At 66.3% G+C, this 56,392-nt stretch carries 55 protein-coding genes (2 of these 55 only partly in view); 30 read left to right on the forward strand and 25 right to left on the reverse strand.

Annotated elements, in window-relative coordinates; all coding sequences use genetic code 11:
- The 3 genes in view from nuoL to nuoN are tightly spaced (at most 44 nt apart) and all read left to right on the forward strand, a layout consistent with a single transcriptional unit that may run on beyond the window.
- A protein-coding gene (gene nuoL, locus ACJEIK_RS19515; protein WP_135357282.1) for an NADH-quinone oxidoreductase subunit L crosses the window boundary here: on the forward strand, window positions 1-486 show its end. 1,398 nt of this gene lie to the left of the window's left edge; the window shows 486 of its 1,884 coding nt (coding positions 1,399-1,884); its start codon lies beyond the left edge, outside the window; the stop codon is at window positions 484-486.
- On the forward strand, window positions 483-2,015 hold the full coding sequence (locus tag ACJEIK_RS19520; protein ID WP_409431728.1) for an NADH-quinone oxidoreductase subunit M: 1,533 nt from the start codon (window positions 483-485) through the stop codon (window positions 2,013-2,015). The genes nuoL and ACJEIK_RS19520 overlap by 4 nt, the downstream gene beginning before the upstream one ends.
- A gap of 44 nt (window positions 2,016-2,059) precedes the next feature.
- Window positions 2,060-3,553: an NADH-quinone oxidoreductase subunit NuoN gene (nuoN, locus tag ACJEIK_RS19525; RefSeq protein WP_061002996.1), complete on the forward strand. Its 1,494-nt coding sequence runs from the start codon at window positions 2,060-2,062 to the stop codon at window positions 3,551-3,553.
- Window positions 3,554-3,647: 94 nt separating this feature from the next.
- Here the strand turns inward: nuoN and ACJEIK_RS19530 are convergent, their stop codons facing one another.
- On the reverse strand, window positions 3,648-4,886 hold the full coding sequence (locus ACJEIK_RS19530; RefSeq protein ID WP_409430146.1) for a DUF222 domain-containing protein: 1,239 nt from the start codon (window positions 4,884-4,886) through the stop codon (window positions 3,648-3,650).
- A 415-nt stretch (window positions 4,887-5,301) separates the two neighbouring features.
- Here ACJEIK_RS19530 and ACJEIK_RS19535 point away from each other — a divergent pair, with 415 nt between their 5' ends.
- The 4 genes from ACJEIK_RS19535 to ACJEIK_RS19550 all read left to right on the forward strand — a co-directional run bounded on the left by ACJEIK_RS19535 (window position 5,302) and on the right by ACJEIK_RS19550 (window position 8,664).
- Window positions 5,302-5,784, forward strand: a complete 483-nt coding sequence (locus tag ACJEIK_RS19535) for a hypothetical protein (RefSeq protein ID WP_133428285.1) — start codon at window positions 5,302-5,304, stop codon at window positions 5,782-5,784.
- Window positions 5,781-6,275, forward strand: a complete 495-nt coding sequence (locus tag ACJEIK_RS19540; RefSeq protein ID WP_061004763.1) for a hypothetical protein — start codon at window positions 5,781-5,783, stop codon at window positions 6,273-6,275. Before ACJEIK_RS19535 ends, ACJEIK_RS19540 begins: the two co-directional genes overlap by 4 nt.
- 118 nt (window positions 6,276-6,393) lie before the next feature.
- Entirely contained in the window at window positions 6,394-8,040 is a 1,647-nt protein-coding gene (locus ACJEIK_RS19545) for a cytochrome b (protein ID WP_409431729.1), read from the forward strand.
- A 219-nt stretch (window positions 8,041-8,259) separates the two neighbouring features.
- Complete coding sequence (locus tag ACJEIK_RS19550) at window positions 8,260-8,664, forward strand: nitroreductase (RefSeq protein ID WP_244602343.1); 405 nt, start codon at window positions 8,260-8,262, stop codon at window positions 8,662-8,664.
- Window positions 8,665-8,766: 102 nt separating this feature from the next.
- Here ACJEIK_RS19550 and ACJEIK_RS19555 read toward each other — a convergent pair whose 3' ends face one another.
- On the reverse strand, window positions 8,767-9,336 hold the full coding sequence (locus ACJEIK_RS19555) for a carboxymuconolactone decarboxylase family protein (protein WP_135357279.1): 570 nt from the start codon (window positions 9,334-9,336) through the stop codon (window positions 8,767-8,769).
- A 177-nt stretch (window positions 9,337-9,513) separates the two neighbouring features.
- On the opposite strand from ACJEIK_RS19555, the gene ACJEIK_RS19560 reads away from it, so the two are divergent.
- Both ACJEIK_RS19560 and ACJEIK_RS19565 read left to right on the forward strand, forming a co-directional pair.
- Window positions 9,514-10,827, forward strand: a complete 1,314-nt coding sequence (locus ACJEIK_RS19560) for a PLP-dependent aminotransferase family protein (RefSeq protein ID WP_234785502.1) — start codon at window positions 9,514-9,516, stop codon at window positions 10,825-10,827.
- Window positions 10,828-10,893: 66 nt separating this feature from the next.
- Window positions 10,894-11,331 (forward strand): hypothetical protein, encoded by a 438-nt coding sequence (locus ACJEIK_RS19565; protein ID WP_409430147.1) that lies wholly within the window; start codon window positions 10,894-10,896, stop codon window positions 11,329-11,331.
- On the opposite strand, the gene ACJEIK_RS19570 is transcribed toward ACJEIK_RS19565, so the two are convergent.
- From ACJEIK_RS19570 to ACJEIK_RS19590, 5 genes are all read right to left on the reverse strand, one after another.
- Window positions 11,312-11,800, reverse strand: coding sequence for a hypothetical protein (locus ACJEIK_RS19570; protein WP_061006356.1), 489 nt, complete (start codon window positions 11,798-11,800; stop codon window positions 11,312-11,314). The genes ACJEIK_RS19565 and ACJEIK_RS19570 overlap by 20 nt on opposite strands.
- A gap of 95 nt (window positions 11,801-11,895) precedes the next feature.
- Window positions 11,896-12,420, reverse strand: coding sequence for a hypothetical protein (locus ACJEIK_RS19575; RefSeq protein ID WP_061006355.1), 525 nt, complete (start codon window positions 12,418-12,420; stop codon window positions 11,896-11,898).
- A 307-nt stretch (window positions 12,421-12,727) separates the two neighbouring features.
- On the reverse strand, window positions 12,728-13,243 hold the full coding sequence (locus ACJEIK_RS19580) for a hypothetical protein (protein WP_133428280.1): 516 nt from the start codon (window positions 13,241-13,243) through the stop codon (window positions 12,728-12,730).
- Window positions 13,236-13,814, reverse strand: coding sequence for a hypothetical protein (locus ACJEIK_RS19585; protein WP_133428279.1), 579 nt, complete (start codon window positions 13,812-13,814; stop codon window positions 13,236-13,238). The genes ACJEIK_RS19580 and ACJEIK_RS19585 overlap by 8 nt, the downstream gene beginning before the upstream one ends.
- Window positions 13,815-13,987: 173 nt before the next feature.
- On the reverse strand, window positions 13,988-14,386 hold the full coding sequence (locus ACJEIK_RS19590; protein ID WP_133428278.1) for a hypothetical protein: 399 nt from the start codon (window positions 14,384-14,386) through the stop codon (window positions 13,988-13,990).
- Window positions 14,387-14,922: 536 nt separating this feature from the next.
- On the opposite strand from ACJEIK_RS19590, the gene ACJEIK_RS19595 reads away from it, so the two are divergent.
- A complete protein-coding gene (locus ACJEIK_RS19595) occupies window positions 14,923-15,459 on the forward strand; it encodes a helix-turn-helix transcriptional regulator (RefSeq protein ID WP_174814097.1) in 537 nt (178 codons plus the stop codon).
- 112 nt (window positions 15,460-15,571) lie between these two features.
- On the opposite strand, the gene ACJEIK_RS19600 is transcribed toward ACJEIK_RS19595, so the two are convergent.
- Window positions 15,572-16,183, reverse strand: a complete 612-nt coding sequence (locus tag ACJEIK_RS19600; protein ID WP_110767723.1) for a TetR/AcrR family transcriptional regulator — start codon at window positions 16,181-16,183, stop codon at window positions 15,572-15,574.
- Window positions 16,184-16,269: 86 nt separating this feature from the next.
- Here ACJEIK_RS19600 and ACJEIK_RS19605 point away from each other — a divergent pair, with 86 nt between their 5' ends.
- On the forward strand, window positions 16,270-17,376 hold the full coding sequence (locus tag ACJEIK_RS19605; protein WP_138249950.1) for a P1 family peptidase: 1,107 nt from the start codon (window positions 16,270-16,272) through the stop codon (window positions 17,374-17,376).
- Window positions 17,373-18,794 carry an APC family permease gene (locus ACJEIK_RS19610; RefSeq protein WP_138249951.1) on the forward strand — a complete coding sequence of 474 codons (1,422 nt, stop codon included), beginning with the start codon at window positions 17,373-17,375 and terminating at the stop codon, window positions 18,792-18,794. The genes ACJEIK_RS19605 and ACJEIK_RS19610 overlap by 4 nt, the downstream gene beginning before the upstream one ends.
- A 68-nt stretch (window positions 18,795-18,862) precedes the next feature.
- Here ACJEIK_RS19610 and ACJEIK_RS19615 read toward each other — a convergent pair whose 3' ends face one another.
- A complete protein-coding gene (locus ACJEIK_RS19615) occupies window positions 18,863-19,534 on the reverse strand; it encodes a Crp/Fnr family transcriptional regulator (protein WP_163693259.1) in 672 nt (223 codons plus the stop codon).
- A gap of 236 nt (window positions 19,535-19,770) precedes the next feature.
- Here ACJEIK_RS19615 and ACJEIK_RS19620 point away from each other — a divergent pair, with 236 nt between their 5' ends.
- Entirely contained in the window at window positions 19,771-19,923 is a 153-nt protein-coding gene (locus tag ACJEIK_RS19620) for a hypothetical protein (RefSeq protein ID WP_165605595.1), read from the forward strand.
- 120 nt (window positions 19,924-20,043) lie between these two features.
- On the opposite strand, the gene ACJEIK_RS19625 is transcribed toward ACJEIK_RS19620, so the two are convergent.
- Complete coding sequence (locus tag ACJEIK_RS19625) at window positions 20,044-20,919, reverse strand: family 16 glycosylhydrolase (protein ID WP_409431730.1); 876 nt, start codon at window positions 20,917-20,919, stop codon at window positions 20,044-20,046.
- Between the two features lie 246 nt (window positions 20,920-21,165).
- On the reverse strand, window positions 21,166-21,768 hold the full coding sequence (locus ACJEIK_RS19630; RefSeq protein WP_064860784.1) for a TetR/AcrR family transcriptional regulator: 603 nt from the start codon (window positions 21,766-21,768) through the stop codon (window positions 21,166-21,168).
- Between the two features lie 44 nt (window positions 21,769-21,812).
- Between ACJEIK_RS19630 and ACJEIK_RS19635 the strand changes: the two genes are divergently transcribed.
- Together ACJEIK_RS19635 and ACJEIK_RS19640 are read left to right on the forward strand one after the other, a co-directional pair.
- Window positions 21,813-22,970, forward strand: a complete 1,158-nt coding sequence (locus tag ACJEIK_RS19635; protein WP_409430148.1) for a phosphotransferase family protein — start codon at window positions 21,813-21,815, stop codon at window positions 22,968-22,970.
- A complete protein-coding gene (locus tag ACJEIK_RS19640) occupies window positions 22,970-24,085 on the forward strand; it encodes a hypothetical protein (protein ID WP_061006343.1) in 1,116 nt (371 codons plus the stop codon). Before ACJEIK_RS19635 ends, ACJEIK_RS19640 begins: the two co-directional genes overlap by 1 nt.
- Window positions 24,086-24,161: 76 nt before the next feature.
- Here the strand turns inward: ACJEIK_RS19640 and ACJEIK_RS19645 are convergent, their stop codons facing one another.
- From ACJEIK_RS19645 to ACJEIK_RS19655, 3 genes are all read right to left on the reverse strand, one after another.
- A complete protein-coding gene (locus ACJEIK_RS19645; protein ID WP_082762067.1) occupies window positions 24,162-24,530 on the reverse strand; it encodes a DUF4345 domain-containing protein in 369 nt (122 codons plus the stop codon).
- Window positions 24,531-24,606: 76 nt separating this feature from the next.
- Window positions 24,607-24,789, reverse strand: coding sequence for a hypothetical protein (locus ACJEIK_RS19650; protein WP_061006342.1), 183 nt, complete (start codon window positions 24,787-24,789; stop codon window positions 24,607-24,609).
- A gap of 139 nt (window positions 24,790-24,928) precedes the next feature.
- Window positions 24,929-26,401 (reverse strand): acetyl-CoA acetyltransferase, encoded by a 1,473-nt coding sequence (locus ACJEIK_RS19655; protein WP_133428378.1) that lies wholly within the window; start codon window positions 26,399-26,401, stop codon window positions 24,929-24,931.
- 222 nt (window positions 26,402-26,623) lie between these two features.
- On the opposite strand from ACJEIK_RS19655, the gene ACJEIK_RS19660 reads away from it, so the two are divergent.
- The 5 genes from ACJEIK_RS19660 (at window position 26,624) to ACJEIK_RS19680 (ending at window position 32,665) form a co-directional block, all read left to right on the forward strand.
- Window positions 26,624-27,727, forward strand: coding sequence for an acyl-CoA dehydrogenase family protein (locus ACJEIK_RS19660; RefSeq protein ID WP_135357267.1), 1,104 nt, complete (start codon window positions 26,624-26,626; stop codon window positions 27,725-27,727).
- Window position 27,728: 1 nt separating this feature from the next.
- Entirely contained in the window at window positions 27,729-28,922 is a 1,194-nt protein-coding gene (locus ACJEIK_RS19665) for an acyl-CoA dehydrogenase family protein (protein ID WP_135357266.1), read from the forward strand.
- Window positions 28,923-28,927: 5 nt separating this feature from the next.
- The gene (locus tag ACJEIK_RS19670; protein ID WP_409430149.1) at window positions 28,928-31,312 is read left to right on the forward strand and encodes a CoA transferase; all 2,385 of its coding nucleotides are present in this window, start codon (window positions 28,928-28,930) and stop codon (window positions 31,310-31,312) included.
- A 12-nt stretch (window positions 31,313-31,324) separates the two neighbouring features.
- Window positions 31,325-32,236 carry a LysR family transcriptional regulator gene (locus ACJEIK_RS19675; protein WP_409430150.1) on the forward strand — a complete coding sequence of 304 codons (912 nt, stop codon included), beginning with the start codon at window positions 31,325-31,327 and terminating at the stop codon, window positions 32,234-32,236.
- A gap of 90 nt (window positions 32,237-32,326) precedes the next feature.
- On the forward strand, window positions 32,327-32,665 hold the full coding sequence (locus ACJEIK_RS19680; protein WP_409430151.1) for an MmcQ/YjbR family DNA-binding protein: 339 nt from the start codon (window positions 32,327-32,329) through the stop codon (window positions 32,663-32,665).
- Window positions 32,666-32,961: 296 nt separating this feature from the next.
- Here ACJEIK_RS19680 and ACJEIK_RS19685 read toward each other — a convergent pair whose 3' ends face one another.
- From ACJEIK_RS19685 to ACJEIK_RS19695, 3 genes are read right to left on the reverse strand one after another with little or no spacing between them, the layout of a single operon-like run.
- Entirely contained in the window at window positions 32,962-34,431 is a 1,470-nt protein-coding gene (locus ACJEIK_RS19685; RefSeq protein WP_409430152.1) for a flavin-containing monooxygenase, read from the reverse strand.
- Between the two features lie 55 nt (window positions 34,432-34,486).
- A complete protein-coding gene (locus ACJEIK_RS19690) occupies window positions 34,487-35,443 on the reverse strand; it encodes an alpha/beta fold hydrolase (protein ID WP_166428204.1) in 957 nt (318 codons plus the stop codon).
- 59 nt (window positions 35,444-35,502) lie between these two features.
- A complete protein-coding gene (locus tag ACJEIK_RS19695) occupies window positions 35,503-36,594 on the reverse strand; it encodes an NAD(P)-dependent alcohol dehydrogenase (RefSeq protein ID WP_409430153.1) in 1,092 nt (363 codons plus the stop codon).
- A gap of 69 nt (window positions 36,595-36,663) precedes the next feature.
- On the opposite strand from ACJEIK_RS19695, the gene ACJEIK_RS19700 reads away from it, so the two are divergent.
- Entirely contained in the window at window positions 36,664-37,518 is an 855-nt protein-coding gene (locus ACJEIK_RS19700; protein WP_409430154.1) for an EamA family transporter, read from the forward strand.
- A gap of 56 nt (window positions 37,519-37,574) precedes the next feature.
- Window positions 37,575-38,546, forward strand: a complete 972-nt coding sequence (locus ACJEIK_RS19705; protein WP_409430155.1) for an NADPH:quinone oxidoreductase family protein — start codon at window positions 37,575-37,577, stop codon at window positions 38,544-38,546.
- On the opposite strand, the gene ACJEIK_RS19710 is transcribed toward ACJEIK_RS19705, so the two are convergent.
- The 3 genes from ACJEIK_RS19710 to ACJEIK_RS19720 all read right to left on the reverse strand — a co-directional run bounded on the left by ACJEIK_RS19710 (window position 38,533) and on the right by ACJEIK_RS19720 (window position 43,778).
- The gene (locus tag ACJEIK_RS19710; protein ID WP_409430156.1) at window positions 38,533-40,146 is read right to left on the reverse strand and encodes a CocE/NonD family hydrolase; all 1,614 of its coding nucleotides are present in this window, start codon (window positions 40,144-40,146) and stop codon (window positions 38,533-38,535) included. The two genes, ACJEIK_RS19705 and ACJEIK_RS19710, sit on opposite strands and share 14 nt — an antisense overlap.
- A 165-nt stretch (window positions 40,147-40,311) precedes the next feature.
- Window positions 40,312-42,141 (reverse strand): acyl-CoA dehydrogenase, encoded by a 1,830-nt coding sequence (locus tag ACJEIK_RS19715; protein WP_409430157.1) that lies wholly within the window; start codon window positions 42,139-42,141, stop codon window positions 40,312-40,314.
- Between the two features lie 182 nt (window positions 42,142-42,323).
- Complete coding sequence (locus ACJEIK_RS19720; RefSeq protein WP_135357273.1) at window positions 42,324-43,778, reverse strand: aldehyde dehydrogenase family protein; 1,455 nt, start codon at window positions 43,776-43,778, stop codon at window positions 42,324-42,326.
- 136 nt (window positions 43,779-43,914) lie between these two features.
- On the opposite strand from ACJEIK_RS19720, the gene ACJEIK_RS19725 reads away from it, so the two are divergent.
- Window positions 43,915-44,574: a cysteine hydrolase family protein gene (locus tag ACJEIK_RS19725; RefSeq protein ID WP_244602341.1), complete on the forward strand. Its 660-nt coding sequence runs from the start codon at window positions 43,915-43,917 to the stop codon at window positions 44,572-44,574.
- 62 nt (window positions 44,575-44,636) lie between these two features.
- Complete coding sequence (locus ACJEIK_RS19730; RefSeq protein WP_082934811.1) at window positions 44,637-45,371, forward strand: sulfite exporter TauE/SafE family protein; 735 nt, start codon at window positions 44,637-44,639, stop codon at window positions 45,369-45,371.
- 3 nt (window positions 45,372-45,374) lie between these two features.
- Here ACJEIK_RS19730 and ACJEIK_RS19735 read toward each other — a convergent pair whose 3' ends face one another.
- A complete protein-coding gene (locus tag ACJEIK_RS19735; protein WP_133428391.1) occupies window positions 45,375-45,725 on the reverse strand; it encodes a DoxX family protein in 351 nt (116 codons plus the stop codon).
- 5 nt (window positions 45,726-45,730) lie between these two features.
- Entirely contained in the window at window positions 45,731-46,348 is a 618-nt protein-coding gene (locus tag ACJEIK_RS19740; RefSeq protein WP_064858922.1) for a TetR/AcrR family transcriptional regulator, read from the reverse strand.
- Window positions 46,349-46,528: 180 nt separating this feature from the next.
- On the opposite strand from ACJEIK_RS19740, the gene ACJEIK_RS19745 reads away from it, so the two are divergent.
- Together ACJEIK_RS19745 and ACJEIK_RS19750 are read left to right on the forward strand one after the other, a co-directional pair.
- A complete protein-coding gene (locus tag ACJEIK_RS19745) occupies window positions 46,529-47,932 on the forward strand; it encodes a DUF222 domain-containing protein (protein ID WP_409430158.1) in 1,404 nt (467 codons plus the stop codon).
- Between the two features lie 287 nt (window positions 47,933-48,219).
- Window positions 48,220-49,032, forward strand: coding sequence for a cutinase family protein (locus tag ACJEIK_RS19750; protein ID WP_409430159.1), 813 nt, complete (start codon window positions 48,220-48,222; stop codon window positions 49,030-49,032).
- Window positions 49,033-49,035: 3 nt separating this feature from the next.
- Here the strand turns inward: ACJEIK_RS19750 and ACJEIK_RS19755 are convergent, their stop codons facing one another.
- Complete coding sequence (locus tag ACJEIK_RS19755; RefSeq protein ID WP_409430160.1) at window positions 49,036-49,785, reverse strand: hypothetical protein; 750 nt, start codon at window positions 49,783-49,785, stop codon at window positions 49,036-49,038.
- Between the two features lie 116 nt (window positions 49,786-49,901).
- Here ACJEIK_RS19755 and ACJEIK_RS19760 point away from each other — a divergent pair, with 116 nt between their 5' ends.
- The 3 genes from ACJEIK_RS19760 (at window position 49,902) to ACJEIK_RS19770 (ending at window position 54,032) form a co-directional block, all read left to right on the forward strand.
- Window positions 49,902-51,134, forward strand: coding sequence for a PucR family transcriptional regulator (locus ACJEIK_RS19760; RefSeq protein WP_409430161.1), 1,233 nt, complete (start codon window positions 49,902-49,904; stop codon window positions 51,132-51,134).
- Window positions 51,135-51,327: 193 nt separating this feature from the next.
- On the forward strand, window positions 51,328-53,154 hold the full coding sequence (locus tag ACJEIK_RS19765; protein ID WP_409430162.1) for an amino acid permease: 1,827 nt from the start codon (window positions 51,328-51,330) through the stop codon (window positions 53,152-53,154).
- Window positions 53,151-54,032, forward strand: coding sequence for a universal stress protein (locus tag ACJEIK_RS19770; RefSeq protein ID WP_064859728.1), 882 nt, complete (start codon window positions 53,151-53,153; stop codon window positions 54,030-54,032). Before ACJEIK_RS19765 ends, ACJEIK_RS19770 begins: the two co-directional genes overlap by 4 nt.
- Window positions 54,033-54,109: 77 nt before the next feature.
- Here ACJEIK_RS19770 and ACJEIK_RS19775 read toward each other — a convergent pair whose 3' ends face one another.
- Window positions 54,110-54,340 (reverse strand): hypothetical protein, encoded by a 231-nt coding sequence (locus tag ACJEIK_RS19775; RefSeq protein ID WP_131808796.1) that lies wholly within the window; start codon window positions 54,338-54,340, stop codon window positions 54,110-54,112.
- Window positions 54,341-54,680: 340 nt separating this feature from the next.
- On the opposite strand from ACJEIK_RS19775, the gene ACJEIK_RS19780 reads away from it, so the two are divergent.
- The gene (locus ACJEIK_RS19780; protein ID WP_409430163.1) at window positions 54,681-55,706 is read left to right on the forward strand and encodes a DNA topoisomerase IB; all 1,026 of its coding nucleotides are present in this window, start codon (window positions 54,681-54,683) and stop codon (window positions 55,704-55,706) included.
- On the opposite strand, the gene ACJEIK_RS19785 is transcribed toward ACJEIK_RS19780, so the two are convergent.
- On the reverse strand, window positions 55,695-56,392 hold the 3' portion of the coding sequence (locus tag ACJEIK_RS19785) for an ROK family protein (RefSeq protein ID WP_409430164.1). Its footprint extends 502 nt past the window's final position; 698 of the gene's 1,200 nt are visible here — the last part of the coding sequence; its start codon lies beyond the right edge, outside the window; its stop codon occupies window positions 55,695-55,697. The two genes, ACJEIK_RS19780 and ACJEIK_RS19785, sit on opposite strands and share 12 nt — an antisense overlap.

Below are 56,392 nucleotides of genomic sequence, written 5' to 3' on the forward strand. Positions count from 1 at the left end.
GCCGCGGGCTCGATCGGTGCCGGCGCGCTGCTGGCCGTCGGCGGCACGTTGGAGCATTGGCTCGAGCCGATCGTCGGCCACCACGAGCCCGAGCATGCCCTTCCGGCTTGGTTGCTCACGGTCGTCACGCTCGCTGTGGTCGGCGTCGGCGTCGCGATCGCGTACCGGATGTATGCGCTGCAACCCATTCCGGTCACCGCACCGGTCAAGGTCTCGGGGCTGACGGTCGCCGCGCGCAACGATCTGTACGGCGACGCGTTCAACGAGCGGGCACTGATGGTGCCGGGCCGGCGGGTCACCAAAGACCTGGTCGACTTCGATGACGTCGCCGTCGACGGTGTCACTCGCGAGCTCGCCGCGCTGGTCCGCAGCGGGTCGCAAGATCTTCGACGCTGGCAGAACGGGTTCGCCCGGTCATATGCACTGTCCATGTTGGCCGGAGCGGCATTGATTGCGGCCGCCATTCTCACGGTGAGGGTGTGGTGACCGGAATGTGGTGGCTGACGGCGTTGTGGGCCGTCCCGATGGCCGGCGGTGCGGCAGTGATCATGTTGCCCGCCACCGCAAGGGCTTTCGCCCGCTCGGCCGCCCTTGCGGTGTCGTTGGTGGTGCTCGTCATCGCGCTGGTACTGGCGCTGCGGTTCGACCCGTCCGGGGCGCGCTACCAGTTCGTCGAGAACCACCCCTGGATCCCCTCGTTCGGCACCGGATACATCCTCGGGGTGGACGGTGTGGCTCTCGTGCTGGTCGCGCTGACGGCGGTCCTGGTACCGCTGCTGATCATCGCGGGCTGGAATGACGCAGGAGCGCAAGCCAAATCGACGCACGCCTACTTCGCGTTGATTCTCGCCGTCGAGTCGATGGTGCTGATCTCCCTGGTGTCACTCGACATCCTGCTGTTCTACGTGTTCTTCGAAGCGATGCTGATCCCGATGTACTTCCTCATCGGCGGCTTCGGTGCCGAACGGCCGGCCGCGTCCAAGGCAGCGGTGAAATTCCTGCTGTACAACCTGTTCGGCGGCCTGATCATGTTGGCCGCGGTCATCGGGCTCTACGTGGCGACCGCCAACAGTTCCGCATTCACCCACGGCTCCTTCGATTTCCGTGCCGTCGCGGACGCCGTGCGCTATGGCAACCTCGACATCAGCCCCGGGATAGCCAACGCCCTGTTCGGCGGTTTCATGTTCGCGTTCGCGGTCAAGGCGCCCCTGTGGCCGCTGCACCGTTGGCTACCCGACGCGGCCGTGCACGCCACGCCGGCCACCGCCGTCCTGATGATGGCTGTCGTCGACAAGGTGGGCACGTTCGGCATGCTCCGATACTGCCTGGAGCTCTTCCCATCATCCGCAGCGACGTTCCGGCCGTTGATCATTGCGCTGGCCGTCATCGGCATCGTCTACGGGGCCATCGTGGCCATCGGCCAGACGGACGTCATGCGCCTGATCTCGTACACCTCGATCTCACACTTCGGCTTCATCATTCTGGGCATCTTCGCGATGACCGAGCAGGCGCAGTCCGGCGCCGCGCTGTACATGGTCAACCACGGCATCTCGACCGCCGCGCTGTTCCTGATCGCCGGGTTCCTGGTGTCCCGCCGGGGATCACGGGCCATCGCCGACTACGGCGGTGTGCAGGGCGTCGCACCGGTCCTCGCCGGCACATTCCTGGTCGCCGGACTGGCGACGCTGTCGCTGCCCGGCCTGGCACCGTTCATCAGTGAATTCCTGGTCCTGGTCGGCACATTCATCCACTACCCGGCCGTCACCGCCGTAGCGGCGACCGCCCTCGTGCTCTCCGCGCTCTACATCCTGTGGATGTACCAACGGATGATGACGGGCCCCATCACCGAGGGCAACGACAAGCTGCGCGACCTGGTGCCGCGCGAACTGGCCGTGGTGGTGCCGCTCGTCGCCCTGCTGCTCGTGCTCGGCGTCTACCCCAAGCCCGCGCTGGACATCATCAATCCGGCTGTCGGGCACACCTCGTCGAGCACGGCGCAGGCGGTGACCCGGTGACGCCCATCCCCGCGCCGTCCGTCGAGTACGGTCTGCTGTCGCCGATGCTGATCGTGTTCGGCATCGCGCTGGCAGGTGTGCTCGTGGAGGCCTTCGCACCGCGCTCGGCGCGGTACCGCGCACAGGTCGCGTTGAGTATCGGCGGCCAGGCGGTGGCGCTGGTGGCCGTGGTTTCCCAAGCGCTGCACCTGGGTTCGGCGATCGGCCGACCCGCTGTCCTCGGGGCCATCGCCATCGACCGTCCGGCGCTGTTCCTGCAGGGCACTCTGCTCGGAGTCAGCATGTTGGCCACCATGCTGATGGCACAACGCGTTTCGGACGGCAGTGGGCTGGCCGCGTTCACCCCACAGGCCGCGACGGTGCCCGACAGCGCCGCCGAGCAGATCGCCCTCAAAACCGGTGTCGCCCAGACCGAGGTGTTCCCGCTGGCGATGTTCGCGCTCGGCGGCATGATGCTGTTCGGTGCGTCCGACGATCTGCTGACGATGTTCGTGGCGCTCGAGGTGCTGTCCCTGCCGCTGTACCTCATGTGCGGCCTGGCCCGGCGGAATCGGCTGCTGTCGCAGGAAGCGTCGCTGAAGTACTTTCTGCTGGGGGCGTTCTCGTCGGCGTTCTTCCTCTTCGGTGTCGCGATGCTGTACGGCTACTCGGGCAGCCTGAGCCTGTCGGGTGTCGCTGCCGGTCGCGGGCCGGCGTCCCTGGGACTCATCGGCATCGCCCTGCTGTGCGTGGGGCTGCTGTTCAAAGTCGGTGCGGTGCCGTTCCATTCGTGGGTACCCGACGTCTATCAAGGTGCGCCCACGCCGGTGACGGCCTTCATGGCGTCGGCCACCAAGATCGCCGCCTTCGGCGCGTTGCTGCGCGTCTGCTACGTGGCGCTGCCGGCGTTGGCCAATGACTGGCGGCCGGTGCTGTCGGTCATCGCGGTGCTGTCCATGGCGGTCGGTACGGTGATCGCCATCGCTCAGGACGACGTCAAGCGCATGCTGGCGTACTCGTCGGTGGCGCACACCGGTTTCATCCTCACCGGCGTGATCGCGCTCAACGACAACGGGCTGTCGGCGTCGTTGTTCTACCTGTTCGCCTACGGGTTCAGCACGCTCGGTGCATTCGCGGTCGTCAGCGTGGTGCGCCGCGCCGACGGTGACGAGGAAGGTGACCTACGCCGGTGGGCCGGACTCGGACGCCGGCATCCGTTCTTCGGTGTGGTGTTCGCGCTGTTCCTGCTGGCTTTCGCCGGCATTCCGCTCACGAGTGGATTCGTCAGCAAGTTCGCCGTCTTCAAGGCCGCGGCCGAAGGTGGCGCCGCTTCTCTGGTCGTCATCGGCGTGATCGTCAGTGCCGTCGCCGCGTACTTCTACGTCCGGGTGATCGTCCTGATGTTCTTCACCGATCCGGTCGAGGACGGCCCAGAAGTGCAGTCGGGCGCCCTGAGTACCGCGATGATCGGGCTGACCGCCTTCGTGACCCTCGCGCTGGGTGCCGTCCCGCAACCGGTGCTGGACCTGGCCAACCACGCCGGTCAGTTCCTGCGGTGAGCAGCTGGCCACCGCCGGTCTACTCGACCGGGCTTCGGGCCGACACCCAGCCCGGTACACTGTTCAGTTATCCAGGTGCGCAACACTTTTAGTGTTATGCGGCGTGGTCGAGTCGCATGGTGCGGCGGTTGTAGGCGGGGATGGGTTTTCGCTGCGGGTCGACGGTGGCGGGTGGGATGAGCCAGGGATGCTTGTCCAGGCCCATGACGACGTCCCAGCCGTCGTGGTGGACGTTGGCGTGGCAGGCCGGGCAGAGCAGGCACCCGTTGCTCAGGCTGGTTTCGCCGTGGTGGGTCCAGTGCACGATGTGGTGGGCGTGGGTGCGCCCGGGGGGTGCGCCGCATTTGATGCAGCACTGGTCGCGGTGATAGAGCGCTTTGCGTAGATGGGGCGGGAACAGGCGTTTCTCCCGCCCCATGTCCAGGGGTACATGTTCGCCGTCGACGATGATCGTGGTGACGGTGGTGTCGCAGGTGAGCCGGTCCAGGGTCATGGTGCTGATCGATCCGATGAATTCCAGCGTGGCCAGGTCGGGGGTGTCGGCGGGCACCGACAGCAGCAGCTGGGTGCGCGGCGCGCTGGCGGTGTCGCCGCCGCGGGCGGCGATGTCCAGCACCGCCTCCAACGCATCAGCCCGGCGCCGCCCCGCCGACCGCACATCGGGGCTGCCGTCGGGTTCGGGCCGCGGCGGAGACAGTTCCTCCATCGCGGCGATGTATTTGGCGCCGACTTCGGCATCCAGGTCCGCGCGGACCTGGACCCGCCCGTCGGAGGTGACCCGGTGGTCGACGGTGTTGATCGACCGGTCTTCGGCCGCGGGCAGCCCACCTTCAGCCGCGGCGTGCCGGTTGCCGAGCCGCCGCGCCCGATTACCGATCTCAGCCGGCGTCGCCCCCGAGAAGAACTGCCCCAGCAGGTCGGCCAACTGGACGAAGCGAGCCTCCTCGTCGACCGGTCCGGGTGCGCGGGCGTGAATGTGGTTGATGCCCTTGACGATCGCGTCGACATGCTCACCGGAGATCGCGCCGTCGCCGGCATGCGCCGCTAGGGTTGGCAGCGACGGTAGCGCGGCACCGACCCGGATCAGCCGTTCGGCCACCGAGGGTGCACACCCCAGCGACATCAGGAGTTCGCGCGGCGACCGGCCCTGCGATGCCGCCACGCCCAACCGGTCCAGCACCCCGGTCATTGTCGCGGCGAGATGGTCGACCACGCCCCGGATCAGCAGCAGTAGCCGCGTGACGTTGACGGCGTCCTCGCCCGACATGTTCTCGGGGATGGCCACGCCGCGCAGGTGGTCGAGGAGTGGGTTGAGATCCGGTGCGATTCCCATAACACATCGTATCGAACAAATGTTCGAATAGCAAGGGGTGGATGCACGGATTTTCGGGTGCATTCGAGGCTTTCACGGCGGTGCCGAGACATGACAGGCGTATTGAAAATGTCACTGCAGTCCCAGACCGGGACTAGCGCCGTCGCCGACTCCCCCACAAGGCGCCGGACGCGAAGGCGGTAGACGTGAGACGGCGCGGGACGCGAAGTCGCGGCACACGCGACATGGCGCCGGACGCGACGTGAGAGCAGGCGCGAAGTGGCACCCAGCACGACGGACGCACCGGATGCGGGGTCGTGGCGGAGCGCTCCACCGGCACCCCAGCACAGCCGCGACCGCATCCACCGAGTGGTACCCGGTTTCGCCACGAAACTGGCCCCTGACAAGCGGCCAATCAGTACCTAGCCTCGTAGACATGGCGACGGAGTTGGCAGTTGGGCATGCCCGCCAGGTGAGCCTGGCGGGCGTCGCACTGCCTCCGCGCCTCCAGCAGGCCGACTACCTCGACGTCTTCGAAGTCACCGTCGCCGAATCCGACACTCGCACACCTGAGATGCTGGCGCGGGAAGCGCTCGAGCAGTCGGCACCACCCATCCGCGAGGGAATCCGATTCGCACACAAGGCATTCCTGCTGTTCCAGCTCGCGCAGGCGAACTCACCGCAGCATGTCCTCGGGTGGCGCATCGCGGAATCGACATCCGATGCCGTTCGCCTGGAGGCTGATTCGCCGCTGATGGAAGGAACCTTGATCCTCCGGCGAGCGAATGCCTCGACAGGCCAACTCATCACCGCGCTGCACTACAAACACCGGCGGGCTGCGGCGGCGATCTGGCGGGCCATCGGCCCCATCCATCGCACGGCCGCCCCGTACCTGATGAACAAGGCGGTCATCCGGTGATCGGTGACCGTTGGGGCGTCACCGACGCCGAGACTCAGGCGCACTATGGCTGTGACAACTACGTCGCCAACCCATCACTAGAGGCGTGGCGCGGAGTGACCGTGAACACCACACCAGAACGGTTGTGGCCGTGGGTTGTTCAGGTACGCCTGGCGCCGTACTCGTATGACTGGATCGACAACCTGGGCCGGGAATCACCGCACGAGCTGCACAACCTGAACGATCCACGGCCGGGTGGTCCGTTCACCGCCAGCGCCGGCCGGCCACTGGGCAAGGTGCTTTCGGTGGAGCATCAGGTGGAGTTGACGGCGCAGATCATGAGCGCTCACATGTCCTATCGGCTCACCCCGGTCGACGAACACAGAACCCGGCTGGTGCTGAAAGTTACTGCGCCGCAATCCTGGCGACTCGCCGCTCCCCTACTCAGCGTGGGCGATCTCGTGATGGCACGGCGGCAGCTGCTCAACTTCAAGCAGCTCGCCGAAAAATAGCGCCTCCCATTTTGTGATACAGGTCACAGTGTGGACCTGTCACAAAACGAGCTCCAGATGCATCTAAGAGGTAAGGCGTTCATCGCAAAGGAGGCAGGACATGAAGGCCGGCTCGGTCATGCGAACGCAACGACAGTCGCGGGCGTCGAATCCCCCTGCCGTCCAGGGGAATGCGATCGACTCGCGGTACCACCCGTCGGGGGCGGTGCGCCGGCAGCTGAACAAGGTCTTCCCGACGCACTGGTCCTTCCTGCTCGGCGAGATCGCCATGTACAGCTTTGTGGTCCTGCTGCTCACTGGCGTGTACCTGACGTTGTTCTTCGACCCGTCGATGACTGAGGTCATCTACAACGGCGTCTACCAGCCGCTGCGCGGCGTGCAGATGTCGCGCGCTTACGAATCCGCCCTGGAGATCTCGTTCGAGGTCCGCGGTGGCCTGTTCGTCCGCCAGATTCACCACTGGGCCGCGCTGATGTTCGCCGCATCGATCATGGTGCACATGGCACGGGTGTTCTTCACCGGAGCCTTCCGGCGCCCACGCGAAGCCAGCTGGGTGACGGGTGCGTTGCTGCTGATCCTGGCCATGTTCGAGGGTTACTTCGGCTACTCGCTGCCCGACGATCTGCTGTCCGGTATCGGTCTGCGCGCCGCGCTGTCCTCGATCACCCTGGGCATCCCGGTCATCGGCACCTGGATGCACTGGGCCCTGTTCGGCGGCGACTTTCCCGGGCAGACCATCATCCCGCGTATGTACGCGCTCCACGTATTGATCATTCCCGCAATTATTTTGGGGCTGGTCGCCACGCACCTGATCTTGTTGTGGTTCGGCAAGCACACCCAGTTCCCGGGTGCCGGCCGCACGGAGAAGAACGTCGTCGGTGTCCGCGTCATGCCGGTCTTCGCCGTCAAATCCGGCGCGTTCTTCGCCATGGTCACCGGAGTCCTCGGCATCATGGGTGGCCTGCTGCAGATCAACCCCATCTGGGAACTCGGCCCCTACAAGCCCTCGCAGGTGTCCGCCGGCAGCCAGCCCGACTTCTACATGATGTGGACCGAAGGCCTCGCCCGCATCTGGCCGGCCTGGGAGTTCTACCCCTTCGGCCACACCATCCCCGCTGTGGTCGCGGTGGCATTGATCATGGGTCTGGTCTTCACGTTGCTCGTCGCTTATCCCTTCATCGAAGCCAGGGTTACGGGCGATCATGCCCACCACAACCTGCTGCAGCGTCCGCGTGACGTGCCGGTCCGCACCGCCATCGGTGCCATGGCCATCGCGTTCTACATGGTGCTCACCCTGGCCGCGATGAACGACATCATCGCGCTCAAGTTCGACATCTCCCTGAACGCCACCACCTGGATCGGCCGCATCGGCATGGTCGTCCTGCCCGCAGTGGTCTACTACCTCACCTACCGCTGGTGCGTAGGCCTGCAGCGCAGCGACCGCGCCGTCCTCGAGCATGGCATCGAGACCGGCATCATCAAGCGGCTGCCGCACGGCGCGTACGTCGAGCTGCACCAGCCCCTGGGCCCGGTCGACGACCACGGCCACCCCATCCCGCTGGAATACCAGGGCGCCGCACTGCCCAAGCGCATGAACAAGCTCGGCTCGACCGGCTCCCCCGGCACCGGCAGCTTCCTGTTCGCCGACTCCGCCGTCGAACAAGCCGCCCTCGCCGACGCCGAACACGCCGCCGAGCACAAGGCACTCACCGCCCTCAAGGAATACCAGGACGAGATTTCGCCCAACGGCTCTGGCCGCCACTAGTCTGCAGCAGGCCACATTGGTTGTGAAACAAGGCGTTTCCGCTCATGATGCTGGTGTGACCGAGTGTGACAATGCCGCGGCTGACGGAGTTCATCCCCTCCTGGTGGAGCGGTTCAGCCCGGTTTCGTTCGATCGAACCGCGTTCCTGAGTGAAGCACAGGTCGAGTGCTACTCGAGGCCGCCCGGTTGACGCCATCGGCAGGGAACTCGCAACCGTGGATGTTCATCGTGGGTCGCCGCGACGACCCCATCCACGCGCGGATCGCGAGTCATCTGGCGCCCAGTTCAGCTCGATGGGCTCTTGATGCCTCGCTGCTCGTGGTCAATCTGGCTCATATCCTCGTCGAAGACACGGATTGGGAGTTCTCCGAGTTCGCACGATACGACCTGGGACAGGCCTTGGCGCACATGACGATTCAGGGACTCCTCATGGGTCTCGGTGCACACCAGTTCCGGGCCTTCGATCGTGACGCTGTCGCGCGCGAGTTCGATGTCCCGGCCGAGTGGGAGGTGACATCGATGACGGCTCTGGGCCCGGCGGGGCGCTCGCCGAGCGAAGAGGCGGAACCTTCCCCGCGCCGGGCTCGGCTGTCGCGACGCGAAATCACCTGGGCCAGAGCGTAACCGAAAATGCCTCGTGAACGTTCACTCGGCGCAGACGCTCCGCGAGTTCGAGTATGAAGGCCCTGCGCGCCCCGCCAACGTGAGGCCGCGACGGCCAAGCCGTCACGCGACGGAATCGTCTGTGCCCCTTCGGAGCTCGGGCTGCGGGATCAGGCACAGCGTTCCGTCCGCCGTGTCCATCGGCCGAATACCCAGCCCCTGGTTTAGGCGACCACGCTGGTTCTCCCAAGCGACTTCCGCAGCGATCTCCATCAGCTGCGCCTTGCTGAGGTGCGTGAGCAGCTCCTCACGCAAGCCTTCGGAGAGGATCGCAGGCGTGCGAGACATCTCTTCGGCGAATTGAATGCAGAGCTTCTCAAGGTGAGTGAACACATCGCTGTCGCGGTAGTTCACCAAGGCGATCAGTTTCTCCTCCGAGAACCCCTCACTCCGGCCGAGGGTGTCCGAAATGTCGATGCAGAATTCGCAGTGCGTCAACATCGCTGCCTTGATCCCCGCGAGCAGCTTCAGTTCGGTGGGCGCCCGACCACTGAACAACAGCGCCATTTCGTAGAGCCCATTCGCTGCCGCGATGAGCGGACGTCGGATCAGCCAACCCGGGAGGTCCCAACGGTTTTGGCGGGACTTCGCCAGGACCGCAAGGTGTACCCAGATGCGCTTCAGAATTCTCACGACGCGTTCTCCTCGATTCCGTCACCAGCGCACGGCGGCTGCGGTATAGCCTCATGTTAGGTCGCCATTGGACGCAAGTTAGGAACCAATATTTCAGTTGAATCGGGTACCACTTCAGGTCCGGAGCTGCTCATCGAGCTGGACCGAACCAGTGGTGCCGACGCGCTGCATCGCCAGCTGACCGACGGCCTACGGGACGCGATCCGGACCGGTCGGCTCACACCGAAAACCCGACTGCCCTCCAGTCGCGTGCTCGCCGCAGACCTCCAGGTGTCGCGACGCCTCGTCGTTGACGCGTACAGCCAGCTCGTCGCCGAGGGCTTCCTGCAGAGCCAACAAGGCTCTGGCACAACGGTTGCCGCTGTCGACACGACCACCAGGGTGTCGCATCCGTCGAGTCCAGACCGCCGAACATTCGACATCGACTTCGCACCCGGCGTGCCCGACCTGTCGAGCTTCCCCCGGCACGGCTGGCTGCGCGCGCTGCGTCAGGGGCTGTCCTCCATCGAATCCCCGTCGCTCGGATACGCCTCCCCCAAGGGCCTACCGGACGCCCGCGCCGCGGTGTCGGACTACCTGCGGCGCACCCGTGGCGTGCTGGCCGATCCGCAGCGCGTCGTGTTGTGTTCCGGAGCGACGCAGGCCGTCGCGCTACTGGCTCAGGTGCTACGACATCGCACCATCGCGATGGAGGATCCCGGATTCTGGTTGCACCGCATTGTTTTCCGCCACCACGGCGTTGATCCCGTCCCCATCCCGGTCGACGACGACGGACTCGACGTCACGGCACTCGCGAACACCGCGGCATCGACGGTGCTGGCAACCCCGGCCCATCAATCCCCGACCGGCGTCGTGCTGTCCCCCGCCCGCCGCACCGCGCTGCTCGAATGGGCGCGGGCGGGCAATCTCGTCATCGAGGATGACTACGACGCCGAATACCGCTACGACCGCGCACCCGTCGGCGCGCTGCATGCCCTGGCTCCCGACCGCGTCGTCTACCTCGGCTCGGTGAGCAAAACGCTGGCCCCCGGCTTGCGGCTCGGTTGGATGGTCCTGCCCCCGGACCTTGTCGGCCCCGTCGTATCGGCGAAAAGTCTTGCCGATACTGGTAGTTCCGTCATGGATCAACTCGCCTTCGCGACCCTGCTCCGGTCCGGCGACTACGACCGGCATCTGCGGCTCATGCGTCGCCGCTATCTGGCCCGGCGCAACTGCCTGCTGCGGGCGCTGCGCGAACACCTGCCAGAAGCCTCGGTGCTCGGTGCCGCCGCCGGTGTCCATCTCACGGTGCGTCTGCCCACAGACTGCGATGTCGACGACATCGTGCGCAAGGCCGCCAACCAGCGGGTGCGCATCGATCCGCTCTCGTGGTGCTACACCGAACCTGCCTGCGCTCCAGCGGGATTGATTCTCGGTTACGCCAACCTCACGGAATCACAGATCGACACCGGGGTACGGGCCATCGCCGCCGCGGCCGGCCGCCCGACGTAAGTGGTACCCGATTCTGGTCACGCAATGGCGCCTGACACTGGGCCATTGCGCGCTTAGTCTCGAGGAATGACGACGCAGACACCGTTGCGGATCGTATTGGTCACCTGCGCGATCCTCGGCTTGATCACGCTGGCCCTGGGTATCTGGGCGTTCGTCGCACCGATGTCGTTCTTCGAGGTTCTCGCACCGTTCGAGCCTTACAACCGCCATTTTCTGCATGACGCCGGCGTCCTGCAGATCGGTGTCGGAGTGGCGATGCTGCTGGCCGCGATCCGGCGGTCGCCCGTGGAAGTGGCACTGGGCGGCTTCATCGCATTCGAAGCGCTCCACGTCGTGTCGCACGTGATCGACCGGGATCTCGGCGGCAGGCCGGTCTTCGACATCACGGCACTGTCGATCCTCACCATTGCCGGCGTCGCCGCATTGATCGCCGGTCGACGGCAGCGCAGCAACACGTCCGAGCCCGAACGGCCAATCCAGCCGACTAGGTCGGCGTCAGGGTGAATAGCAACCAGTAGGTTCCGGCCCCGTCACCGGGGCAGCCCGGCGCTGCCACGGTGAACGTCCGCTCCCCGGTGAAACTGCCGTCACCATTGGGCTTCAGGAAATCGGACCGGAATGCCGTCACCGCAACGCCATTCGGGCCGCAATGGAACGGGTAGTCTCCCGATGATTCCCAGCGGTCACCCGTCCACCGATAGTCGAACAGCGCCGGCGCATTCGGATTCTCTTTGAGCTCAGTCACTCTCAGCCAGTGCGCAACACAACCGCCGGCGTCGCACACGGTCCGGAACAGGGCCGCCTGGGTCGACGGGTCCGATGTATCCGGGCGCCCATTGAACGTCTGACGCGAATGATCGAGAAACGTGTCGTAGCTGCCGTACAGCGGCACCGGTTCCGGGCGATCGGCGTGCGCTTGCGGCACGGCCACCAACAACGCCAAGGCCGGGGCGAGAGAGATTTTCGGCAGCATGACTTTCAATAGCACACTGCCCTGAGCTCTGGGGTCGATCTCGCTCAGCCCAACCGCAGCCCTACGTCACGTCGGTCTCAGCTGCCACAGAACTGCTAGCACCGGATCCGCCACCGATCGACCGTGTTGCGCAACGTGTATGTGTGCCACGAATCTCCGTGCAGCAGCACGGTGACCTCGCTGGGACCCGATGGTGGGTAACCGATACCGGATTCGTCGAAACAGGTGGTGTCGACGTCGTGGCCCACGAACACGCTGACACCGATCACACCAGATGGACCTACCAGCAGTTGACGCTCGGGATTACGGCGGTCACCGATGGCCAACAGCCCGCTGGCGATATTGAGCCGGCCATCAAATGCGCGGACACCAAGCCCTCCGGTGTCCCAGCCAGAGAACACGCGGACCCGGATCAACCGGCCGACGACGTCGCACTCGCCGGCACTCATGGTTCGTACCCACAGTGCCTGCTGCACCGGCGCGGGTTCGGGGTCGATATCGGCCTGTATATAGGTGCCCGTAATCCCCTGTACCCCAGCATCTTCAACGACTACGACGCCGCGGTCGGGTGCGATCATGATGTCGCACAGCAGCTTGTTCGCCGCCGTTCGTGCCGCCACGTCTCCTCTTTTCACAGCCGCATTCACTCTCTCTCGACCCCCGCACGACCGCGCCTCATGCCGAGCGGTGACCGATGCTGCTCAATCCACCCATGGATCGTCCGCGAAGTACTGCCCAGAATCGTGCGGACTTCTCCGGTCGGCCGCTTCTCCCGGTTTGCGAGCGGCTGTGGTGATCACGGTCCACAACACCATCGGTATCGATGCGAGACACTGCAGAATCCTCGGCACGTCCCGAAACACATTGACCTCCTAGGCTCTTCGGGTGATATCGGCGGCGTCAGGCCCTGTCACGCCTGGCGGCCCGTCACGCACTGGTCGAAATCGACAGTGCGGCCGCAAATTCGAGAAGTCGTTCCATTTCTTCCTGACCGTCGTCTGCGTTCTTGTCGAAGAGGTAGCACTCGACGTAGTGCTGACTGTCCTCGGGAGTGGTTCGGGTCGTGCTGTTGACTATCGGCGTGTACAGCCGCAGGCGTACCGACACCAGCTCGTGAGAGCCGTCAGGCATGACGTCGTAGTCGGTGTGCACGGCCTGATCACTGAGCCGCGACAACAGCACCGTCCGCACCGAGGACTGGAACATCGGGTGCGGCAACCGATCATCGTGGCCGGCGCATTCAGTGTCAGAGCCGTGCCACAGGATCAATCGTCGACCGTCGGTGACCGCGACTTCTTGCCATGCGGGGCGCTGCGTGAGCACGAATGAGTAGGCAGTGTCGAAGTTGATGAAGGCGCGCAAGTTGTTCAGCGCCGCTTCGGGATTACGGACGCCGAGCATTACCGCCTGCTGAAGATGTCTGTGCGATGCCCAATCAGCCATGTGCGGCTAGCACCCTTCCGAACTGAATCAGCCGTTCCATCTGCGCTCGTCCGCCGTCGGTCACAGACTTCGTGAACAGCAGCTCCTCGCTGAAAGACTCGGTCCTCGACGGGGTCTTGGCGAGGGCGTAGTCGGTCGTCGTGGTCACCAGCCGCAGTTCCACACTGTGCAGCGACCGTCCGCCACGGTGATCGATGCGGTACCCGACCTTGAGATTGCGGTCAGTCAACGCGGACAACGGAATCGAGCGCAGCGTCGATGTCAGCAAGGGTTCGCCAGGCTCGGGATCGTCGTCGTCGGTGAGTTCATCGTCGCCCATCCACAGCAGCAATGTCCGGCCGTCGGTCACCGCAACCTCTTGGTACAACGATTCACGCGAATCCTTCTCTTCGAGCGTGCGTTCCATGACGAACGCCTTGATCGCGGAGGGATCCATCACCCGGTACAACGCTTCCAGCGCGATCGCCGGATCGCGCAGGTACGCCTCCGCCGCTTGCACCAGGTCGGAGTACGGGGCCCAATCCTGATGGGTGTCCGGCCCAAAAGGGCGGTTGCGTGATAGTTCAGTCATCGACGTCAGCTCCCGGAAGGCGCCGACGCCCGCGGCGCTTGCTTCACCTTCGTCGGTGAGAAATCACCCATGACCACATCCCCCGTCCAGCAGACCGACCTCCGCACACCCGTCGCCGATGACGAGCCTGTGCAAGGTGTAGTCGGGAATCAGCAGCAAAACCGAACGGTGATCTAGGTCACAACGGGCGGCAGGCCTGGCGGGACACCTCTGCGGCCACGCCGCCACGAGATGCGGCTCCACCGCGTGCTGTTGACGGCGCGGGTGTGCCAGGACACACCGTGCAGCAACAGGGTGATCTCACTGGGCCCTGATGCGGGGTAGCTGACGCCGGAGTCATCGAAATAGACAGCGTCGATGTCGTGGGCGACGAACACGCTGACGCGTATCACTCCCGGCGGCCCAACAAGTAGCTGGCGGTCTGGGTTTCGGAGTTCGCCGGTCGCCACGATTCCGCTGGCAATGTTCAGGTGCCCATCGAAGGCGAGGACACCGAGGCCGCCGGCGTCCGAACCGGAGAGTACGCGTACGTATACGCGTCGGCCGACGACGTCGCATTCGTGGACATTCATGGTGTGCACCCACAACGCCCTGTGTACGGCCTCTGGGGCGGGCGCGATTTCGGCGTGCACGTATGTGTCTGAAACATTTGCCGTTCCAGCATCTTCGATGACGACGACGCCGCCATCGGATGCGAGCGCGGTTTCGCACAGTAGCCAGTTAGTTGCGGTTCGCACAACCAAACCCTTCTTCCAACCACCACATGTGGCAGCCACACTTCGTAGACAGATCGCGATCCCGGCGTTGACTCGGACCGCAGATCATCGATGAAACACCTTCCGCGACAACAGGTGTGCCAGCGTCATGGCGTTCTGGTGCCGCGTATGGTGCCGTAGCGGATCCGACGACGTGCTCGGCTCGGGCCGCGTTGCGGCGGCGCCGCAGTCCGTGGAGTACCGTCTGCGGCTCCACCGAACCAGCAGTCAACCCCGATGCCGCACCCCCGGGCGGTCATCACCAGGCGCTTGCACGCCACCCAACCAGCCCCTCCCGCCGAGCGGGCGATGGATCGTAAGTCCCTGCACCACAATCAAATCCGGGAGAGTTCATGGCTGCCAGGAAGCACCGCGGAATGTCGGTCGATGTCGACGCGTTCACCGAACGGTTGAATCGATTATTCGCAGTTGTCTACCCGCCCGGGCGCGGCCCCTATCGCAATGTCGAGGTGACGGAGGCGCTGGCCGGCCGCGGATACCGGCTGTCCGCGCCCTACCTGTCGCAACTACGCAGCGGGGTTCGCAGCGGGCCGTCCGCTCGGACTGTGGAGATGTTGGCCGAATTCTTCGGTGTTCGAGTCGAGTACTTCGACACCGACAGCGGCTACGCCCGCGCCGTCGACGCAGACCTCGACTGGCTGAGCCTCGTTCACGACCAGAGCGTCCGCGAACTCACCACCGCGCTCATAGCGGTGGCGCCCGCCGTGCGCGACCAGCTCCTCGACTCGGCACCACGCACCACGAGTCCCGACTCGACAGCGGTGGACTCCCGGTACCACGACACCGACCAAAAGAGCCCAATCACGAACGGCGGCAACATTTGCAGTCGACGCGAACTCCGACGCCACCCTGAAAGGAACAGGGCATGACGTCTCAGCAACAGCCGGGCATTTGGGCCCGGATGGCGATGTTCTGAACCCGTGGTGGCAACAAAGGATCCAGCCGAATGAGCAGTTCGCCGACCAGTAATCGGCCTGCAGCTCAGTCGATTTCGGGAAGCGGCACTCCGACCACAAGCTCCGCATACTGGCGCATCAGCCGCAGCGCCGTCGTCCGGCTCAGATCCGGATCGCGTGCGGCGATCCGGTAGCCGAAGTAGTCCTCCATCGACATCAAGGTCATGGCGATATCACGCGCCGGGTGCAGCAACCGGAACACCCCGCTCTCCTGGCCGCCCGACAGTAGATCGGCGTAAAGGCCGACCTGCCGGTGATAAATGCCCTGCACGTCGCTGCGCCGGTCAAGCTCGAAGCCGGCCGACAGCACGGCCCGCCAGATCGCACGCCACTCGGCGTCCTCGGGCCCAGTGGGCAGGCCGGCAGCCATCGTCATCACCAGCTGCTCGCGGACGTCGGCCGATGACCGCTGCAACTCAAGCCGCGCGTCGTAGAACCGCACGTCGGAGCGCAGCGCCAGCTCGGAGAGCAACTGCGTCATGTCTTTGAAGTAGTACCGCACCGCGTTGGTGGTGAGCCCCAGCTCCTCGGCGACATCGGCCAGTTTGAGGGTGGCCAGGTCGTGTCGCTCGATCAGTGCGATCGCGGCGTCCATGATCTCGCGACGCCGCTCCTCCTGCTTGTTGGGCCGGGCCATGGCACCAATCTTGCCCGTTCTATTGCGAGACGTGGAACGCGGGCGCATAGTTCTTTTCCAATTAGGAAAAAAACTCGGGAGAAGCAATGCGTGCCAGAGATCTCGGCGTGGTCATCGGGGAACATCCCACCGGCCCGGCCAACGCCATCACCGACGTCAAAGGCGTGCGGGTCGGGCACACAACCCTGAAGCACGGCGGCGTCAACACCGGCGTCACCGTCGTCGTTCCGCATGACGACATCTGGACCGAGCCGCTGTTCGCCGGTTCGCACCGCCTCAACGGCAGCGGTGAACTCACCGGCCTGGAGTGGATCCGCGAATCCGGCGAGCTCACGAGCGCGATCGGGCTGACCAACACCCACAGCGTCGGCGTCGTGCGCGACGAACTGGTGGCCGCCCAGGTCCGCGCCCGTGGCGCAGGCCTCTACTGGTCACTGCCGGTCGTCGGCGAAACCTACGATGGCCTCCTCAACGACATCAACGGCTTTCACGTCCGTCCCGAGCACGCCCGCCAAGCGCTCGAGGCGGCGTCCACCGCACCGCCCACTGAGGGCAACGTGGGCGGCGGCACCGGGATGATCTGCCACGGCTTCAAAGGTGGCATCGGTACGGCGTCGCGCAGCACCGAGACAGCCGCCGGGCAGTACACCGTCGGGGTCCTCGTCCAGGCCAACCACGGCCGGCGGGAACGCCTCCGGATCAACGGCGTGCCGGTCGGCGAACTCATCGGAGCCAGCCAAGTGCCGCTGCCCGACCTGCCCAAGCAGTACGCCCCGGGATCGGGCTCGATCATCGTCATCATCGCCACCGACGCCCCGCTACTCCCCCATCAGTGCACCCGATTGGCGCAACGCTCGGCGCTGGCGGTGGGTCGCCTCGGCGGCACCGGCGAGCAGTACAGCGGTGACCTGATGCTCGCGTTCTCGACAGGCAACCGTGGAATCCCGCCGTACGCGTGGGACGAGGACGCCTCCACTGCACACCCAGAGGTGGCCCTGCGGATGGTCGCACCGCAGCTGATGACCCGGCTGTTCGACCTCACCATCGAGGCCACCGAGGAGGCGATCGTCAACGCGATGGTCGCCGCCACCACGATGACCGGACACAACGGTTTCACCGCCCACGCCATCGACCACGATCTGCTGCGCCACGCCTTGGACCCCAATACCTCTGCACTCGAGGAGATTTCATGACCACTGCACCGGCCGAGACGGAGAAACGGCGGCTTTCCGGGCGCCTGGGCCCCGTCGGCATCGTCTTCATGGTGGTCGCGGCTGCCGCCCCGCTGACCGTGATCGGCGGCAATATGCCGTTGGCAATGGGCCTGGGCAACGGCGCCGGCGCCCCCGTGGGATTCGCGATCGCCGCCCTGGTGCTACTGGTCTTCAGCGTCGGCTTCGTGACCATGACGCCACACGTCCCCGAGGCCGGGGCGTTCTTCTCCTACGTGACCGTCGGCCTGGGCGAGCGCATGGGCAAGGGCATCGCGGTCGTCGCGCTGATCGCCTATACCGCCATCCAGGTCGGCATCTACGGCTACATCGGATGGGCGATCTCTGACACCGTCGCCCACTATCACGGGCCGGTAATCGCTTGGCCCGTCTACTCATTCGTCGTGCTGGTGATCGTCGCCGTGCTCGGCTACCGGCACATCGAGCTGAGCGCCAAGGTCCTCGGCGTGGCGTTGGCCCTTGAGATCGGCATCGTGGTCGTGTTGGACACGGTGATGGTCGCCAAACCCGGCCCGGCCGGTGTCACTTTCACGTCCTTCGCACCCGCCACCTTCACTCAGGGCACCCTCGGCATCGCCATTCTGTTCGCCCTCACCGGGTTCATCGGATTCGAGGCCACCGCCGTGTTCCGCGATGAAGCCCGCGATCCCGAGCAGACCATCCCGCGGGCCACCTACGCCGCGGTGATCATCATCGGCGCCTTCTACGCCATCACGGTGTGGGCGTTCGTGGTGGCCGTCGGGCCGGATCAGGTCGCCACCGTGGCGCAGAAAACCCTTGCTGGCGAAGGCAATATGCTGCTGGACACCACTGGCGACATGTTGGGCATCGTGGGCCGCGACATCGTCAACGTGCTCCTGCTGAGCAGCCTTTTCGCCTGCGTGCTGTCCTTCCACAACGTGATCGCGCGCTATCAGTTCGTGTTGGCCGGCAAGGGCCTGCTGCCCGCACGACTGGCCACCGTGCACGACGACCACGAATCACCGTCGTTCTCTTCGCTGGTGCAAACCGCCACCGCCGCAATCATTGTCGCCCTACTGGCGATCCTCGGCATCGATCCGCTGGTCGGGGTGTTCGGCTCGATGGCCGGCGTCGCAACGGTCGGCATGGTCCTACTGATGCTGACCACTTCGGTGGCAGTGCTGGTGTTCTTCCTGCGTAACCGAGAGCTGAGGACAGACCATTTGTGGACGACGCGCATCGCTCCGGCGTTGGCGGTGCTCGGTCTGCTGGGCAGCCTGTGGCTGGTGCTGTCGAACTTCACCCTGGTCACCGGTGGCAGCGCGACGCTCAGCACGGTTCTGGCCGCGATCCCGTTCCTCGGGCTCGTCGTCGGATTTGTGGCCTGGCGACCGTCGCGGGCGCTGTCGGCCAACTAGATGGCAGAACCCGCTCGGCGATAACCAAGGCACCCGCCTCGAGCCGGTCACGCCCGCGCATCCCGACATCATCTCGCGCGCTTGGCCAGAGCCGCTGGATCGACAATGCAGATCGCCTTGCCTTGCATACGAATCCAGCCCCGATCGACAAACGTCGCAAGGGCCTTGTTGGCCGACTCACGGGTTGAGCCCGCGAGTTGGGCAAGTTCGATCTGGTTAAGCTGATGGTCGACACGCAGTGTCCCGTGGTCGGATTCTCCGAATCGGTTGGCCAGGTCGAGGAGCAGTGTGGCCAGGCGCCCGGGGACGTCGTTGAACGTCTGATCGCACAGCTTGTTGGTGGTTCGGCGCAGACGACGTGCCAGCAGACGAAGCATCTGTTCAACCGCCTCGGGTTCCTGGCTCATCCAGGAGCGCAGTGCTGTGCGGGTCATCGTCGCGGCGCGCACGGCCGTGATTGTGGTGACGGTCGATGTGCGGGGGCCCGGGTCGAGGAGGGCGAGTTCACCGAAAACATCGGAGGGCCCAAGAACGGCGATCAGGCTGTCGGACTGACTGCTCGCGCATGCGACTTTGACTCTGCCGGAAGTGATGATGTACAGCCGATCACCGGCATCCCCCTCACGAAACACGTTGTGCCTCTGCGGAAATGACACCCAGTCAAGTTGGTCGACCGCCGCGGCCAGAACATCCGGCCCGACGCCGTGGAAGATGCTGGCGCGCGCCAACGCCGCATTTATCCCAGGCCCATCCTGGCCGCTGCCATCCCTAGACACTATGCACGCTCACGTTATCCCCCATTTTGCCGTCGCCGCCGTGCCGCGCACTTTCCTAGATTACCTATCTGGTTTGCCCACATTGGCCGGCGAGCGTACGGGTTGACGCGCCAGTCAGCTTATGCGATTGTTCGCGATATCGAGTGAAAGACCAAGCGAGCCGGGGGGCTTGGGACTGGTCTTCACAGGGGGATCTATACATGGCCGCATTTGGAGTGTCCGCGCGCCGCCTGATGACGGCGTCGACGCTGTTCGCTGCATCCGTCGTGGCGTGCGTATGCGCTGCGGGTGTGGTGATCGCTGATCCGCAGCCGATGCCGGACAGGTGGACGCAGGTTCTGGCGCGGTGGTGATCGAAACCGATGGCACCCAAGGCTTCCCCGCGCACGTCACGCTCAGTACCGCAAGAGCCAGCGATCATGGGCCGGCCCAAGAAAGAGACCTGGCAACACCGACCACTGCCGGCGCGTTGATCAGAAGACGCGAATCCAGTCGATCAGCATCTCGGCGGGGTAACTGCCGCCGGCGGGCTCGCGCCCGCCGGAGCCACCGATAGCGAGGTTGAACACCGGGGCCAAGGTGTAGCCCGGATCGTTGAAAGGCCAGTCGTCCAATGAATTGGCCGGCACCGTGAAAAACGGCTCTTGCCCCGGCGCGTAGTCCTTCCAGAAGTACATGCCGGTCGGCTGCCAGGTCATCCGCCAGGTATGCCACCCGCTGTCGATCGGGTGCGGATCGGTGGCGAACGACGTGCCGTCCAGCCGGGCGTGCACCGTTGTCCCTGATGGCCAGTCTCTGTTGCCGTACCACTCGACCAGGTCGACCTCGCCGCCGCGGGCCGGGTCGTCGTTGAGCAGCCAGAAGGCCGGCCAGGCGCCGTCGGTCAGGCAGTTCAGCTTGATCCGCGCCTCCCAGGTGGTGCCGACCCCGCCACGCCAGTTTCCGACCACCTTGGCGCTCGCATAACGCTCCTGAATGTTCGCGCCCGGACCACGGGTGGCCCGAATGACGAGGTTGCCCTTGCCGTCCTGGAACACGTGCTCCTGATCGGTCACGTAACGGCCCATGTTGTAGGGCTGGTCCCATTCGACGGGGTTCCGGATGACTTCGCGCTCGGGCACGATGAACCACCACGCCGGATCCGGCGGTGCCCCCGCGGGGCCGTTGAATTCCTCCCGGAACAGCATCGCCGGTCCTGCCGATGAGCCGGCGGGCGCAGCGGGCGCGGCCCCCGGACCAGTTACCGGACCTGGGGCAACGGGCAGCGGGTCGGCGTCAGCCTTCGCGGCACCCAGCACGGCGGTAACCGCGCCCAGGCCCATCATCATCATGATCCTGCGACGATCCATAGCCGGCACACCAGCAATCGTAGGCGACGCAACATCGTGAGACCGCTAACCGAGCAACCCAATTACAGGAGTGTTCGTGCTCGCCGCCCCGGCGGATGTCCACCGCTGTTCGTTACCAACAGCCCGGAGGGGCGCTGATGACGGTGTGCAGAACAGCGCGCGGCAACACCGAGATCACGTCCATGGAACCGGGCGTGGTGATTCAAAGGCGTTGGCGTCCAAGAGCTTCCGGCGAGACCGGCAACCTCAGCTGATCACACCGTGCGTCACGATGGCCGCCGTCTCGCCGACCCATTGCTCGTCGAGTTCACTCTCCGGATGCAGCAGCATCCGCAACATCGTGGCGCCACCGATGATTTCGATGAGCCGTTCGGGTTCGACGTCGGCCTGCACCTCGCCGCGCTCGATGCCGTGCTCAAGTCGCACCCGCACCACGTCGAACAGCCCATGGAAGCGCGCGACGACCCGGGCGTTGAGTTCCTCGTCGGCGCTCATGTCGGCCATGAGCCCCGGAAGCGCGGCCCGCACCGCGGGGCTGGTGAACACGTCGCGCGCCGCGGCGATCATGGCGCGGATGTCGCCGACGATGTCCCCTTCTGGAGTGTCCAGTGCGGAGGGCGTCGTCGGGAACGCCGCTTCGTGCACCAACTCGGCCTTGCTCGACCACCGGCGGTACAGCGCCGTCTTCGTCGTTCCCGCACGTTCGGCGATGGCCGCCATCGTCAGATTGGCGTAGCCGACCTCAGGCAACAGCTCGGCGGCAGCGGTCAGCACTGCCGCATCGATCCGTGGATCACGAGGTCGTCCAGCGCCAGAGGGCTTGTCAACCGGTTGCAGGTCTGATTTCATAACGCTACGCATCGTATCGTAATTATCTCGGGAAGGAAGGTTCAGTGCCGAACCAACCGGCGGAAGGCTCCGTCACGGTCGAAACGAACGTCGAACATATTCAGCGCTCCAGCCGCGATGTGACAACAGTTCCGGACATCCTGTCACAGTGGCTGTCCACAGTGATGGAAGGTGGCATCAAGCCCGACATCACCGTCGAGAGCGGTATCGATTCCAACGGAATGTCCTCTGAGACAATCATTCTCACGGGCCGCTGGACCGAGGACGGCACGCCGGTGGAGCAGAAGTGGGTAGCCCGCGTCGCGCCGACCACCGAAGACGTCCCCGTCTTCTCCTCCTACCGCCTGGACCACCAGTTCGACGTCATGCGCCTGGCCGCCGAGCTCACCGACGTCCCGGTCCCCCGCGTCCGCTGGCTGGAGAACACCGGCGAGGTCCTCGGTTCGCCGTTCTTCCTGATGGACTGCGTCGACGGCGTGGTCCCGCCGGACGTCATGCCGTACACGTTCGGCGGCAACTGGTTCGCCGACGCCACGCCGGAGCAGCAGCGCACGCTGCAGGACAGCACGGTCGAGGCCATCGCCAAGCTGCACTCGATCCCCGATGCGGAAAAGACCTTCGGTTTCCTGCAAGAGATCGACCCGCCCGGCGAGACCGCGCTGCGCCGGCACTTCGGCTGGCTAAAGGACTGGTACCAGTTCGCGGCGGCGGGCCTGGGCCGCTCGCCGCTGGTCGAGCGCGCCCTCGTCTGGCTCGAGGAGAACTTCCCCGAGGACGTCGCGGCATCCGAGTCGGTTCTGGTGTGGGGTGATTCGCGCATCGGCAACGTGATGTACCAGGACTTCCGGCCATCCGCGGTGCTGGACTGGGAGATGGCCACCGTCGGCCCGCGCGAGTTCGACGTGTCATGGATCATCTTCGCGCACAAGGTGTTCCAAGAGTTGGGCGGGTTGGCCGGGCTGCCCGGGCTGCCGGACGTGCTGCGCGAAGAGGACGTGCGCGCGGCCTACAAGAACTTCACCGGCATCGAGGTCGGCGACCTGCACTGGTTCTACATCTACTCCGGCGTCGTGTGGTGTTGCGTATTCATGCGCACCGGCGCCCGCCGTGTGCACTTCGGCGAGATGGAACAGCCCGAGGACCTCGAATCGCTCTTCTACCACAAGTCTCTGCTGGAGAAGCTCCTGGAAGGAACCGCCTGATGCTCGGCCCCATGGACGAATATCCGATCCACCAGGTCCCGCAGCCCATCGCGTGGCCGGGATCCAGCGACCGGAACTTCTACGACCGCTGCTACTTCAACGCCCACGACCGCACCGGTGACATCTTCGTCATCACCGGCATGGGCTACTACCCCAACCTCGGGGTGAAGGACGCCTACTTCCTCGTCCGCCGCGGTGACACCCAGACCGCTGTCCACCTGTCCGACGCGATCGACCAGGACCGGTTGAACCAGCACGTCGTCGGCTATCGCATCGAGGTCACCGACCCGCTGCACCAGGTGCGCATCGTGCTCGATGAGACGGAGGGCATTGCCGCGGACCTGACGTGGAACGGCCTGTTCGACGTGGTGCAGGAACAGCCGCACCTCATGCGGCAGGGCAACCGCGTCACGCTGAATGCGCAGCGCTTCGCTCAGCTGGGTTCATGGAGCGGCACCCTCGCCATCGACGGTGAAGACATCAAGGTCAGCCCGGACACCTGGATCGGTTCGCGTGACCGGTCCTGGGGCATCCGCCCCGTCGGTGAGGCCGAGCCGGCCGGGCGCCCGGCGGATCCACCTTTCGAGGGCATGTGGTGGCTGTACGTGCCGATCGCGTTCGAGGAGTTCTCGCTCGTGATGATCATCCAGGAAGCTCCCGACGGCTTCCGGTCGCTCAACGACTGCAGCCGCGTCTGGAAGGACGGACGCGTCGAGCAGCTCGGCTGGCCACGCGTGAAGATCCACTACGTCTCCGGTACCCGCATTCCCACCGGTGCCACCATCGAGGCGACGGCGCTCGACGGCACCCCGGTCCGCTTCGACGTGGAATCCAAGCTGCCGGTGCCGATCCATGTGGGCGGCGGCTACGGCGGTGACGCCGACTGGCTGCACGGCATGTGGAAGGGCGAGAAGTTCACCGAACGCCTCACCTACGACATGACCGACCCCGGCATCATCGCGCGCTCCGGCTTCGGCGTCATCGACCACGTCGGGCGTGCGGTGTGCCATGAGGGCAACAAGCCGCCCGCCGAAGGCTGGGGCCTGTTCGAGCACGGTGCGCTCGGCCGCCACGACCCGTCGGGCTTCCCCGACTGGCTGACCATGGCCCCCTAGATTTGCGCGGCTTCCCCGGCCGCGCAATAGAAATGTCCCCGGCACAACGGCGTGCCGGGGACATTTGTCTTGTTCGCTATGCGGCCCACAACAGAGACGCCGCCAGAATCACTTCGACGATGCCGTAGAACTGGTTGGGGTAGAACGACGTTCGATCACCGGCGAGCGCCGCGCACACCCGCCCGAATGCCATACCGAGCAAGGCCACGCTCACGGTGACCACGATGCCGATACGGATCTGCTCCGGCGCCGCGATGGCGTATCCGAGGATCGCCGCGATGGCCAATCCGAAACCACCATAGACCGCCCGCACCTCGGCCCGAGATGCCGCTTCGCCCAAGGTGATTCCGAATGGTCGCAACATCTCCGCCGGTGCGGTCAGGGCCCGCACGCCCATGCCCGCAAAGAACACCGCATTGACGCCGACGACGACGTTGGACGCCACTGACACCGTTACCTCCTGACGACGACGGACAGACAATCAGCATGACGCACGCGAGTCATGTCGTCAGGCGAAAGGCTCAGAGCCGCCACATCTCGCGTTCGGTGGCGGCCTGCTCGAATGCTTTGTGGCGGAATGTCTCCGGCTGACGCACTTTCGTGGCCAGATGCAGCCGGGTCATGAACGCGGTGGTCTTGTCCGACCACCAGTGCATCGCGGCCGCGGCGGGGTGGAAGCCAACTGACGCAGCGTTGGTAGCCATCGCGGTATCCCTTCACGAACTCCGACAATGCTTTTGAGATCGCACGCCTGGGCGACGGGCAACGTCGGCACTAGTGCACAGATTCAGCGAGGGAGGTCGTCGATCTATTCCCTGCGGCGCACCGTTGTTCGCTGTCGGCTTACTCCAGCCCGGCGGTGCCGTCCGGTTTGACGGTCACGGCAGCTCCGGCGAGGTCCTCGCGGGTACTGGCCTCGGCTTGCGAAGAATCGGTGATCACCGCCAACGCCCGGCTGCCGCTGGGTGTCCGGACGGCGACGAAGACCTTCTCGGGGACGCCGTCACGCGTCACCGGCGTGGTCCAGGTTTCCACGGTACCGGTGCCCGACCAGTCGTCCTCGGCCAGCACCTTCGGCTCGGCATCTACCTCCGATTGCACATCCTCCCAACGGAATTCGTGCGCAGGCGGCTCGGTGCTGTAGACGCCGAAGCTGTGCTTGGTCAGGTACCCGCCGTTGGCCGTGATCAGGCCGACCTCGCCCGGATTGGCCGCCAGCCGCTCAGCCATGGTGGCGATCGAATGCGACACGTAGTTGTTCCACGGACCGCCGGCGAACGTCAGGCCACCGGTCACCGTCAGTGGCCGCGCCGGATCATCCAGGCCCAGGCCCAGTTCACGCGCCGCGACCTGCACCGCCGACGGGAAGCATGAGTAGACGTCGACCGCGTCGATGTCGTCGATGCCGAGCCCGGTGAGTTCCAGCACCCGGCGGCCCGCGATGCGGATCGCCGGCGATCCGGCGAAGCTCGCCCGCTCTCCGATCAGATAGGCGTCGTGAGCGTCGGTACCCGCGTACGGGAAAACCCAACGGTCCCTGGGAATCTGCAGCGCTTCGGCCTTGCCCACCGAGGTCAGGATCAGCGCCGCACCTTGGTCGACCATGTTGTTGGAGTTCATCAGCTTGGTGTACGGCCAGCTGATCATCCGGTTGTCCGGACCCGGCTGCCAGATCTCCTCGGCAGGCACCGCCTCCCGACTCCACGCATGCGAATTGCCTACCGCCACCTGGCTGAACCGCGCCCACAACTCGCCGATCCTGCGCCGGTGCTCCTCCGGGGCCTCCCCCGCGGCGATCCGCAGCGCCTGCTCGAACATCGGATACACATGCGACGGCGCCACCAGCCCGATCCGCAGTTCCGCGGGCCCGGCCATGGTGAACTCGGGATCGCTGGGGGCGAGCGGGACCGACTGGTCCTGCTCGGTGCCGGTCAGCCGCTCACCGCGCGCCTTCAACCGCGTGCGCGTCCGCCAGGTCTCGCCGCCGGCGATCAGCACCACCTCATTGCGGCCCTGCTGGATGTCCAGACATGCCTGGTTCACCAACGACTGCGGCACATTGCCACCGATCGGGGTGTAGCGCGTGACGGCGCCGGCGGCGCCGATGCGCTGCGCGAGCAAGAGGCCCGGATCGCGGTAGCGCACCGACAGCAGGTTGACGATCCGCACGGCGTCGACAGCCTCGAGGACGCGGGCGTCGGCGGCTTCTCGCGCCGCCGCTTCCATCAGGTCGACCGGCTCGCCACCCGGGTTTTCGTCGTACTGGTTGACCTGGCCGTAGCCGACGAGCACCGGGGTTCTGGGATCAAGTGACACTGATATTTCCTCTTCTGGCGCCGGACCTTCTCCGGGATACCTCCACCTTGGCGGGCTGCGGCCACCGCTGTAAACGACCAGCACGGAAACCCACACATGAGCGTTCGGGACATCTCACGTCCCGCAGATGTCGCATGAGGAAACGTACAGGTGTCGCACAATGCGATTTACAGGGCGGCGGCATGCACGTTGCATGGACCTGACATGCAGAAGGGTGAACACATGACGATGAGCGTGGCCGAACGCGCCGAACTCGCCGCAGCCGTCAAAGACCTGCTCAGTGAGCATTGCACCGAAGCCGACGTCCGCCGGGTGATGAGCACCGACGATGGATTCGACCGCGACCTGTGGAACAGGCTGGCGGCCCAGGGCGTGGCGGGCCTGATCGTCGACCCCGAATACGGTGGTGTGGGACTGGGCGCGCAGGAGCTCGAGGCGGTCGCCGAGGTCACGGGTGCGGCCTTGCTTCCGGCCCCGTTCCTGTCGAGTGCGGTCTTCGCCACGGCGTTGATCCAGGCTGCCGGCACCGACGACGACAAGGCGCGCCTCTTGCCTGGGTTGGCCGAGGGTTCCTCGATCGCAACCGTGGCGGCCACCGGGTCCCGGGGCACGTGGGCACCGGATGGTGTTGCGGTTCAGGCAGTTCGGCACGGTGACGGGCACCAACTCACCGGCACCGCGCACTATGTGCTCGACGGGCAGATCGCCGACGTCAATATCGTCGTCGCGACGACCGACGAGGGCATCGCCATCTTCGAGGTCGCCCCGGACGCACAGGGCTTCGACCGCACCGCCGCAACGGTTTTCGACGCCACCGTCCGGCTTTCGACGTACACCTTCGACCAGACCCCGGCCCGTCGCATCGGTACCGGCGGCTGGGCAGCTGTCGAACACGCGTTGTCCCTCACGGTGATCGCTCTCGCCGGCGAGCAGGTCGGCGGAGCCCGCCACCTGTTCGATGTCACCGTCGAATACCTCAAGACCCGGATCCAATTCGGGCGGCCCATCGGCAGCTTCCAGGCGATCAAGCACATGGCGGCCGACCTGCTGCTGGAAGTCGAATCCGCCACCTCGGCCGCACAGTATGCCGCCGCGCAATTCGACACCGACCCGGCAGGCGCGGACGGTCCCGTCGCCCTCGCCGCATTCGCTTGTGCGGAGGTCTACCACACCACCGCCATGCAATCGATCCAGATGCACGGCGGCATCGGCTTCACCTGGGAGCACCCCGCGCACCTGTTCCTGCGCCGGGCACGCACCGGCCGTCAACTGTTCGGCAGCTCACGTGACCACCGTGAGCGCTACCTGGCAGCAAAGGGCGCCTGAGATGACCACCATCGCACCGAATCCTGACGACCTGCGTACCGAGGTACGCGACTGGCTCGCGCAGAACTGGGCCGCATTGCCGCCGTCGGATGACCCCTGGGTCAGCTCACCTGAGGAAATCGCCTGGCGGGAAAAGGTTCTCGACGCCGGGTACGCCGTCCCCACGTATCCAGCCGATTGGTTCGGCCGCGGCTACCCGAGCAAGCTCGCCGCGGTCATCCACCAGGAGTTCCGCGCCGTCAAGGCCACCGGCGCCTGCCAGGACAAGCACAACATCCCCGCCAACACCCTGTTCGCGTTCGGCTCGGACGAGCTGAAACACGAACTGCTACGAGACTTTCTGACCGGAGCGGCGCGCACCTGTCTGCTCTACAGCGAGCCCGGCGCCGGGTCGGATCTGGCCGGGGTGAGCACCACCGCGGTTCGCGACGGCGACCGCTGGGTGGTCAACGGCCAGAAGGTGTGGACGTCGGGTGCGGCGACGTCCGAGTACGGTCTGCTGATCGCACGCACCGACTGGGATGCACCCAAGCACAAGGGCATGAGCTACTTCATCATCCCGATGCGCCAGCCCGGCATCGAAGTGCGGCCTCTGGTGCAGATCACCGGTGAAACGCATTTCAACGAGGTGTTCATCTCCGACGCCACGGTGCCGCACGCGAATCTCGTTGGCGGAGAAGGGAACGGTTGGCGCGTCCTGCAGACCGCCCTGGCATACGAACGCTCCATCATGGGCGACGGTGGACGCGGATCGCGGAACAAGTCCAAGGCCGACAGCCTCGTGGAACTGGCCCGCGAGCATGGACGTCTCGATGACGCCGCGCTGCGGGAGCGGCTCGCGGATGTGCTGGCGTTGCGGGAACTCAACCGGCTCAACAATCTTCGCGCCAAGGCGGCCACCAGTCAGGGCACGTCGAGTTCGATCATGTCGCTGGGCAAGCTGGCGATGTCGCGCATCCTGCACTCGGAAGCGGCGCTGAAGACCGAGATCATCGGGACCGAGTCGCTGTTGGCGGGCCCCGACAACCCCGAGGCCGACGACGTCAACTTCCTGTCGCTCAACGCATTCTTCACGTCAATCGGTGGTGGCACCGACCAGATTCAGCGCACCATCATCGGCGAACGCGTATTGGGCCTGGCGAAGGAACCCGAAACCGACCGCGACATCCCGTTCCGCCAGGCTCGGCGCAGTTGACGAACATGGCGTACGACCCGCCGCTGTCAGGTATCGAGATTGTCGATCTGACCGCCGGACCGATCACGGCCGTCGGCCGGCTCCTGGCCGATCTCGGTGCCCACGTCACGTCGGTACACCTGGCCGGCGTGACGGCGGCCGACACCACCGGACCGCGTATCGACGGGGTGCCCATCGGCACCGCCATCAACCGCCACGGCCTCCCCACGGTCGAGATCGATACGTCGACACCGGGCGGGCAGCAGGCGTGGGCCGATTTGGTGGCGACCGCAGATATCCTCATCGAGAACACGCGCCCGGGGTCTGCAGCCGAGAAGTCCCTGGCGGTCAAGCAGATTCACGCCGACCATCCGGCGTTGGTCATCCTGTCCATCAGTGACTTCGGGCGCGATACGCGTTACCGCGGCTGGCAGGCCACCACTCCGGTGCTGCACGCGTTGACCAGCGAGCTGTCCCGGTCGGGCATCCCTGGGCAGGCACCGCTGGTGCCGCCGGGCGCGGACCTGCCGTACCACGTCGCGGCGGCCCAGGCCGCTTTCTTCACCCTCTGTGTGTTTCTGGATCGGCTGCGCACGGGCACAGGCGATCTCATCGACTTCTCGGTGCTCGAAGGCGCCATGCAGACCCTCGACCCGCCATTCGGTACGGCGGGCAGCGCGGCGGCGGGCGTGCCCATCAGCGAACAGAAGCGCGACTGGATCGCCGAGCAGCAGCGGTATCCGATCTTCAAATGCAAGGACGGCCACGTCCGCATGTGTGTGTTGGCGAAACGCCAGTGGCAGGGCATGTTCGAGTGGATGGGACGGCCCGCGGAATTCGCCGACCCGAAGTTCAACAGCCTCCGTGAGCGTTTCGCGTCCGCGACTCTCTTCGGCGCCATCGAGCAGTTCTGTGCCGACAAGACCCGCGCTGAGCTGGAACTGGCCGGACAACGCCACGGTGTGCCGACGGCCGCGGTACTGAGCCTGGCCGAGGCGCTGTCCACCGAACAGGTTGCCGCGCGCGGCTTCTTCCGCGAGACCGAACTCTCCCCCGGGCTCACGGCGCCCGTGCCGGTCGGCGTCGTCGAGATCGACGGGCACCGGGCGAGCAGCCTCAACATCGAGGCACCGGGTCACCGTCCGCTCCGCGACGCGCCCACCCTCACCGCGCGCGAGCGCGGCGAGCTCGGGCTGCCTCTGGAGGGGCTGCGCGTGCTGGACCTCGGCGTCATCGTCGTCGGCAGCGACACCGGTCGCCTGTTCGCCGATCTCGGCGCCGACGTCGTCAAGGTCGAGAATTCCGCCTTCCCCGACGGGCTGCGCATCAGCCTCACCCGGATGACACAGGCCTACGCCGCGGGCCACCGCAACAAGCGGTCGATCGGGATCGACTTGCGGTCCGAGGAAGGCCGGGCGCTGGCACACCAGCTGGTAGCGCAGTCCGACGTCGTGCTGAGCAACTTCAAACCCGGTGTGGCAGCTGCGCTCGGTATGGACTTCGCCACGCTGCAGCAGGTGAATCCTGGCATCGTCGTCGTCGACAGCTCGGCGTACGGCGCCACCGGACCATGGGCGAAACGACTCGGCTACGGCCCGTTGGTTCGCGCCGCGGCGGGCTTCACGAAGCTGTGGACCTATCCGGACGACCCCGACGCGTTCTGCGACACCGTCACGGTGTACCCCGACCACGTGGCGGCGCGAATCGGGGCGTTGAGTGCCGTGGCGCTCCTGCTCCGCCGCGAACGCAGCGGTGGCGGTGGATCGGCGAGCGTCGCGCAAGCGGAGGTGATGCTCAGTCACCTGGCCGACGATATCGCCGGCGAGGTGCTCAGCCGTCGCGGTCATGCGCGCGACGACCAGCCGGTACGGGACGCACCGTGGGGCCTGTTTCCCGGCGCCGGAGATGACACCTGGATCGCGGTCACCGTCCGCGACGACGCCGACTGGTCAGCCCTGTGCGAGGTGATCGACCGGCCCGATCTCGGCGCCGATGTGGAGCTGGGTTCGCGAGCCGGCCGGGACCGTCAGCGCGCGCGGCTCGACACGGCACTCGGCGCGTGGACGTCTCGGCATGCGCCGGCGGACGCGATGACGAAGCTGCAGGCCGCAGGCGTCCCCGCCGGGGCTGTGCTGCACGCCGTCGAGGTGCCCGCCTGGGACTACTACGTGGAGCGACGGGCGTTCCGGGAGGAACTGCATCCGCACGGCACCACACCGTTCATGATGGAGAACGTGCAAATCCATGCTGACCGCATCCCCGATCCCCCACTGGGGCAGGCGCCGCTGCTCGGGGAGCAGACCCGCGAGGTCGCGGCCGAACTGCTCGGCCTGGGCGACCAGCAGATCGAGGATCTGCTCGCCCGTGCCGTTCTCGAAGTACCTGCGGCAGCAGAACATTCGAGACGGTAACCGACGCACCCCATGGAGATCGATTTCACCCGGCTTCGCTACTTCGTCGCCGTCGCCGAAGAGCTGCACTTCAAGCGCGCCGCCGATCGATTGATGATCACGCCGCGGCCACTGAGCAAGCAGATCAAATTGCTCGAACGCGAGCTGGGTGGTGAACTTTTCGAACGCACCTACCACGATGTCCGCCTGACGCCGCTGGGCAGGGAGCTGTTGGAACCGGCGCGCGACATCCTGCGCCGGGTCGAGGAGCTGAAGGCGACCGCGTCGCGAATCACGCAGGCGAGCAACCCTGTTCGGATCGGAGCGACTGCCTATGCGCCATCGGATTTCCTCGCCAGGTTCGAGCAGGCGGTGGCCGGCCTCGCCATGACCACCGAGTTCAGTGTGCCCGGGTCCGCGGCGGAGGTCATCGCCAAGCTCGTCTCCGGCCACCTGGATCTGGGCCTGATCCACCTGCCGGCCGCCGACAAACGCATTCGGCACCGCGTCGTGGCCACCTATCCGGGCGCGGCAGCGGTGCGGTTCGACGACCCGCTCGCAGCCAATGACCTCATCGCCATCGAGGACCTGCGTGAGCGCGATGTCGTGATCGACTTCGCGCGGCCCAACCCCGTGGTGCTGGCGCAGATGGCCCGCGGCCTCAACCAACGGGGCATCACGCGCATCGTGCGGACCGTCGGTCAGCTGGGCGGTGAGCTGGAGATGGCCAGCCACGTGTTCAACCGGTATCTCGTCGCGTTGGTCAGCTACGCGCCCGCCTCGACGCTGGGCCGCATCTTCTCGCCGCCCGAGTTCAAGCTGATCCCGATCGACGAAAGCACCTGGGCCCCGGCCAGAATCGCGCTGGCGTGGGCGCCGGACCGGCTGAGTGATCCCGGCGCGATCGAGGCCGTTGTCGACCAACTCGCCGCTGCCCTGGCCTGACTGCGCGAGACGATTACCTGTCAGCACCCGCCGGTAGGCTGCCTCGACGGACACACTCCACCACAGCAAGCCCCGGAAGGTTCGAAAACCGTGCTCGATGCCGATGATGTGCGCCGCATCGCGCTGTCGCTCCCCGAGACCACCGAGAAGGAGCGTTGGGGCCATCCGACGTTCGATGTGGCGCGCAAGATGTTCGTCACCGTGCCCGACGATGAGACCTCATTTGCGGTGCGCTGCCCCAGATTCGACCGCGAAGAGTTGATCGCGGCCGAACCGCACAAGTTCTGGGTGCCGCGCCACGAGGCGGCATCGTCGTGGGTGCGGGTGCGGCTGGCGGCGCTCGACGATGAGCAGGAACTGACCGACATCCTCCAGGACTCCTGGCGCCTGGCAGCCCCGGCCAGACTCACCGAGCAAGAAGAATCCTGAACGCCGAAGGTGCGTACAGACCGTCAGATCTGTGGATGAGGCGCGCTGATTGCACAGTCGTGGCGGGGTGTGGTTCATCGACTTCGTGACTGTGCAATCAGACGGTCGAAATCGTGAAATCGACGATCAGGTGGCACAGTCGCGACCCACCCCCTGCTGGGCACTTGACAAGCAAATGTCTTGTGGGCTTTGACCGTGCGTTGACGCTCACAACGTTCGAATAGTGAAGATGCTGAGCGCACGATCAACGCGAGGCCGACGTTCCGCACCTCGCAGGGGACCGCTCGCGGGAGAAATCAGACCCGCTGCGTCACCCGGCCGAAGACCATGGACTCTTCGATGCGGTCGAAGCGGTGGTCGATGACGTCGAGCACGTAGTTGTGCCGGACGTGCCACGGGCGATGGGTGCCGGATTTCGGCAGCGCATGGGGATTGCGGTTGATGTAGCCGGCATCGAGATCGAAGGTTTTCTTCTCGTCCATCGGCACGTCACCCAGATGCGGGTAGGCGTGCGTGTAGCCGTGAGAGTCCATGTACGCCACCAGCTTTGCGAAGGCACGGGCGGTCATGTCGGCGCGCAGGGTCCACGATGCGTTGGTGTAACCCAGGCACCATGCCATGTTCGGCACGTCCTCGAGCAGGAACTCCTTGTAGACGTAGCGGTCCGACGGCGTGATCGCGACACCGTCGACCGACAGGGAGATGCCGCCGAGGGCCTGCAACTCCAGCCCTGTCGCGGTGACGACGATGTCGGCGTCGATGCGCGCACCGGACTTCAGCACGATGCCGTCGGCGTCGAAGTGCGAGATGTGGTCGGTGACGACCTCGGCGCGGCCGTCACCGATCGCCGTGAAGATGTCGCGGTCGAGCACGGCGCAGAGGCGTTGGTCCCAGGGGTCGTACTTCGGGTTGAAGTGCACGTCCACGGGGTAGCCGGCCGGCAGTGCGGCCACGGCCCGGCTCCGGATGAGCCGGCGCCCGCCCTTGGGGAATTTGCGCAACAAGTTGTAGCTGAGGACGCTGATGAGCACGTTCCGGAACCACACGATGCGGTGAGCGATCTTGTCCGGCAACAGCTTCCGGATCAGGCTGACCATGGGGTCGATCTGCCACTGCGACATCAGATAGGTGGGCGACCGCTGCAGCATGGTCACCTTCGCGGCCGTCTTCGCCATGGCGGGCACCAGGCTGACGGCGGTCGCACCACTGCCGATCACCACCACCTTCTTGCCGGCGTAGTCGAGTGACTCCGGCCAGAACTGCGGATGGACAACGTCGCCGCTGAAGGCATCGATGCCCGGGAAGTCCGGGGTGTAGCCCTTGTCGTAGTTGTAATACCCGGTGCCGCAGAACAGGAATCGGGCGCGGTACGACCTGGCCACGCCGTCCTGCAGGGTCTGCACCGTCCAGGTGTCGGTCGTCGAATCCCAGTCGGCCGACTGCACATGGGTGTTGAAGGTGATGTGACGGTCGATGCCGTGCGTGCGTGCCGCGGTGGTCAGGTACTCACGGATGTGATCACCGTCGGCGATGTTCTCCGGCCGCGTCCACGGCTGGTACGGGAAGCTCAGCGTGAAGATGTCGCTGTCCGACCGGATACCCGGGTAGCGGAACAGATCCCACGTGCCGCCGATGCGTGCCCGCCGTTCCAGGACTGTGTAGGTCAGCTGCGGGTTGCGCTGGTGCAGCCGGTACGCGGCGCCGATGCCGGAGATACCGGCACCGATGATCAGCACATCGAAGAACTCGCCGTCGCTGGCCGTCATGAATCTCCCTTGATCAAATCCGGTACCGCCGGTATCACCTTAGGACATGGCGGTCCTAGGCCGTCGAACTGTGGGCCGAGCCGACGAGCAGCGCCCGCAAATGCTGATTGACCTGCTCGGGACGTTCCAGGTTTGCACAGTGACCGCCGCCCAGTTCGACGAACGACCACAGATTCGGCACGCTCCTGGCGATCCGGCGGGACGCCGCGATGGGCAGCAACCGGTCCTTGGTGCTGCCGATGACCAACGTCGGCACCGTCAGGTTGTCCAGTCCGATGTGATGCGCATCGAGGTTGTCCACCAGAGCGTTCACCCATCCACTACGGCCGGCCGCGGAGGTGCCCATGAACAGTTCGTAGACGTAGTCGGCGACGGCAGGGTCGGCGTCACGTCCGACGGCGATCATGGCGACGAACTGGCGCGCCGCTTTCCGTGAGCCTGGCACCAGCGGAGCCCCGCCGAACGTCTTCAGGATGCGCCCGGCGGCGTAGGCCCGGGACTTGGCCAGCGAGTTCGGGACCTGTGCCAGCTGGACCAACTTCAGCAGGTCGCCGGTCGTGGTGTTGATCAGGGCGACGGCGTCCGCACATTCGGTGACACGCTGCGGGTAGCGCTGTGCCCAGGACGTGATGGCGATGCCACCCATCGAGTGCCCGGCGATGACGGCCCGCTCCCCCGGCCTGAGCGTCGCCCCCAACACCGCATCGAGGTCGGCCGCGAGAAAGTCCAGGTTGTACTTGTGACGGCCTTTGGGAGCGGCACTCTGGCCGTGCCCGCGGTGGTCGTAGGCAATGACCCGGTAGTCGGTCGCCAGCTCCGCGATCTGGTTGCCCCACACGCCGATGGCGCAGGTGATGCCGTGGGCGAACACGATCGGCTGCCCGTGTTCGGGACCGAACACCTCGGCATGCAGCCGGGTGCCGTCGACGGCCTTGATCTCCATGGCACGGCCTGGTGGCAGGGGCGCGGGACGTCCGGGTCTGACCAGCTTGGATGAGGTGAAGGCGGTCATACTGCTCCGTTCGGGTTCGGCGACGTTGCCGGCGGGACATCCCGTACCAGCGAGCCTACCTAAATAACCAGCACGGGTTTGACAGCGCGACCGGCCGCGGCGTCGGACCAGGCGTCGGCGAAACGGTCGAACTGGTAGGTCCGCACCAGTTTGTCGATGGGCAACTCACCGCTGAGGACGTGCCCGGCGAGCCGCGGGATGAAGGTGTGCGGCTCGCTGTCGCCTTCGATGACCCCTTGCACACGGAGTCCGTTGGCCAGGATCAGGCCGACGGGCAGTTCCGCGGTGAGCGCACCCAGCCCGACGAGCGCGAGCGTGCCGCACTTGCGCAGCATGCTCAGCGCGGTGCTGATGACGTCGCCACGCGCGGTGGTGTCAACGGCCAGCGTCGCGCCACCGCCGGTGAGTTCCATGATCTCGGCAGGCAGGGTCTCCGAGGCCGAGTCGACGGCTCCGGTCGCACCCAATTCGATTGCCAGCGAACGTCGTTCGGCAATCGGATCGACCGCGATGATCGCGCGGCACCCGGCGATGCGGGCACCCATCACCGCCGAGAGACCGACCGCGCCGGCGCCCCACACCACCACCACGTCGCCGGGCCCCGCCGCCAGGGTGTTCAGCACCGCGCCGACCCCGGTCTGCACACTGCAGGCCAGCGGCGCCGCCAACTGGGCGTCGATGCCGTCGGGCAGCACCACGACATTCGACGTGTTGGCCAGCGCGTGCGTGGCGAAGCTGGACTGGCCGAAGAATCCACCGCGAACGGGCTGACCAGCCAGCCGCAGGGCGCTCGACTCATCACCGCGGTCGCCGGCCATGTTCAGGCGTGTCGCGTTGTCGCAGTAGGCCGGCGTGTCGGACGAGCAGGCGGCACACTGCGCGCAGCTTGCGAAGGTCAGGACGACCCGACTGCCGACGTCGATGCGGGCGTCCGGGCCCGCGGCCAGCACGGTGCCCGCGCCCTCGTGGCCGAACACCATGGGCAGTCGCTTCTCCGGCCAGCGCGCCGCCGTACTGATGTCGGTATGGCAGATGCCCACCGCGCTGATGCCGACCAGCACCTCGTTGCCCTGCGGTTCACGAATCTGGACGTCGTTCAGTTCGGGGGTCGTACCCGGGCGGAGCAACACTGCGGCACGTGCGTCGATCATCCACGGATGGTAGGTCGACGGTAATCTGCGCCGGGTGACCGGGATCGACAACCGTCGGGTGCCGCGCGGGTGAAGCTTCGTGAGCTGCCGGGGTGGTCGGTGCCCTTCGTCTTTGTCACCGGTGCGGCATCGCAGTATCTCGGCGCCGCGATCGGCGTCTTCCTGTTCTCCACCACGCAGCCGGCGACGGTGGCCTGGCTGCGGGCCGCCGCCGGCGCGCTGGTGCTGGCGGCCTGGCGCCGGCCGTGGCGGATGCGGCTGACGCGCCGCCGGATCACGATCGCGACGTTGTTCGGGTTGATCACCGTCGGCATGAACATCGCGTTCTACGAGGCGTTGGCGCGCATCCCCCTGGGCACTGCCGTCGCGGTGGAATTCATCGGACCCACCCTGGTGGCGACGCTCGGCTCACGCCGACCTCGGGACCTCCTCGCGGCCGGCCTCGCCGCCGGCGGCGTCGCACTGTTGGCCGGCATCGAGTTCACCTCCGAACTCGCCGGGGTCGCGTGGGCGCTGGCCGCCGCGGCGTTGTGGGCCGGCTACATCCTGGTGGGCAAACGCGTGGCGGACGCGCACGGCGGGCTGGATGCTCTCGCTCTCGGGATGTCCACCGCTGCAGTGATTTTCGCACCGATCATCATCGGCCTGCAGACCCACACGAACGCGGCTGTGTTCTTCGACGCCCGCACCTGGCTGCTCGGTCTGGGCGTCGGATTGCTGTCGACGGCCATCCCCTACGGCCTCGACCAGGTCGTCCTCCGCCAGGTCGGCCAAGCGCGGTTTGCGATCCTCCTGGCGCTGTTGCCGGTGACCGCCACCATCATCGGTCTGACAGTGCTGCATCAAGTGCCGGGTATCGGCGAGATCGCCGGTATCGGATCGGTGGTGGCCGGCCTTTTACTCGGTGCCCGGGGCGGACGCTGAAGGCGACATGCGACAGTGACAGGGACTCACCGGCAGCCCCACAGGAGAAGAGCACCATGCGCGCCATTCAGATCGCCCGGTTGGACGGCCCGTCAGCAGCCGAACTGAACGAGATTCCCGAACCTGACGGCACCGGCGCCGTGGTGATCGAGGTGCACGCCGCCGGCGTCGCCTTCCCCGACGCGCTGCAGTCCCGCGGTCTCTATCAGCACAAGCCCGAGTTGCCGTACACCCCCGGCGCCGAACTCGCGGGCGTGGTGCGCAGCGCGCCCGAGGGCGCGCACGTCGTGGCCGGCGACCGCGTCGCGGCGTTGACCATGCTGTCCGGCGCGATGGCGGAAGTCGTTGCGCTACCGGCCGATCGGGTCTTCAAGCTGCCCGACGCGGTGTCGTTCGAAGCCGGCGCCGGACTGTTGTTCAACGACCTGACGGTGCACTGCGCGCTGCGTACCCGCGGCCGCCTCACGCCGGGCGAGACCGTGCTGGTCCACGGCGCCGCCGGCGGTATCGGCACGTCGACGCTGCGGCTGGCGCCGGCGTTCGGGGCCGCCCGCACCATCGCGGTGGTGAGCTCGCCGGACAAGGCCGAAATCGCCCGTGCTGCCGGGGCTTCCGACGTCGTTCTTGCCGAGGGCTTCAAGGACGCGGTGCGTGAGCTGACCGGCGGTCGGGGTGTCGACCTGATCCTCGACCCGGTTGGCGGCGACCGGTTCACCGATTCCCTTCGCTCACTGGCCCCCGGCGGCCGGCTGCTGGTGGTCGGGTTCACCGGCGGCGATATCCCGACGGTCAAGGTGAACCGGCTGCTGCTCAACAACGTCGACGCCGTGGGTGTCGGCTGGGGTGCGTGGGCCATGACCCACCCGGGTTACCTCGCCGAGCAGTGGGAGGAGCTGGAGCCGCTGCTGGCGTCCGGTGCGGTGATCCCGCCGGTGCCCGAGGTTTATCCGCTGGAGCGGGCCGCCGACGCCATCGCCTCGCTGGAAAACCGTTCCGCCAAGGGCAAAGTGGTCGTCACGTTGCGCTGACCGGCAGCACCAGCCGGGACTGCCCGCCGTCGCCGTGTGCGACGGTGTGCACCGAGGGCACCATCCGGGTTGCGGTCCCCAGCGGGTCACCGGTGCCCAAATTGCGCGCGAACCGCGGGAAACAGCCGCCGGCGACCAGCAGGCGGATCCGGTGGCCGGCGGCGAACCGGTACGCGGTGGCGTCGAGCTCCAGGCGCAGCAGCGCTGCGGGGGCGTCAGCCGCGGTGAGCCGCAGGTAGCCGTCCGTGACGTTGGTCGAATATCCATCGGGCGCAACGTCACTGATGCGCACGAACACGTCGGCATGCGGATTGTCGGTCCGGTGGTCCAGCTCGACGTACGGGGTTCCGATGACGTCGAGGTCGGCGGGCAGCACGGGGCTGGTGAAAGACAGGACGTCGGACCGCTCGGCCAGCGCGGTGTCGTCGATGTAGCCCGACTTGCCCGAAACCAGAAGGCGCCCACCGATACTCGGTGTCGGGTCGGCCGGGTCGTAGACAAACGTGGACGGCGCCCCACTGTCCGGTGGAGTCTCGGCCAGCGCCGCGCCGGGATGCAGGTGCCACACCCGTTCGGCGGTCGGAGGCGGCCACTCCTGCATGTCGAGCCAGTCACCGCCGGCGACGCAGATCCGCACCGGAGCCGCGGCGCGGCGCGAGCCGTCCAGCCACAGCACGGACTCCTTGATGGCCTCGGTGCCGCCGGAGCCGTGCGTCCACGGCCCGACGGTCAATGCCACCTCGACGCCGCGCGCCCGCAGCCGCCGGTACTGCTCGAGTGTCTGGTCGACGAACACGTCCTGCCAGCCGGTGATCAGCAACACCGGGCCCCGCAGGTTGTCGAGTGCGGCCGCCACACCGTTCTCGGCCCAGTACGGCGACGACGGATCCGGCTGTTCGAGCCAGGCGTTGAACCACGGGGTGCGTCCGCCCAGTAGTTCGGCGGCGGCCGGATCGAGCGGCAGCGTCTCCAGCACCGGCTTGAGCGTGCGCGGTGTCGCCATGCCACGGAGGATCTGACGGATCCAGCCACCGCGGTGCTGCCACGCCACCTGATAACTCCAGCCGAGGAAATCGCCGAGTGCGAATGACCCGGTGCTCCACACCGAATGACCGAAATCATGGGGCGCCATGGTGATGACCGACGTGGTCAGGTCGGCAGGTTGGTCGACGAGGAGCGCCAGCTGGGTGAAACCGAGGTAGGAGGCGCCGACGGTGGCGAATTCTCCCCCGTACCAAGGCTGTTCGCGCAGCCACTCGACGGTGTCGGCGCCGTCGTCGACCTCGTGGCGACCGGGCTCGAACGCACCGTCGGACCCGAAGGTGCCGCGCGTGCTCTGCAGGACGACGTGGAAACCCTGCCCCGCGTACAGCCCGGCGAACACCCGGTTGGGCAGGCCGTCGCGGCCATAGGGCCCGCGCATCAACAACGTGCCGGCGGGCTTGCGGGTCCGCGGCGCGTAATGATCGGCCAGCAGCACCGCGCCGTCGCGCATCGGCACCGGCAGCGATCGTTCCACCCAAAAACTCTTGGCGCGCGGCAGACCCAGTCGGCGGGTCAGTGCGCGGGCGCCGAGCCATGCCGGGGTGTCGCGTCGCACGTCACACTCTCCTCGTCCTGTCGTGGGCCTTGGACCATTTTCCACGGCGGGACCGGATCCACAGCAATTGAGAGCCGGAACTGTGACCTGTTCGACCACTGGCGATTTGTGCACGATTTTCCGCGGCTGTCGCGGAAAATCGTGCACAAATCGCTGGAAGGCGGGCTAGAAGGCGGCGTTCTCCAGCTCCATGACGTCGGTGTCGAGGGTCTCGATCACCTCACGCACCGAGGTCAGCAGCGGCAGCATGTTCTTGGCGAAGTACTTCGCCACCGCCACCTTGCCGGTGTAGAACGCGTGGTCGCGTTCGGCGGCGCCGTCGAGCGCGGCCTGGGCGATCTGAGCGGCCAGGATCAACCGCCAGCCGATCACCAGGTCGCCGACCGCGAGCAGGAACCGCACCGAACCCAGGCCGACCTTGTACAGCTGCTCGGGATCGCCCTGGGCTGCCATGAGGTAACCGGTCAGCGCCGCGGCCATGGCCTGAACGTCGGCCAGAGCCGTTGCCAGCCGGTCGGTTTCAGACTTGAGATCCGGCCCGGCGCCGTCGATGGTCGCCGTGATCTGGCTCGACACATGGGCCAGCGCCGAACCCTGGTCCCGGATGATCTTGCGGAAGAAAAAATCCAGCGACTGGATTGCTGTCGTGCCCTCGTACAGGGCGTCGATGCGGGCGTCGCGGATGTACTGCTCGATCGGGTAGTCCTGCAGGAACCCCGAGCCGCCGAGAGTCTGCAGAGATTCGGACAGCATCTCGTAGGCGCGTTCGGAGCCCACGCCCTTGACGATGGGCAGCAACAGGTCGTTCACCCGGTGCGCCAGATCGGCATCGGCACCCGAAACAAGCTGGGCCACATCGTCATTCTGGTACGCCGCGGTGTACAGGTAGACCGACCGCAGCCCTTCGGCGTACGCCTTCTGCGTCATCAGACTGCGGCGCACGTCGGGGTGCTCGATGATCGCCACACGCGGGGCGGTCTTGTCGGCCATCTGGGTGATGTCGGCGCCCTGGATGCGTTCCTTGGCGTAGGCCAGCGCGTTGAGGTAGCCGGTGGACAGGGTGCCGGCGGCCTTGACCCCCACCGTCATTCGCGCGTTCTCGATGACCTTGAACATCTGCGCGATGCCGTTGTGCACGCCGCCGACGAGGTAGCCGATGGCGGGCTTGCCGTGGGCGCCGAACGTCAGCTCACAGGTGGGCGAGGACTTGATGCCCATCTTGTGCTCGAGGCCGGTGACGTAGACGCCGTTGCGCTCGCCCAATTCGAGGGTCTCGGGGTCGAAAAGGTAATTCGGTACGAAGAAGAGGCTCAGGCCCTTGGTGCCCGGCCCCGCGCCTTCGGGCCGGGCCAGCACCAGGTGGAAGACGTTCTCGGCTGTGTCAGCGACATCGCCGCCGGAGATGAAGCGCTTGACGCCTTCGATGTGCCACGTGCCGTCCTCCTGGGCGATGGCCTTGGTGCGTCCCGCGCCGACGTCGGAGCCGGCATCCGGCTCGGTCAGCACCATGGTGCCGGCCCAGCCCTTGTCCATCGCCGTCCGGGCCCAGTGCTGCTGCTCCTCGGTACCCACTTCGGCCAGCGTGTGGGCCATCGCCGGTCCCAGGCCGTACAGGAAGGTCGCCGACGGGTTGGCCGAGATCAGCATTTCCTGCGTCGCCCACACCAGCGCCGCCGGCGCGGGCGTCCCGCCGGCCCGCTCATCGAGTCCCAGCCGCCACCACTCGGCTTCCTTGACCAGCCGGACCGTCTTGGCCAGGTCGTCCGAGATCGTGATCCGGTGCTCGTCGGGAAGAAACACCGGCGGGTTGCGGTCAGCCTCGACAAATGTCTCTGCGGCAACATCTTCGGCCAGCTTCGAGACCTCGTCGAGGATCGACCGCGCCGTATCGGCATCGAGATCGCCGTACGTGCCCGCATCCAGGGCCGCACCCAGCGGCAGCACTTCGAAAAGATTGAATTCGATATCGCGCAGGTTGGCGATGTAGTGACTCACACGGCAAAGGATCCGCGCCGGCCCGCAAGGTACGCAACCGTAGGTAGCGGCAACCTACGGTTACGCAGCCGAAGGGTGCGAGGTCACGCCGCCACGTGACCTCCGTCACATGGTGCGTCGCCGAGGATTTGTGCACGATTCTTCGCGGTCGGCGCGGAAAATCGTGCACAAATCGCGGGTGACTACAGCTGGACGACGACGCTCTTGTTCTTGAGGTACGCCTCGAGCCCTTCACGACCGAACTCCTGGCCCCAGCCGGACTGCTTGTAGCCGCCGAACGGCAGGTCGTGGTCAAAGACCAACTGGCAGTTGACCTGAACACTGCCGGCCTGCAGGCGCTTGACGATGCGGTGCGCCCGGCTGACGTTGGTGGTCCACGCGGTGGCCGCCAGGCCGTAGCTGGTGTCGTTGGCCATGGCGACGGCTTCGTCTTCGGTGTCGAACGGCAGGATGCTGACCACCGGCCCGAAGATCTCCTGCTGGTACAGGCGCATGCCGGGGTCGACGTTGGTCAGGACGGTCGGGTGCACGAAGTAGCCCTTGCGGTCCAGCCGGTAGCCGCCGGCGACGATCTCGACGCCGTCGTTCCTGCCTTCGTCGATGAAGCCCAACACCCGGTTGAGCTGTTTGGCACTGATCAGCGGGCCGCTCATCACGCCCTCTTCCTCCGGACCGCCGTACTTCATGAAGTTGGCGACGTTCGCGATGCCCTCGACCACCTGGTCATAGACACCGCGCTGCACGAAAATCCTTGAGCCGCAGACACATCCCTGACCGGAGTGAATGAAGATGCCCATGGCCGCGCCGAAGATGGCCTTGTCAAGCTCGGCGTCGTCGAAGATCAGCACCGGCGACTTGCCACCGAGCTCCAGCATGACCTTCTTCAGGTTGCCCGCCGAGGCCTTGACGATCTCCTTGCCCACTTCGGTCGAACCCGTGAAGGCGACCTTCTCGACATCGGGATGCGCGGTGATGGCGGCACCCGCGGTGTGGCCGTATCCGGTGATCAGGTTGACAACGCCCTCGGGCACACCCGCCTCGTGAATCAGCCGGTCCAGGAGCAGCGCCGAAAGCGGCGTCTCCTCAGCGGGTTTCACCAGGCTGCTGCAGCCCGCGGCCAGCGCCGGGGCGATCTTGGCGCAGGCGTTGAAGATGGGGCCGTTCCACGGGAAGATCAGGCCGACGACGCCGTAGGGCTCGCGCAGCGTGTAGCCGTGCTGATCGACGTAGGCGTCCGAGGCGATACCGCTGGTGCGGATGTCGTAGGCGGTGCCGTTGATCTTGGAACACCAGCCGGCGTAGTAGCGGAAGAACTCGGCGCACGTCGGCACGACGAGTTCGGACTGCATCTTCATCATGCCGGTGTTGGCCGAGTCGATGGCCGCGAACTCAGCGGTGTGCTCGTCGATCAAGTCGGCGATGCGCCACAGGATCTTGGCGCGTTCCCGGCCGGGCAATCCGGACCACACGCCGGCCTCGAAGGACGACTTGGCGCGGGCGACGGCCTCATCGACGAACTCGGGCCCGCAATCGGTGAACTCGCCGATCTGCTCTTCGCTCACCGGATCGATGATCGGGATGAGCTCACCCGTACCCGGGCGCTTCTGGATGTCCTCCAAGACCGACTGCAGCGTCATCGCGTGCCTCTCATCGTCAGCGAGCGCGCGCCCGGGGGTGGGCACGCAAACAAATGCTGTGCAGTTGCTTAGCATTGCCGCGATCAGGTCGTCAAGAGTGGCTCACGTCGGCAGGTTGTCTGGAAAGATCGCAGCTGTGTCTGCCGGCCACGACTACACCTCCCCTGACCTGGCACGCAGCGCCCTGGCGCTGATCGACGTGCAGAACGATTTCGTCTCGGGCCCGTCGCAAGTCGACGGCACCGCCGAACGGGTGCCCGCGATGGCCCGGCTGCTCGCGGCGTTCCGCGCGGCGCACCGGCCGATCGTGCACATCGTGCGGCTGTACGTCCCCGGCGGCAGCGATGCCGACCCACCACGCCGGGCCGCCATCGAGTCCGGGAAGCAGATCGCCGCCCCGCACACCGACGGAGCCGCGGTACCCGGGGAACTGCTGGCACATCCCCTCGACTACGACTCGCTACTCGCGGGCGGCGTCCAGCACGTGGCGGCGGGCGAGGTCGTCATGTTCAAACCACGGTGGTCGGCGTTCTACCGCACGGCGCTGGAAGAGCATCTGCACGACCTCGCCGTCAACACCGTCGTGGTGGCTGGCTGCAACCTGCCCAACTGTCCGCGCGCCACCCTGTTCGACGCCTCCGAGCGGGACTTCCGCGCCGCGCTGGTCACCGACGCCACCTCGCAGGTGACGCCCGAGCGGCTCGCCGACCTGGCGCTGATCGGCGTCGAGACGCTGACCACCGCCGACGTCGAGCAGTTCTTCGAGGCCGCTGCAACCTCACAGGAACGCCAGTGAAGAATTCACGGGGTGAGACCGCACAGTAAGACGCGCCGCTGACCGCCCTCGCGATCACCGCGGTGCTGCTGGCCGGCATCGCCGCGGGAGTGATCAACGCCGTGGTCGGCTCCGGCAGCCTGATCACCTTCCCTGTACTGATGGCCGTCGGTTACCCACCGCTGGTCGCCAACATGTCGAACTCCGTGGGACTGGTGCCGGGCAACTTCACCGGCGCTTACGGCTACCGGCACGAGCTCGGCGGCCAGGGCCCCCGCATCCTCCGGCTCGGCGTGGTCTCACTGGCCGGGGCGATAGTCGGCGCGGTGTTGCTGCTCAAACTGCCGCCCGGCGCATTCACCGCAGTCGTACCGTGGCTGATCCTGCTGGCCGGCGCACTGGTCCTGGCGCAGCCCGTGTTGCGCCGCGCGCTCGATGCGCGACGCGGCGCGCCGCGGTCCACTGACCATGCCGCGCCGCTGTACGCGGGCGTGTTCGGGTGTGCGGTGTACGGCGGCTATTTCGGTGCGGCGCAAGGCATCATCATGATGGCCCTGTTCGGATTGTTCGTGTCAGAAGATCTGCAGCGCCTCAACGGCGTGAAGAACATCTCTGTGGGACTGGTCAATTCGGTCGCGGCCATCATCTTCATCGTCGTCGGCCAGGTGGCGTGGCTACCGGCGCTGCTGCTGGCCGTCGGTTCGACCATCGGCGGCTACATCGGGGCGAAGATCGGACGCCGCCTGCCCCCCAACGCCTTACGCGCCTGCATCGTCGTGGTCAGTGTCATCGCGTTCACCGTCATGATGCTCCGGTAAGCGTCATATCACGTACGACAGCACGAAGACGCCGACCGAGAGCCCAAGCATGCCAAGGCAATTGATCCAGAATTCCTGCTTGAGAAAATTCGCGCGGTAGTGCGCGTAAGCCGCACACAGGAAGTAGACGATCACGCCGGCGTTGGCCGCCACCCCGATGCCGGGATACTTCAGGCCGACCAGCAGTCCCGCCACGGCGAGCAGCTTGACGACGATCAGCACCCACCACCAATCCTCCGGAAGACGCACTCCCTCAAGGCATCCGCGGATGAATTGCGGCGGGCGGATCGACATCAAGGCATCACCGAAGAGCGCCGCCGCCAAGATCGCGGTGGGCCACCAGTAGTGCGGAATTCCGGTCACTGTTCATCTCCTTGCGCTGAATCGTGGATGACGCAACGGACGACGTCGCGCAGTTGGTCTGGCACCGACGCGCCACCCGAGGCGTGGTTGCCGCCGGTCATGACGATGCCGAGGTAGGCGAAGTAGACGACCCGGGCCGCGCGCTCCGCAGCAGCATCGGGCAGGCCGGCGCACGCCAGCACATCCCGCAGTTCGGCGACGAGTGCGACGGCGAGGTCGCGGAAGATCGCCGACTCATGGGTGCCGCGGACGATGATCGACGAGTACTGCCGAGACAACGCAGGATCCTCGGCGAAGTATCGGAGAAACGGTGCGAGCAACCCGATCACGGCGTCGACCGCGCCCTCGGGGGGCAACGAATCCTGCGTTCCCCCGCCACTTTGACGGTCACGGTGCACGGCGCCGATCCACTCGTCGAACACCTCGATGAGCAACCCGTCCTTATCGCCGACCCCCATCACCGTGCCAGTGCTGACACCGGCATCGGTGGCGATCTGCCGGACGGTCGTCGCGGCGAAACCCTGCTGCCGGAAGAGCCGTTCGGCCGACGAGAGCACTTTCGCGCGAGTCTCATCGCGCGCCGCCGCTCTGGATTGAACGTGTTCAGTGAACATGTTCAAATCATGCAGTGCGGACATCTGATCGTCAAGTCGGCCTCAGGCGACAGGCCCTGGCATACGACCTCGACGAGGTGGATCATCTGGTCGGGCTAACAATTTGACCTCATTGGCCACTTTCGGCGCAGGCGTCCCAAACCGCGGCTTCTTGTCGGGGCTTCGAACTATTGTTCGAATATGGGATTGACCGATCCAGCCGCCGTCGAGGAGGCGTACGCCGCCTACGAAGCGGCGCAGGCCCGGCTCGCGACCCTGGACTACACCGGCCTGGATGTGCGGACATTGTTGGAGTTGCAGTCGCGACGGGAAACGTTGAGGTGCGCCGCCGAGGCGGTCGATCACCAGATCCTGACCGCCGCCCAAACCCAAGCCACCGCCAAGGAGATCGGGGCCAAAGACTGGCCGGAGGTGCTGCATGTGCGGTTGCGGATCAGCCGGGAGGAAGCCCGCCGCCGGGTCCGCGACACGGATAATTTGGGCCCGCGCTCGGCCATCACGGGCGAGCCGTTGGGCCCGGTGTGGGAACTGGCCGCCGGCGCCCTGGCTGACGGTGCGATCAATGCCGAGCACATCGCGGTGATCACCTGGTTCTTCCAGAGAGTCCCGTTGTGGGCGGCCGACCCGATCACCCTGGCCCAGTGCGAGACCGATCTGGTGGCCGACGCCCGGGTGAAAACCCCCGAAGACCTGCGCCGCGCCGCGCAGAAACTCTTGTACGAGTTGGATCAGGACGGCCCCGAACCCAACGACAACGAACCCGACCCCAAACGCTCGTTTGTCATGGGTAAGCAGCGACCCGACGGCCGCACCGACGTCACCGCCCAACTCGACCCCGAAGGCCGCGCCTACTGGGAAGTGCTGTTCGACAAGTACGCCGCCCCCGGCATGTGCAACCCCGCCGACCCACAGCCCTGCAACTCCGGTACCCCGACCCAAGAACAGATCGACGCGGATACCCGCACCCTCGCGCAGCGCCAATACGACGCGTTCACGTTCGTGGGCCGGATGATGCTCGCCACCGGGACCTCCGGGGTGCACAACGGGTTCCCGCTCGCGGTGGTCGCCAACTGCACCATCACCGACCTGGAAAAGCGCACCGGGATGGCGCTCACCCACACCGGGACCAAACTCCCCATCAAAGACCTGATCCGGATGGCCGCCCAAGGGTCGGACAACTACCTCGCCATCTTCGACGAGCACACCGGCCAACCCCTGTACCTGGGCCGGGCCGCCCGCACCGCCAGCACCGCCCAACGCCTCGCACTGTTCGGCCGCGACCACGGCTGCACCCGCCCCAACTGCACCGCCCCGGCCTCGCGCTCCCAGGCCCATCACATCACCAACTGGCGCGATGACGGCCTGACCAACATCGACACCATGACCCTGGCCTGCGGCCGCGACAACCGCCTCGTCGACACCGGCGGCTGGAGCACCACCATGGGCCCCGACGGCCGCACCCACTGGACCCCACCACCACTACTCGATATCGGCCAACCCCGCACCAACCACTACTGGCACCCAACCCTCTACCCGGCGGAGAGCGGAGACGACGGCGGCGAAACAGACAGTCCCACAAGCTGATACGGCGCCAGCGGCGCCCACCGACACGACACCACGTCGCGTCGCGGATGCTGCTGTCCAGATGGACGCCGGCAAGCCCTGGCCCGCAACGGATACGGAACGCCATCGCCGAATTCGTCACCGCCGAAACGCAATAACGGACTTTTGGTATGTCACGATTTGAACGCGCCGAGCGCAGCTAACGCGCGGACGAGATGCCGGTGTGTCAGCATGGACCGGTGAGGCCAAGCAGAAGCAGAAGCCGAATCAGAAGTCTGGTCGCAATCCTGTTGGTACCACCAGGATTGATGTCCGCAGCGCTACCACTGGCAGCACATGCCGCCGACTGCCCGGACGCCCAGGTCATCTTCGCCCGCGGTACCGACGAAGCGCCGGGACCTGGCGGGGTCGGGACGGCGTTCATCAATTCACTGCGTACCGCCATCAGCCCGAAAACCCTTGACGTATATGCGGTCGACTATCCCGCGACCACCGACTTCCCCACCGCCGTCGACGGAATCCGTGACGCCCGTAGGCAGATCGTGACGACCGCGGCGGCCTGTCCGCGGACCAAGATGGTGCTCGGCGGGTTCTCGCAGGGCGCCGCGGTTGCGGGCTTCGTCACCGCGGGCACCATTCCCGACGGAGTCTCCGCCGCTGAAGTGCCGGCGCCCATGCCGCCGGACGTCGCGGATCACGTTGCGGCCGTTGCCTTGTTCGGCAAGCCCTCTCCACGGTTCATGCGTGCCATCGGCTCCCCCTCGGTCACGGTCGGCCCGGTTTACCAACCCAAGACCATCGATCTGTGCGCACCCAACGACCTCGTGTGCGACGCGCACGGGTCGAGCTTCGATGCCCACAACAGTTACGAGGACAGCGGATTGGTCACACAGGGCGTCAACTTCGCGGTGAGTCAACTGCAGGCCGGGTGGGCGGCCGACGCACTGGCGGGACCCGCGCCATGGTCGTCGACGACGGTGCAGGCCGCCGATCAGGCCGGTCGCGGTCCCGCGCCGGCCGGGACTCGGCCGACCACCGCGGCGCCGGCCCACATGCCGGCAAGCGCGCCGTGGCTCCCAGGCCCGGAGCAGACCGCACAGGACACAGCGCCACCGCAGTAGCGGTCAGCGGAACCGCACGCCCCGGCGCCGCACCCACCAGTCGGCAAACAGCGTCCCGACGAGCCACACGACAACCGCGATACCCAGGTGCACAGCACTTTTCGTGTCGCGGCCGAGGACGGGCCCGAAGACGTGGGCGACGGCGTTCGGTAGCGACCGCCACAGTTCACGGTGTTCGACGCCGCCGACCGGGTCCGCGACGAAATACAGGGCGTACGGCAACGCCAGCGATGACAACCAGAGTGCGATACGGCGTCGGTCATGGCGCTGGCCCCACCGCTGCACCAGCGGAACTTCGGCAACCGGCAGCAATACCGACACCACGTTGCCCACGCCGAGCCAGGACACGATCGGCACCGCGACATTCGGGATCGTCACGCCGAGCCGGGCCGGCGTTTCCAGCCAGACGGTGAGCACCGCGGCGGCCGCAAGCGTCGGAAGCCCGACGAGAATCAGCAGCGCCAGGTTCTTGTGCAGCAATATCCGCCATGGCGCCGTAGCTGCGTCCAGACTCTGCCGGACCCGATCATGGTCGGCGCCAAGCACATTGGTCGTCGTGGTGTCGGCGAGGACGAAGGACGAGAAGTAGGTGCCGACGAGGATCACCCAGTCTTGATGATGCCGTCCCCCGGAGGTCAACGGCTCCACGGCGAGCCACAGCAGCGCGAGCACGACGTTGGCCGCCACGCCCAGCAGCCAGCTGCGCGGCGGCGTGAAGGCCCACCGCACTTCCGACCACACTGCCGGCAACATCGTCCATCTCCACCGTCAACGCCCCGTCCGCCGCGGAGCCCGTGCGACGATACCGGCAACAAACGTTGCGGTTCCTGTGAGCGCGGTGCCGCCGACACGGATCCGAATGGGGGCGCATGGCCGAACCGCACGGCACCGACCCCAGTGCCCAGATTCAGCTGATCGTCGACCTGCTGGCCCGATCGCTGAATCGCGCGGTGCTACTGGACGACACGGCGATGACGCCGATGACCTTCAGCCGCCAGCTCGGGACCGTCGACGACGTGCGGATGCACAGCCTCCTCGAGCGCACGACGAAACCCGAAGTCATTGCCGAACTTCGAGCCTTCGGAATCGACGACGCCGACCCGGGCGTCGCGATCCCACCGCTACCCCGGTACGGCATGGTTGCGCGTTACTGCGTCCCGGTGCGATCGGCCGCCAACCATTTCGGCTACTTGTGGGTGATCGACCCGCAGCAGTCACTGAGCGCGGCCGAGCGCGCCCTGGCGCACCAGGCCGGGGCGGATCTGGTGGCAATTCTGGATCGGCGCCAGACCACGGAGCGCGCCATCGAGTCCGCGCGTCAGGCCCTGTTGACCCGCCTGTTGTCCGCCGGTGTCGACGAGCCTCTCGACGCCGTGCTGCGCGAACTCGGTGCCCAGGACATGGCGCAGCCGGACAGCCTGCTCACCGTGTTCGCGTTTGTCCCGCCCGGGCGCGCAACGGAGACCGAGCAGCGTCTCATCGCATTGCGACTGCAGCTTTCGGCTGTCGAACGGACACACAACTGGTTCGTCCTGCCGGGCAATCCCGTGGGCGTGTTCGCGTTCTGCCCCGCGCACGTGCGAGTCCCGCCGCAGCGCCTCGCCGAGACCGTGACCTCGTCGATCCAGGCGACCTTCGATGACGTGCCGGCCATCGGATGGTCCGGTACCCGGCTGCCCCTGGCGCAGGCCGCCCAGGCATTTCGGGACGCCCGGCTGGCCTGCGCCCTGGCTGCCGCAGGTGCAGGCAAGGGCGGGGCGGCGCTGGACTGGACCGCGGCGGGGTCGTGGCGGGCGGTGGCCCTGCTCGCCGACAGCTTCGCCGATGCTCCCCACGAACTCGACGCGCTGGTTCATCCGGGCGTCAGCGCGCTCTTGGCCGAGGGTCGCGACGATCTGATCCAGACGCTCGAGGCCTACCTGTCCTCGGGCGGCGATGCCCGGCGCGCCGCCGACACCATGCACCTGCATCGCTCGACGCTGTACTACCGCCTGGAGAAGATCACCCAGGCACTCGGTGACGACGTCACCGACCTCACAGATGGCGAGGCCCGGTTCGATCTGATGCTCAGCATTCGGCTGGCCAGACTGCGCCGGCGCTGACGCCGGCCTTCCGACTGCTGTCGGAAAAACGGCCGGATATTGCGACAAGATGGCGTCTCGTTAGACCCCCGCATGCCGTATCGATCGGCTTAGTAATCGCACACGCCAAAACGTGGTGCAGCTCACATCGTCTGCTGGGCGTGGGCTGAGAACGCCCTGACAAATGCCGTCAGGGCAGCGCGAAGGAGACGACGTGAGTGGGACACCGGCCCTCAAGAAGGCCCTGAGTCAGCGCCAGCTGTCAATGATCGCGATCGGCGGCGTCATCGGCGCCGGCCTGTTCGTCGGCTCAGGAGTCGTGATCAAAGACACCGGGCCGGGCACGTTCATCACCTATGCGCTGGCCGGCCTGCTGATCATCATGGTGATGCGCATGCTCGCCGAAATGGCGGTGGCCAACCCCTCGACAGGTTCGTTCGCCGACTACGCCCGCAATGCGCTGGGTAACTGGGCCGGCTTTTCGATCGGCTGGCTGTACTGGTACTTCTGGGTGATCGTGGTCGGCTTCGAGGCAATTGCCGGAGCCAAGATCATCAAGTATTGGCTGCCGGGCGCGCCCATCTGGCTGACGGCCCTCCTGCTGTTGATCGCCATGACGGCGACGAATCTGTTTTCGGTGTCCTCGTTCGGCGAGTTCGAGTTCTGGTTCGCCAGCATCAAAGTTGCGGCCATCATCGTGTTCATCGGATTGGGCTCGTGCTTCGTACTCGGCCTGTGGCCCCACAAGTCCATGGATTTCTCCAACCTCACCGCCCACGGCGGGTTCTTCCCACTGGGCCCATCTGCAGTCACCGTCGGCGTCGTCACCGTGATCTTCTCCATGGTGGGCGCCGAGATCGCGACCATCGCAGCCGCTGAATCCACCGACCCCGAGCGCGCCGTCGCCAAGGCCGCCAACTCGGTCATCATGCGTATCGCCGTCTTCTTCGTCGGCTCGGCGTTCCTGCTGGTGACCATCCTGCCGTGGAACGGCAAGCAGCTCGCCGCGTCGCCGTTCGTGTCGGCCTTCACCGCGATGGGTATCCCCTACGCCGACCACATCATGAACGCCGTCGTCCTGACGGCGGTGCTGAGCTGCCTGAACTCGGGCATGTACACCGCTTCGCGCATGCTGTTCGTGCTGGCCGCGCGGCGTGAGGCGCCCGCGCAGCTCGTGTCCGTGACCCGCCGCGGCGTGCCGGCCGCCGCCATTCTCACGTCGTCGGTCATCGGGTTCCTCGGCGTCATCGCCTCGGCCTTCTCGCCGGATTTCATCTTCAAGTTCCTGCTGGATTCCAGCGGTGCGGTCATCCTCTTCGTCTACCTGCTGATCGCGATTTCCCAGATCGTGCTGCGGTACCGCAATGGTGGCGACAAGCTCAAGGTCAAGATGTGGCTGTTCCCCGTGTTGTCCATCATCACGGCCTTGGCGATGACGGCGATCCTGGTCCAGATGTTCGTTCAGGGTGGCGACAACAGAAGGGCCCTGACGCTGAGCCTGCTGTCCTGGGCCGTCGTGATCGGCTTGTTCTTCGCCAACCGCTGGTTCAACTCCCGTCGGCCGGTGCCGGAGCCCGTCACCGCTACCGAGCGGCCGCACCGGGTGCTCGTGCTGGCCAACGAAACCGTCGGCTCCGAGGAGCTGCTCGACGAACTGCGCGCGATCGGTGCCGACAACGCCACGACGTATCACGTTGTCGTGCCGGTGAGCCCGATCGAGACCGGAGCCGCGGCCTCGCACAGCCCCCTCGATGTCTGGGAAGCCACCAAAGTCCTTGCCCAGCAACGCCTTGACCAGACGCTGGCCGCACTGCACTCGGCGAACCTGGAGGCCGACGGCAAGCTGGGCGACTACCGACCGCTGCGCGCGCTGGCGGCCGCCGTCGCCGAATTCGATCCGGACCAGATCGTCATCGCGACGGAGCCGCCGGAGCAGTCGATCTGGCACCGTTTCGACGTCGTCGACCGCGCCCGGTCCGACTACCACATCCCGGTGACCAACGTGATCGCGATGGCGCCCTCCGAGGAGCCTGTCGCGTGACGATCATCGCCGGGTTCAGCGCGTCCCGGCAAGGCAGCGCCCCGATCAACCTCGCCGTGCAGATCGCGCAGACCACCGGCGAGAAGGTCATCGCGGCAGCCGTTCTCGAGCGCTCGTGGCCACCACGCAACGACCCGGTCGAGGACGAGTACCTGCGGCACATCAAGGCGCAGACGGCCCAGTCCTTGCAGGCCGTCGTCGACGGCCTGCCCGGGCGGCCGGACGTCCCGACGCTGGTGCACGAATCCGGTTCCATCCCAACCGGATTGCTCGAGCTGGCCCAGGAGTTTCAGGCCCGCGCCGTGGTGCTCGGATCGTCGTCGTCCGGCCTACTGGGACGCGTGGCCCTCGGCAGCGTGACGGAGCGGCTGGTGCACACCGCGCAGGTTCCGGTAGCGATCGCGCCGCGCGGATATGCCTTCAGCCACGAACCGATCCGTCGGCTCACTGCGGCCTATGGCGGTGAGGCCGACACCAATGGACTGGTTCGCGCTGCCGCGGAGCTGTCCCGGGACTGGAACGCCAAGCTGCGGATCGTGGCATTCACCGTGCGGCCCGCGTGGGCGTTCGGCGGGCCCTCACTCGAGGTGGGTGCCGAGGACATGGTCGTCGCGCAATGGTCGAAGCGCACGGCCGACGAAGTCACCAAGCAGCTCAACAAGGTTCGTGAAAATCTGGCGGTGCCCGACGTGGACATGGTCGTCAGCAGCGGGCGGGATTGGCAGCAGGCCGTGGAGAACACGGGCTGGGCGCCGGGCGATGTGCTGCTGCTCGGGTCGGGCGCGGCCGGGCAGTCGGCGCGGGTGTTCCTCGGATCGGCCGCGGCGAAGATTCTGCGTCATTCACCGGTCCCAGTGATGATCATGCCGCGCGCCTGAGTTCATCGTCCGACTGGCCAACTATTGCAGGCGCTTGCCGAAAGCGACTGCAATAGTTGGCCTTTCGGTGTTTGCGCCTAGCTCTTGCCGTAGGGGGCGGCCTTGACGACCGGGCTGGCGGAGGGGGTCAGCGGCGCGGTGGGAGGCGCCTCCTTGGTGGTCGTCGAGCCATTGGCGCCAACCGGGTTCTCCCGCGCCGGTTCGGCAACCGCCACAGTGGCGGCCCCCATGGCCACAAGAGCGCCGGCGCCGATGGCCGCTGCCACGCGACGGATGGTGACGGCGTTGGTCAGACGTGAACGAGACATCAATTTCCTCAGTGTGTTGTTGCCTGTGCAGGATTGGTGCCCGCGGCCCCGAGCCACTCGCACCGCCGACCCTTGTGTCCCGCAATCTCCACGAGCAGATCGGGATCGGCATGGCCAAACCACAAGCAATCGGTGCCGCGAAATCTGCCGTGTTGCCGAGATCACGTCAACAGCCAGCGGAAACGTTGAGCAGTCTGCTCAGAATGTGACGTAGGACACTGTGACCTACGCATCATTTTGTCCGGTACCGCCGGGGTTGACGCCCGCGTCGGAGAGGTGTCGCCGAAGCCGATCCGGGGTAAGGACCGACGGTGCGACACAGACACCGGGCAGGTCTGCCATGAGGCTGCGACACAGTGACATCTCGTCGCCCGGCATCACACGGAGGCGGCGCGGCAACGGCTTCTCGTACTACGACACCGCCGGCGCACCTGTGACCGACGAGGCGACGCTGCAACGAATCCAGGACCTGGTGATACCACCCGCGTGGCGAAAAGTCTGGATCAGCCCGCACCGCAACGGTCATATCCAGGCCGTGGGTACCGACGCCGCAGGACGCCGGCAGTACCTCTATCACGCTGTGTGGCAACAGGAACGCACCGAAGAGAAGTTCGACCGCGTGCTCGAGCTCTCCACGGTCCTGCCCGACTGGCGAGGCCGGATCGCAGCCGATCTCACCGGCCGGGGACTGCACCGCGAGCGCGTGCTCGCGCTGGCCCTGCATCTGATCGATCTCGGGTATTTCCGCGCAGGCGGCGAGGAGTACGCCCAGGACAACGATTCCTGCGGACTGGCCACGCTGCGCTGCGAACACATCGAGGTGCGCAGCGGCACAGTGATATTCGACTACCCGGCGAAGAGCGGTGTGCAGCGGCATCTGGAACTGGCCGATCCACAAGTGGTCCGCGCAGTCCGAGCGCTGCGCCGGGGACGAGGCCCGACCGACCGATTCCTGTACTGCCGCACCGGTTCGGGCTGCGTGGAGCTGCACGCTGACGACCTGAACGCCCGATTCAAAGAGCTTGTCGGCGAGGAGTACAGCGTCAAGGACCTGAGAACGTGGCACGGCACCGTGCTGGCCGCCGCGGGTTTCGCCGCCGTTGCACCGGCAGACACGAAGACAGCCATCCGCCGTGCCCGGACCTCCGTCTTTCGCGAGGTAGCCGAAGAACTCGGCAATACCCCTGCGGTGGCGCGTAGTTCGTACGTCGATCCGAGAGTGGTCTCGGCGTACGAGGAAGGTCTGACGATTTCCGCGGCCGTCAGGCGCGCCGAAAAACAACGCAACGAAGCTGCGGCTCAGGAGATCCTGGAAAGAGCCACCCGAAAGCTCATCCGTCGCGTGGCGCGAACGTCAGGTACCTGAGTGCTGGAGTCTGGCCTGCAGGGAGGTATCGATCATCCGCGGGCTCAAGATGTGATCTAGCGCCGTGGTGGCGCAGCCGATAATGCCGACGCGCTCTTGAAGCACCGAAGGGACGACCTGCAGTGTGCGGGTGGCCAGGGTGCTGGCATTGCCGTACAGGGTCTCTCGCAGACCGGCCACGAACACGTCGTACGCACCGACCATGTCGCCGGCCACGACCAACACGGCAGGATTGATCAGGTTGACAGCCGCCGCGAGCACTTCGCCAACATGCCGGCCACTGTCCCGAATCTTGCTGCGGGCCTTGGCGTCCCCACCATGCGCCAACGCCACGACGTCGCGCAGATGACCCACGGCGTACCCATCACGTCGCAGATCACGCACGATCGCCCAACCGCCGGCAACCGCCTCGACACAACCCGTGTCACCGCAGCGGCACGAAATACCGGCAGCCGCGGCAATCTTGCTGTGCCCGAAATCGCCCGCGGCCTGCACCGCGCCGCGCCGAAGTTGCCCACCCATCACGATGCCGGCACCCAGTCCAGTGGAGGCTTTGACGACCAGCATGTCCTGCACATCGGCAAATCCGAAACGGCGTTCGGCCAGTGCGATCACATTGGCGTCGTTGTCCATGACCACCGGCGCATCGGTGAGGTGCCGGAAGTACGGCGCCAGCGGCACACCGT

Origin of the sequence: Mycobacterium sp. SMC-16 (assembly GCF_046250085.1) — a bacterium.
Lineage (GTDB): Bacteria > Actinomycetota > Actinomycetes > Mycobacteriales > Mycobacteriaceae > Mycobacterium > Mycobacterium phocaicum.

What these genes read in the sequence shown, in the direction of transcription:
- ACJEIK_RS19720 (WP_135357273.1), bottom strand. Translation starts at nt 43,778, where the DNA reads ATGACGCTGCAGTCGGTCTTGGAGGACATCCAGAAGCGCCCGGGTACG.
- ACJEIK_RS19570 (WP_061006356.1), bottom strand. Translation starts at nt 11,800, where the DNA reads ATGCTGCCGAAAATCTCTCTCGCCCCGGCCTTGGCGTTGTTGGTGGCC.
- ACJEIK_RS19565 (WP_409430147.1), top strand. Translation starts at nt 10,894, where the DNA reads ATGACGACGCAGACACCGTTGCGGATCGTATTGGTCACCTGCGCGATC.
- ACJEIK_RS19760 (WP_409430161.1), top strand. Translation starts at nt 49,902, where the DNA reads ATGGCCGAACCGCACGGCACCGACCCCAGTGCCCAGATTCAGCTGATC.
- ACJEIK_RS19605 (WP_138249950.1), top strand. Translation starts at nt 16,270, where the DNA reads ATGCGTGCCAGAGATCTCGGCGTGGTCATCGGGGAACATCCCACCGGC.
- ACJEIK_RS19595 (WP_174814097.1), top strand. Translation starts at nt 14,923, where the DNA reads ATGGCTGCCAGGAAGCACCGCGGAATGTCGGTCGATGTCGACGCGTTC.
- ACJEIK_RS19775 (WP_131808796.1), bottom strand. Translation starts at nt 54,340, where the DNA reads ATGTCTCGTTCACGTCTGACCAACGCCGTCACCATCCGTCGCGTGGCA.
- ACJEIK_RS19620 (WP_165605595.1), top strand. Translation starts at nt 19,771, where the DNA reads ATGGCCGCATTTGGAGTGTCCGCGCGCCGCCTGATGACGGCGTCGACG.
- ACJEIK_RS19705 (WP_409430155.1), top strand. Translation starts at nt 37,575, where the DNA reads ATGCGCGCCATTCAGATCGCCCGGTTGGACGGCCCGTCAGCAGCCGAA.
- ACJEIK_RS19750 (WP_409430159.1), top strand. Translation starts at nt 48,220, where the DNA reads ATGTCCGCAGCGCTACCACTGGCAGCACATGCCGCCGACTGCCCGGAC.
- ACJEIK_RS19600 (WP_110767723.1), bottom strand. Translation starts at nt 16,183, where the DNA reads ATGGCCCGGCCCAACAAGCAGGAGGAGCGGCGTCGCGAGATCATGGAC.
- ACJEIK_RS19695 (WP_409430153.1), bottom strand. Translation starts at nt 36,594, where the DNA reads ATGATCGACGCACGTGCCGCAGTGTTGCTCCGCCCGGGTACGACCCCC.
- nuoN (WP_061002996.1), top strand. Translation starts at nt 2,060, where the DNA reads ATGCTGATCGTGTTCGGCATCGCGCTGGCAGGTGTGCTCGTGGAGGCC.
- ACJEIK_RS19550 (WP_244602343.1), top strand. Translation starts at nt 8,260, where the DNA reads ATGTTCATCGTGGGTCGCCGCGACGACCCCATCCACGCGCGGATCGCG.
- ACJEIK_RS19670 (WP_409430149.1), top strand. Translation starts at nt 28,928, where the DNA reads ATGGCGTACGACCCGCCGCTGTCAGGTATCGAGATTGTCGATCTGACC.
- ACJEIK_RS19530 (WP_409430146.1), bottom strand. Translation starts at nt 4,886, where the DNA reads ATGGGAATCGCACCGGATCTCAACCCACTCCTCGACCACCTGCGCGGC.
- ACJEIK_RS19585 (WP_133428279.1), bottom strand. Translation starts at nt 13,814, where the DNA reads ATGACTGAACTATCACGCAACCGCCCTTTTGGGCCGGACACCCATCAG.
- ACJEIK_RS19580 (WP_133428280.1), bottom strand. Translation starts at nt 13,243, where the DNA reads ATGGCTGATTGGGCATCGCACAGACATCTTCAGCAGGCGGTAATGCTC.
- ACJEIK_RS19650 (WP_061006342.1), bottom strand. Translation starts at nt 24,789, where the DNA reads ATGGCTACCAACGCTGCGTCAGTTGGCTTCCACCCCGCCGCGGCCGCG.
- ACJEIK_RS19755 (WP_409430160.1), bottom strand. Translation starts at nt 49,785, where the DNA reads ATGTTGCCGGCAGTGTGGTCGGAAGTGCGGTGGGCCTTCACGCCGCCG.
- ACJEIK_RS19535 (WP_133428285.1), top strand. Translation starts at nt 5,302, where the DNA reads ATGGCGACGGAGTTGGCAGTTGGGCATGCCCGCCAGGTGAGCCTGGCG.
- ACJEIK_RS19590 (WP_133428278.1), bottom strand. Translation starts at nt 14,386, where the DNA reads ATGAATGTCCACGAATGCGACGTCGTCGGCCGACGCGTATACGTACGC.
- ACJEIK_RS19740 (WP_064858922.1), bottom strand. Translation starts at nt 46,348, where the DNA reads ATGTTCACTGAACACGTTCAATCCAGAGCGGCGGCGCGCGATGAGACT.
- ACJEIK_RS19685 (WP_409430152.1), bottom strand. Translation starts at nt 34,431, where the DNA reads ATGACGGCCAGCGACGGCGAGTTCTTCGATGTGCTGATCATCGGTGCC.
- ACJEIK_RS19745 (WP_409430158.1), top strand. Translation starts at nt 46,529, where the DNA reads ATGGGATTGACCGATCCAGCCGCCGTCGAGGAGGCGTACGCCGCCTAC.
- ACJEIK_RS19665 (WP_135357266.1), top strand. Translation starts at nt 27,729, where the DNA reads ATGACCACCATCGCACCGAATCCTGACGACCTGCGTACCGAGGTACGC.
- ACJEIK_RS19780 (WP_409430163.1), top strand. Translation starts at nt 54,681, where the DNA reads ATGAGGCTGCGACACAGTGACATCTCGTCGCCCGGCATCACACGGAGG.
- ACJEIK_RS19660 (WP_135357267.1), top strand. Translation starts at nt 26,624, where the DNA reads ATGACGATGAGCGTGGCCGAACGCGCCGAACTCGCCGCAGCCGTCAAA.
- ACJEIK_RS19630 (WP_064860784.1), bottom strand. Translation starts at nt 21,768, where the DNA reads ATGAAATCAGACCTGCAACCGGTTGACAAGCCCTCTGGCGCTGGACGA.
- ACJEIK_RS19640 (WP_061006343.1), top strand. Translation starts at nt 22,970, where the DNA reads ATGCTCGGCCCCATGGACGAATATCCGATCCACCAGGTCCCGCAGCCC.
- ACJEIK_RS19675 (WP_409430150.1), top strand. Translation starts at nt 31,325, where the DNA reads ATGGAGATCGATTTCACCCGGCTTCGCTACTTCGTCGCCGTCGCCGAA.
- ACJEIK_RS19690 (WP_166428204.1), bottom strand. Translation starts at nt 35,443, where the DNA reads ATGACCGCCTTCACCTCATCCAAGCTGGTCAGACCCGGACGTCCCGCG.
- ACJEIK_RS19610 (WP_138249951.1), top strand. Translation starts at nt 17,373, where the DNA reads ATGACCACTGCACCGGCCGAGACGGAGAAACGGCGGCTTTCCGGGCGC.
- ACJEIK_RS19625 (WP_409431730.1), bottom strand. Translation starts at nt 20,919, where the DNA reads ATGGATCGTCGCAGGATCATGATGATGATGGGCCTGGGCGCGGTTACC.
- ACJEIK_RS19545 (WP_409431729.1), top strand. Translation starts at nt 6,394, where the DNA reads ATGCGAACGCAACGACAGTCGCGGGCGTCGAATCCCCCTGCCGTCCAG.